General features: G+C 72.1%; 47 protein-coding genes, 1 tRNA gene and 2 pseudogenes (2 of these 50 running past the window's edge). 33 read left to right on the top strand and 17 right to left on the bottom strand.

The features are described 5' to 3' along the window. Together ACIRF8_RS20775 and ACIRF8_RS20770 are read right to left on the bottom strand one after the other, a co-directional pair. Positions 1 to 1,306, bottom strand: partial view of an aspartate kinase gene (locus tag ACIRF8_RS20775; RefSeq protein ID WP_404216845.1) — the 5' portion only. 35 nt of this gene lie to the left of the window's left edge; 1,306 of the gene's 1,341 nt are visible here — the first part of the coding sequence; the start codon lies at positions 1,304 to 1,306; its stop codon lies off the left edge, out of view. 215 nt (positions 1,307 to 1,521) lie between these two features. Beyond that, entirely contained in the window at positions 1,522 to 3,024 is a 1,503-nt protein-coding gene (locus tag ACIRF8_RS20770) for an MFS transporter (protein ID WP_404216844.1), read from the bottom strand. A gap of 167 nt (positions 3,025 to 3,191) precedes the next feature. On the opposite strand from ACIRF8_RS20770, the gene ACIRF8_RS20765 reads away from it, so the two are divergent. Continuing rightward, on the top strand, positions 3,192 to 3,713 hold the full coding sequence (locus ACIRF8_RS20765) for a MarR family winged helix-turn-helix transcriptional regulator (RefSeq protein ID WP_404216843.1): 522 nt from the start codon (positions 3,192 to 3,194) through the stop codon (positions 3,711 to 3,713). A gap of 114 nt (positions 3,714 to 3,827) precedes the next feature. Here ACIRF8_RS20765 and ACIRF8_RS20760 read toward each other — a convergent pair whose 3' ends face one another. The 3 genes and pseudogenes from ACIRF8_RS20760 to ACIRF8_RS20750 form a co-directional block, all read right to left on the bottom strand. Continuing rightward, positions 3,828 to 4,031, bottom strand: a complete 204-nt coding sequence (locus tag ACIRF8_RS20760) for a hypothetical protein (RefSeq protein ID WP_404216842.1) — start codon at positions 4,029 to 4,031, stop codon at positions 3,828 to 3,830. A gap of 136 nt (positions 4,032 to 4,167) precedes the next feature. Further along, positions 4,168 to 5,268, bottom strand: a pseudogene (locus tag ACIRF8_RS20755) (polysaccharide lyase family 1 protein); the annotation flags it as partial. A gap of 100 nt (positions 5,269 to 5,368) precedes the next feature. Then, positions 5,369 to 5,860 carry an FBP domain-containing protein gene (locus ACIRF8_RS20750; RefSeq protein ID WP_404216841.1) on the bottom strand — a complete coding sequence of 164 codons (492 nt, stop codon included), beginning with the start codon at positions 5,858 to 5,860 and terminating at the stop codon, positions 5,369 to 5,371. 76 nt (positions 5,861 to 5,936) lie between these two features. Between ACIRF8_RS20750 and ACIRF8_RS20745 the strand changes: the two genes are divergently transcribed. From ACIRF8_RS20745 to ACIRF8_RS20710, 8 genes are all read left to right on the top strand, one after another. Further along, a complete protein-coding gene (locus ACIRF8_RS20745) occupies positions 5,937 to 6,512 on the top strand; it encodes a TetR/AcrR family transcriptional regulator (protein WP_404216840.1) in 576 nt (191 codons plus the stop codon). A gap of 69 nt (positions 6,513 to 6,581) precedes the next feature. Next, positions 6,582 to 7,775 (top strand): GDSL-type esterase/lipase family protein, encoded by a 1,194-nt coding sequence (locus tag ACIRF8_RS20740; RefSeq protein WP_404216839.1) that lies wholly within the window; start codon positions 6,582 to 6,584, stop codon positions 7,773 to 7,775. Positions 7,776 to 7,847: 72 nt separating this feature from the next. After that, positions 7,848 to 9,299, top strand: a complete 1,452-nt coding sequence (locus tag ACIRF8_RS20735) for a glyceraldehyde-3-phosphate dehydrogenase (RefSeq protein WP_404216838.1) — start codon at positions 7,848 to 7,850, stop codon at positions 9,297 to 9,299. Between the two features lie 335 nt (positions 9,300 to 9,634). Beyond that, positions 9,635 to 10,591, top strand: a complete 957-nt coding sequence (locus ACIRF8_RS20730; protein WP_404216837.1) for a TauD/TfdA dioxygenase family protein — start codon at positions 9,635 to 9,637, stop codon at positions 10,589 to 10,591. 171 nt (positions 10,592 to 10,762) lie between these two features. Next, entirely contained in the window at positions 10,763 to 11,749 is a 987-nt protein-coding gene (locus ACIRF8_RS20725; RefSeq protein WP_404216836.1) for an ABC transporter substrate-binding protein, read from the top strand. Then, complete coding sequence (locus ACIRF8_RS20720) at positions 11,749 to 12,504, top strand: ABC transporter permease (protein WP_404216962.1); 756 nt, start codon at positions 11,749 to 11,751, stop codon at positions 12,502 to 12,504. Before ACIRF8_RS20725 ends, ACIRF8_RS20720 begins: the two co-directional genes overlap by 1 nt. Further along, positions 12,501 to 13,292: an ABC transporter permease gene (locus ACIRF8_RS20715; protein ID WP_404216835.1), complete on the top strand. Its 792-nt coding sequence runs from the start codon at positions 12,501 to 12,503 to the stop codon at positions 13,290 to 13,292. Before ACIRF8_RS20720 ends, ACIRF8_RS20715 begins: the two co-directional genes overlap by 4 nt. Further along, on the top strand, positions 13,285 to 14,100 hold the full coding sequence (locus ACIRF8_RS20710; RefSeq protein ID WP_404216834.1) for an ABC transporter ATP-binding protein: 816 nt from the start codon (positions 13,285 to 13,287) through the stop codon (positions 14,098 to 14,100). Before ACIRF8_RS20715 ends, ACIRF8_RS20710 begins: the two co-directional genes overlap by 8 nt. Here ACIRF8_RS20710 and ACIRF8_RS20705 read toward each other — a convergent pair. Continuing rightward, positions 14,060 to 17,062 carry an NACHT domain-containing protein gene (locus ACIRF8_RS20705; protein ID WP_404216833.1) on the bottom strand — a complete coding sequence of 1,001 codons (3,003 nt, stop codon included), beginning with the start codon at positions 17,060 to 17,062 and terminating at the stop codon, positions 14,060 to 14,062. The two genes, ACIRF8_RS20710 and ACIRF8_RS20705, sit on opposite strands and share 41 nt — an antisense overlap. 109 nt (positions 17,063 to 17,171) lie before the next feature. Between ACIRF8_RS20705 and ACIRF8_RS20700 the strand changes: the two genes are divergently transcribed. From ACIRF8_RS20700 to ACIRF8_RS20675, 6 genes are all read left to right on the top strand, one after another. Then, a complete protein-coding gene (locus tag ACIRF8_RS20700; protein WP_404216832.1) occupies positions 17,172 to 18,926 on the top strand; it encodes a sensor histidine kinase in 1,755 nt (584 codons plus the stop codon). Beyond that, on the top strand, positions 18,923 to 19,561 hold the full coding sequence (locus ACIRF8_RS20695) for a response regulator (RefSeq protein ID WP_404216961.1): 639 nt from the start codon (positions 18,923 to 18,925) through the stop codon (positions 19,559 to 19,561). Before ACIRF8_RS20700 ends, ACIRF8_RS20695 begins: the two co-directional genes overlap by 4 nt. Before the next feature lie 327 nt (positions 19,562 to 19,888). Next, positions 19,889 to 21,076 (top strand): thiolase family protein, encoded by a 1,188-nt coding sequence (locus tag ACIRF8_RS20690; RefSeq protein ID WP_404216960.1) that lies wholly within the window; start codon positions 19,889 to 19,891, stop codon positions 21,074 to 21,076. Between the two features lie 32 nt (positions 21,077 to 21,108). Further along, positions 21,109 to 21,867 (top strand): 3-oxoacyl-ACP reductase FabG, encoded by a 759-nt coding sequence (gene fabG / locus ACIRF8_RS20685; protein WP_404216831.1) that lies wholly within the window; start codon positions 21,109 to 21,111, stop codon positions 21,865 to 21,867. A 72-nt stretch (positions 21,868 to 21,939) separates the two neighbouring features. After that, positions 21,940 to 23,457 carry a long-chain fatty acid--CoA ligase gene (locus tag ACIRF8_RS20680; RefSeq protein ID WP_404216830.1) on the top strand — a complete coding sequence of 506 codons (1,518 nt, stop codon included), beginning with the start codon at positions 21,940 to 21,942 and terminating at the stop codon, positions 23,455 to 23,457. Between the two features lie 73 nt (positions 23,458 to 23,530). Next, entirely contained in the window at positions 23,531 to 24,295 is a 765-nt protein-coding gene (locus ACIRF8_RS20675) for a sulfite exporter TauE/SafE family protein (RefSeq protein ID WP_404216829.1), read from the top strand. Between the two features lies 1 nt (position 24,296). On the opposite strand, the gene ACIRF8_RS20670 is transcribed toward ACIRF8_RS20675, so the two are convergent. Both ACIRF8_RS20670 and ACIRF8_RS20665 read right to left on the bottom strand, forming a co-directional pair. Then, complete coding sequence (locus ACIRF8_RS20670) at positions 24,297 to 26,372, bottom strand: MDR family MFS transporter (protein ID WP_404216828.1); 2,076 nt, start codon at positions 26,370 to 26,372, stop codon at positions 24,297 to 24,299. A 110-nt stretch (positions 26,373 to 26,482) separates the two neighbouring features. Continuing rightward, positions 26,483 to 26,977 (bottom strand): DUF309 domain-containing protein, encoded by a 495-nt coding sequence (locus ACIRF8_RS20665; protein WP_404216827.1) that lies wholly within the window; start codon positions 26,975 to 26,977, stop codon positions 26,483 to 26,485. Positions 26,978 to 27,095: 118 nt separating this feature from the next. Here ACIRF8_RS20665 and ACIRF8_RS20660 point away from each other — a divergent pair. Beyond that, positions 27,096 to 27,169 (top strand) — tRNA-Pro (locus ACIRF8_RS20660). Between the two features lie 89 nt (positions 27,170 to 27,258). Continuing rightward, on the top strand, positions 27,259 to 28,152 hold the full coding sequence (locus ACIRF8_RS20655; protein WP_404216826.1) for an aminoglycoside phosphotransferase family protein: 894 nt from the start codon (positions 27,259 to 27,261) through the stop codon (positions 28,150 to 28,152). Between the two features lie 12 nt (positions 28,153 to 28,164). On the opposite strand, the gene ACIRF8_RS20650 is transcribed toward ACIRF8_RS20655, so the two are convergent. Beyond that, entirely contained in the window at positions 28,165 to 29,265 is a 1,101-nt protein-coding gene (locus ACIRF8_RS20650; RefSeq protein WP_404216825.1) for a mechanosensitive ion channel family protein, read from the bottom strand. Between the two features lie 613 nt (positions 29,266 to 29,878). Here ACIRF8_RS20650 and ACIRF8_RS20645 point away from each other — a divergent pair. After that, complete coding sequence (locus ACIRF8_RS20645) at positions 29,879 to 31,123, top strand: aspartate aminotransferase family protein (RefSeq protein WP_404216824.1); 1,245 nt, start codon at positions 29,879 to 29,881, stop codon at positions 31,121 to 31,123. A gap of 72 nt (positions 31,124 to 31,195) precedes the next feature. Continuing rightward, positions 31,196 to 32,659, top strand: a complete 1,464-nt coding sequence (locus ACIRF8_RS20640) for an NAD-dependent succinate-semialdehyde dehydrogenase (protein WP_404216823.1) — start codon at positions 31,196 to 31,198, stop codon at positions 32,657 to 32,659. A gap of 49 nt (positions 32,660 to 32,708) precedes the next feature. Here ACIRF8_RS20640 and ACIRF8_RS20635 read toward each other — a convergent pair whose 3' ends face one another. Then, entirely contained in the window at positions 32,709 to 33,866 is a 1,158-nt protein-coding gene (locus ACIRF8_RS20635) for a hypothetical protein (RefSeq protein WP_404216822.1), read from the bottom strand. Beyond that, positions 33,863 to 35,107: a hypothetical protein gene (locus ACIRF8_RS20630; RefSeq protein ID WP_404216821.1), complete on the bottom strand. Its 1,245-nt coding sequence runs from the start codon at positions 35,105 to 35,107 to the stop codon at positions 33,863 to 33,865. The genes ACIRF8_RS20635 and ACIRF8_RS20630 overlap by 4 nt, the downstream gene beginning before the upstream one ends. A gap of 313 nt (positions 35,108 to 35,420) precedes the next feature. Here ACIRF8_RS20630 and ACIRF8_RS20625 point away from each other — a divergent pair, with 313 nt between their 5' ends. Continuing rightward, a complete protein-coding gene (locus ACIRF8_RS20625) occupies positions 35,421 to 36,332 on the top strand; it encodes a YceI family protein (protein ID WP_404216820.1) in 912 nt (303 codons plus the stop codon). Between the two features lie 40 nt (positions 36,333 to 36,372). Beyond that, positions 36,373 to 36,800, top strand: a pseudogene (locus ACIRF8_RS20620) (NAD(P)-dependent oxidoreductase); the annotation flags it as partial. Between the two features lie 5 nt (positions 36,801 to 36,805). On the opposite strand, the gene ACIRF8_RS20615 reads toward ACIRF8_RS20620, so the two are convergent. The 3 genes from ACIRF8_RS20615 to ACIRF8_RS20605 form a co-directional block, all read right to left on the bottom strand. After that, entirely contained in the window at positions 36,806 to 37,414 is a 609-nt protein-coding gene (locus tag ACIRF8_RS20615) for a hypothetical protein (RefSeq protein WP_404216819.1), read from the bottom strand. 378 nt (positions 37,415 to 37,792) lie between these two features. Beyond that, entirely contained in the window at positions 37,793 to 37,969 is a 177-nt protein-coding gene (locus ACIRF8_RS20610; RefSeq protein ID WP_404216818.1) for a hypothetical protein, read from the bottom strand. 91 nt (positions 37,970 to 38,060) lie between these two features. Beyond that, the gene (locus ACIRF8_RS20605; RefSeq protein WP_404216817.1) at positions 38,061 to 38,870 is read right to left on the bottom strand and encodes an SAM-dependent methyltransferase; all 810 of its coding nucleotides are present in this window, start codon (positions 38,868 to 38,870) and stop codon (positions 38,061 to 38,063) included. A gap of 158 nt (positions 38,871 to 39,028) precedes the next feature. On the opposite strand from ACIRF8_RS20605, the gene ACIRF8_RS20600 reads away from it, so the two are divergent. Then, a complete protein-coding gene (locus tag ACIRF8_RS20600; protein WP_404216816.1) occupies positions 39,029 to 39,877 on the top strand; it encodes a GNAT family N-acetyltransferase in 849 nt (282 codons plus the stop codon). Positions 39,878 to 39,887: 10 nt separating this feature from the next. On the opposite strand, the gene ACIRF8_RS20595 is transcribed toward ACIRF8_RS20600, so the two are convergent. Beyond that, positions 39,888 to 40,643, bottom strand: a complete 756-nt coding sequence (locus ACIRF8_RS20595) for a crotonase/enoyl-CoA hydratase family protein (RefSeq protein WP_404216815.1) — start codon at positions 40,641 to 40,643, stop codon at positions 39,888 to 39,890. A 92-nt stretch (positions 40,644 to 40,735) separates the two neighbouring features. On the opposite strand from ACIRF8_RS20595, the gene ACIRF8_RS20590 reads away from it, so the two are divergent. Together ACIRF8_RS20590 and ACIRF8_RS20585 are read left to right on the top strand one after the other, a co-directional pair. Continuing rightward, positions 40,736 to 42,628: an ABC transporter ATP-binding protein gene (locus ACIRF8_RS20590; RefSeq protein WP_404216959.1), complete on the top strand. Its 1,893-nt coding sequence runs from the start codon at positions 40,736 to 40,738 to the stop codon at positions 42,626 to 42,628. Positions 42,629 to 42,711: 83 nt separating this feature from the next. After that, positions 42,712 to 45,465, top strand: a complete 2,754-nt coding sequence (locus ACIRF8_RS20585; protein WP_404216814.1) for an AAA family ATPase — start codon at positions 42,712 to 42,714, stop codon at positions 45,463 to 45,465. A 245-nt stretch (positions 45,466 to 45,710) separates the two neighbouring features. Here the strand turns inward: ACIRF8_RS20585 and ACIRF8_RS20580 are convergent, their stop codons facing one another. Beyond that, positions 45,711 to 46,067: a PRC-barrel domain containing protein gene (locus ACIRF8_RS20580; RefSeq protein ID WP_404216813.1), complete on the bottom strand. Its 357-nt coding sequence runs from the start codon at positions 46,065 to 46,067 to the stop codon at positions 45,711 to 45,713. Positions 46,068 to 46,193: 126 nt separating this feature from the next. Here ACIRF8_RS20580 and ACIRF8_RS20575 point away from each other — a divergent pair, with 126 nt between their 5' ends. Further along, positions 46,194 to 47,087: an NAD-dependent protein deacetylase gene (locus ACIRF8_RS20575; protein WP_404216812.1), complete on the top strand. Its 894-nt coding sequence runs from the start codon at positions 46,194 to 46,196 to the stop codon at positions 47,085 to 47,087. 71 nt (positions 47,088 to 47,158) lie between these two features. After that, positions 47,159 to 47,809 carry a GNAT family N-acetyltransferase gene (locus ACIRF8_RS20570; protein WP_404216811.1) on the top strand — a complete coding sequence of 217 codons (651 nt, stop codon included), beginning with the start codon at positions 47,159 to 47,161 and terminating at the stop codon, positions 47,807 to 47,809. An 18-nt stretch (positions 47,810 to 47,827) separates the two neighbouring features. Here the strand turns inward: ACIRF8_RS20570 and ACIRF8_RS20565 are convergent, their stop codons facing one another. After that, a complete protein-coding gene (locus ACIRF8_RS20565) occupies positions 47,828 to 49,057 on the bottom strand; it encodes a cytochrome P450 (protein WP_404216810.1) in 1,230 nt (409 codons plus the stop codon). 558 nt (positions 49,058 to 49,615) lie between these two features. Between ACIRF8_RS20565 and ACIRF8_RS20560 the strand changes: the two genes are divergently transcribed. The 7 genes from ACIRF8_RS20560 to ACIRF8_RS20530 all read left to right on the top strand — a co-directional run. Continuing rightward, positions 49,616 to 49,906, top strand: a complete 291-nt coding sequence (locus ACIRF8_RS20560) for a hypothetical protein (RefSeq protein ID WP_404216809.1) — start codon at positions 49,616 to 49,618, stop codon at positions 49,904 to 49,906. A 166-nt stretch (positions 49,907 to 50,072) separates the two neighbouring features. Further along, entirely contained in the window at positions 50,073 to 51,452 is a 1,380-nt protein-coding gene (locus ACIRF8_RS20555) for a B12-binding domain-containing radical SAM protein (protein ID WP_404216808.1), read from the top strand. Further along, a complete protein-coding gene (locus ACIRF8_RS20550; protein ID WP_404216807.1) occupies positions 51,449 to 52,318 on the top strand; it encodes a hypothetical protein in 870 nt (289 codons plus the stop codon). Before ACIRF8_RS20555 ends, ACIRF8_RS20550 begins: the two co-directional genes overlap by 4 nt. After that, entirely contained in the window at positions 52,315 to 53,586 is a 1,272-nt protein-coding gene (locus ACIRF8_RS20545; RefSeq protein WP_404216806.1) for a hypothetical protein, read from the top strand. The genes ACIRF8_RS20550 and ACIRF8_RS20545 overlap by 4 nt, the downstream gene beginning before the upstream one ends. Next, positions 53,570 to 54,598, top strand: a complete 1,029-nt coding sequence (locus tag ACIRF8_RS20540; RefSeq protein ID WP_404216805.1) for a radical SAM protein — start codon at positions 53,570 to 53,572, stop codon at positions 54,596 to 54,598. Before ACIRF8_RS20545 ends, ACIRF8_RS20540 begins: the two co-directional genes overlap by 17 nt. After that, on the top strand, positions 54,595 to 55,884 hold the full coding sequence (locus ACIRF8_RS20535; RefSeq protein ID WP_404216804.1) for an MFS transporter: 1,290 nt from the start codon (positions 54,595 to 54,597) through the stop codon (positions 55,882 to 55,884). Before ACIRF8_RS20540 ends, ACIRF8_RS20535 begins: the two co-directional genes overlap by 4 nt. Continuing rightward, a protein-coding gene (locus tag ACIRF8_RS20530; RefSeq protein WP_404216803.1) for an AMP-binding protein crosses the window boundary here: on the top strand, positions 55,881 to 57,049 show its 5' portion. The gene runs 178 nt beyond the window's last position; 1,169 of the gene's 1,347 nt are visible here — the first part of the coding sequence; the start codon lies at positions 55,881 to 55,883; its stop codon lies off the right edge, out of view. Before ACIRF8_RS20535 ends, ACIRF8_RS20530 begins: the two co-directional genes overlap by 4 nt.

The raw sequence follows: 57,049 nt of genomic DNA, 5'->3' as shown, positions 1-57,049 counted from the left end.
CCGCGTCGGCGTCGAGGCCGAACTCGCTGTGCAGCAGGCCCACGGCGCGGCGGGTGTCGGCGGCGGGGACCATGACGGACACGCGGGACTGGGACGCGGACAGCGACTGGGCGCAGATGCCCGCGGCGGTCAGCGCGGAGAGCATCCGTGACGCGTACACCGGCCTGCTGAGCAGGCCCCGGCCGACGACGGAGACCTTGGCGACCTCCTCCTCGACCTCGATGTGGCCCTGCTCCGGAGCCGTGAGCCCGGCGAACGACTCGCGGACGCCGGACGCGTGGGAGCGGTGCACCGTGAGACCGAAGGAGAACCCTCCGTCGGGAGCGTGGACGACCGCGGTCATGTCGGCGGGGATCGAATGCCGCGCCAGGTACCGGAACACCGCGGAGGAGGGGTCCTCCGGACTCTCCGGGTTGACCGGGTTGACCGGGCCGTCTGGGATATCTGGGTTGACCGGCGCGGACCGGGCGCGCAGCGTGACGCGGGCCACGTCGGTGTCGTGGACCACGGCCATCACGGCGGCTTTGGACTCGAGCATCTCGTCTCCGTCTCGTGCGTGGATACGGGTACCGGCACTCGAAGCGGTGGAGCTGCCCACGAGGATGTCCACGTCGTAGAGAGCGGCGAGTTCCACGGCACGCGCGTGCATCACCCGGGCGCCCGCGAAGGCCATCTCGGTCATGACCTCGACGTCGATGTCGGGCATGAGCCGGGCGGTCGGTACGACCCGGGGATCGGCGGTCAGCACACCGGGGACGTCGCTGTAGATCTCGCAGGCGTGGGCCCCGAGTTCGGCGGCGACCGCGACGGCGGTGGTGTCCGAGCCGCCGCGGCCGAGCGTGACGATGTCGCCGTCGGCGCTCACACCCTGGAACCCGGCGATCACCACGGCCTGTCCGTCGTCCAGGAGCGTGCGCAGTTCCTCCGTGTCGACCGCGACGATGATTCCCGCGCCGTGGGGCCCGGTGGCGAGAATCCCGCTGCGGGCGCCGGACAGCGCTGTCGCCCGTAGCCCCGTGTGCTGGATGGCCATGGCCATGAGCGCGGCCGAGGAGGTCTCACCGGTGGCGAGCAACTGGTCGAGTTCCCGCCCGGTCGGCCGCGGGTTGATCTCGTCGGCGAGAGAGATCAGCCGGTCGGTGGTGTCTCCCTGCGCCGAGACCACGACGACCACCTGCCGCCCGGCCCTGACCAGTGCACCGACCCGCTCCGCGACGCGGAGCACCTGACCTGTGGTGGCCAGCGAGCTGCCGCCGTACTTCTGGACCACCACATCACTCTCGGGACCGCTGCCTGAGGTGCTCACGTGCTGCTTCCCCCCTCGCTTCGTCGCCTCGTGGGACGTGCCTCGTCGAGTGCTGGGACGAGCTTGTGGGAGGGGGGTATCGCCGCCGTCTCCGTGGTGCACCGCGCACCTATTGCGGGCGTATCGCGTCGGGCGCGTGGGCGTGTCCGTACGCGAAAGTGCCCGCAGGACCTGTCGGTCCTGCGGGCACTTCGCCCATCCGGGGAGGGGTGCTGTCAGTGCGCGCCGTGGCGGACCGGCTTGGCGTTGACCAGGAGGGCCGCCGCGCAGCCGGCGAGGAGCATGGCGATGACCGCGTAGCCGATCGCGTGGGTGTAGCCGTGGACGACGCCCTCCGCGACGACCTGCGCCTTCTTCGACGGGTCGGTCAGGTGGCCGGCGATGTACGTCGACGTGGCCGAGGTGGCGAGGGTGTTCAGCAGGGCCGTGCCCAGTGAACCGCCGACCTGCTGCGAGGTGTTGACCATGGCCGAGGTCACGCCGGCGTCCTGCGGGCGCACGCCGTGCGTGGCCGTGGAGAAGACCGGCATGAACGTCAGGCCCATGCCGAGGCCCATGATCAGCTCGGCCGGCAGGATGTGCGTCGCGTACGCCGAGTCGACGTCGAGCTGCGTCAGGATCAGCAGGCCGCACGCGGCGAGCAGCATGCCCGGCACCATCAGGGCGCGGGCCTGGACGCGGGGGAGCAGACGGGCGGAGATCTGCGTCGAGCCGATGATGATCGCGGCCGACATCGGCAGGAACGCGAGGCCGGTCCTGACCGGGGAGTACCCGAGGATGCCCTGCAAGTAGTAGGTCATGAACAGGAACAGGCCGAACATGCCGATCGTGGCGAGGCCCATCGTGAGGAAGCAGCCGGCGCGGTTGCGGTCGCGCAGGATGTGCAGCGGCAGCAGCGGTGACTTCGCGCGGGCCTGCCACAGGACGAACGCCACGAGCGCCACGACACCGCCGACCAGCAGCGACACGACGAGCGAGTCGCCCCAGCCGCGCGGTTCCGCCTCGGAGAAGCCGTAGACGATGGCGACCAGGCCGCCGCAGCCCAGGATGACGCCGGGCACGTCGAGCCTGACGTCCTTGTGGCCGGGGCGGTCGTGGAGCAGGATCCTGGCGCCGACGACGGCGACGATCGCGATGGGGATGTTGACGTACAGGCACCAGCGCCAGTTCAGGTACGAGGTGAGGATGCCGCCGAGCAGCAGACCGACGGCGCCGCCCGCGCCGGCCAGCGCGCCGTAGATACCGAACGCCTTGCCGCGTTCGCGCGGGTCGGTGAACGTCGTCGTCATCAGGGACAGCGCGGACGGCGCGAGGAGGGCGCCGAAGACGCCCTGCGCGGCGCGGGCGAGGAACAGCATCCCGGAGCTGTTCGCCGCGCCGCCGACCGCGGACGCCAGGGCGAAGCCGACCAGACCGATCATGAAGGTGCGCTTACGGCCGACGAGGTCGGCGACGCGCCCGCCGAGCAGCAGCAGACCGCCGAAGGCCAGGGTGTAGGCGGTGATGACCCACTGGCGGTTGGCGTCCGACATGCCGAGATCGGTCTGGGCGGACGGCAGCGCGATGTTCACGATGGTCGCGTCGAGCACCACCATGAGCTGGGCCAGGGCGATGATCACCAAGCCCCACCAGCGCCGGGGGTCGGGCGCCTGTGCCGCGTCGGGGGCGTCGGAGCCCCGCGCCGTCCGCGGGGCGGCGGTGGATATGGAGTCGCTCATGTCGAGGACGTCGCTTCCTTGCTAGGTCTTGCCAGGTGTGGAGTGCGCTGGGCTGCGCGGCGAACGCGGAAGGCGTCCAGGAGTGGGGCGCGGAGCTCTCGGGCCTTCGCGCGGCCTCACTAATCGTCAGTGGTGCTGATTATCAGAGAGAGGATACGCTATCAGGCATGACGGACGAAGTCGGACTGGCCGACCTGCTCACCCGACGGCTCGGCTACCTGATGAAGCACGCCTATCTGAACCTCGCCCACCTGCTGGGCGAGGCGCTGGCCCCCTACGACGTGCATCCCAAGGAGCTCGGCGTGCTGTCCGTGATCGCGGCGGACGGCGCCGAGCGGTCCCAGAACGAGCTGGCGTCGGCGATCGGCATGGACCGCACCACGATGGTCTCCGTCATCGACATGCTGGAGGGCAAGGGTCTCGTGGAGCGCCGCCGCAGCGCCCGGGACCGCCGCCGGAACGTGGTGTCGCTCACCGAGGCCGGCCGTACATGTCTGCGCGAGGCGGATCAGGCCCGCGTCGAGGCCGAGGCGACCTTCCTCGCGCCCCTCGACGAGGAGACGGCGGGGCGGCTGACCGCGGCGCTGCGCACCCTGTACGACGCCCACGCGCCGGGCCCGTTCCCCGCGCGGCCGTTGGTGCCGGGGCAGGATGTGGTCCCCTTCCCGGGCGACCTGCCCGGGGGGTGACAGCCTGTCCTTGAGGCGGCGCTCAGCGCCCGCCCGGCCGCAGCAGAGCGGTCCCACGTCGGAGTGGCTGCCCGGGCGCATCGCCGCGCCGTGTGGAGCAGGTCCACCACGAGTTCACGGCGGGGCCAGGTCGAGGGTGGGGCGTCGACGCCGGTCGCGTTCTCCAGGATCTGGTCGCTGGTCGGCCGGACCACGCCGAACCGCGCCGACGGCCAAGGGCCGCTCGGCCATGCCGGTCAGGCGTTCCAGGGTGCGGGCGGGTACGTGGGAGTCGGGGCGGCCGGTCAGACGCTGTTCGACCTTCTCCGCCGGCGTCATCGCCGGCACACCGGCTGTTCCGGCCTTGGGCCGAAGGGCGAGCCGCCTCTCGCCGCCTGAACGGCATGACCGGGGGAGTGGCCCGGTCATGCCGTTGCCGGGGTGGGGCACCACCCGCGCGCGGGAGGGGTCCTCAGCAGGTGCCGTCGGACACCGCGAGGTTCTTGCCCGCTCCGGCCGTCCGGCCGACGATGGCCGGCACGCAGTTCGCCTTGTCGAGCGTGTAGGCGTACGGGACCGAGACGGTGGTCGTGGACTTCATGTCCGGGCCGGCCGGCTTGTTCTCGGCCCCGGGCGCGGACCAGGTCACGTTGTCGAGGATGTTCCCACTGGTCTGCCAGTAGCCGGTGGCGTCGGTGTAGAAGGTGCCGAGGACGTCCTTGGAGTTCTTGAAGTAGTTGTTCTCCACCTTGGCCTTGGCGCCGGCCCGGGAGTTGATGCCGGACTCGTTCAGGCTCACGTACGAGTTGTTGTAGATGTGGGCCGTGCCGCCGCGCAGCAGGGGCGCGCGGGAGTCGAGGTTCTCGTACAGGTTGTGGTGGAAGGAGACGAAGCCGTTCGACAGGTCGCTCTCGCTGGAGCCGATCAGGCCGCCGCGGCCCGAGTTGCGCAGCGTGCTGTACGAGAGGGTGACGTACTGCGTGTTGTTCTTCATGTCGAACAGGCCGTCGTAGCCGTCCGATTCGCCGCCGGACGCCAGGAGGGAGACATGGTCCACCCAGATGTTGCGGACGTTCTTCTCCATGCCGATGGCGTCGCCGCCGTTGGAGGTGGGGGAGCCGGACTTCTTGACGTTCTTGACCGTCACGTTCTGGATGATGATGTTCCGCGACTCGCGGATGTGGATGCCCAGTTGGTCGAAGACGGCGCCGCTGCCGACGCCGACGAGCGTGACGTTGCTGATCTGCTTGAGCTCGATCACCCCGGCCGCGGTGTTGCAACTGTCGCCGGAGACCTGGCTGGTGTTCCCGTGGTTGATCGTGCCCTCGACCTGGATGGTGAGCGGCGTGGCGGAGGTGGCGCGGTTGCACAGGGCCTGGTGGATCTGGGTGCCCGTGGTGGCGCGTACGGTCTGGCCGCCGGCGCCGCCCGTCGTCCCGCCGTTCTGGGTCGCGTAACCGGTGGCGCCGGCCGCCGCCGCGGACGCCTCGGGCGTCGACAGCGCCACACCGGCCCCACCGGCGAGGGCCGCCGCGGCCAAAGTCGCGGAGAGCCGCAGCGCTATGGGTCGTCTCATCCTGGTCTCCCGGATCGTCTCGTCGCGTACCGGCAGGCGCCGGTTCAGCCCCTAGTGGTCGCGGCGACGCGATGGGTTGCCGGGTCGTGACGAGCGTGTTTCACGCGGTGATCTTCGCGATGAACGTGGTGAGGTTCGCCAGCGTCCGTTCGATCTTCTCCTCGATCGTGAGCGTCTCGTGCAGCCGCGCGCCGATGCCCGCGTCCTTCTTGCCACGCACGTACAGCGAGCAGGCGAGGTCGCTGCACATGTACGCGCCCACCGAGTTGCCCTGCTTCCCCGCCTTGCCCGCCTTCGGTGCGACGAGCAGGGAGACGCCACCGCTGTGCGTCGTCACGCACAGCGAACACATGCTGCGGCGGGTCTGCCCCGCCGCGGCGTGCGAGGAGCGCAGCGCGATCCCCCGCGGGCGGCCGTCGATCTCGGCGACGAGGTAGGCGCGGTCGGGTGCCTGCGGGTCGCGCCAGCCGAAGAAGTCCAGGTCGTCCCAGGGGCGGGCGGTCAGGTCGTGCGGGACGCGCATACGGGTCGCCTCGCCCTTGGTGCAGTTCACGAAGGAGGAACGGATCTCCCGTTCGGTCAGTGGCTTCATAACGGCGAGGCTAATTTGCCTAAATCTTTTAGGCAAATACATAATGAGTGCGGGACGAGAGGGAGGTCATACGGTCATGGTGCGTGTGGGACTGAACACGGAGCGCCTTGCGCGCGCGGGTGCCGAGCTGGCCGACGAGGTGGGCTTCGAGCACGTCACCGTCTCGGCGCTGGCCCGGCAGTTCGACGTCAAGGTCGCGAGCCTGTACTCGCATGTGAAGAACTCGCACGACCTCAAGGTCCGGATCGCCCTGATCGCCCTGGAGGAACTCGCCGACCGGGCCGCCGACGCGCTCGCCGGACGCGCGGGCAAGGACGCCCTGGTCGCCCTCGGCAACGTCTACCGGGACTACGCCCGCGAGCACCCCGGCCGCTACGCCGCCACCCAGTTCCGCCTCGACCCCGAGGCCGCCGCCGCCAGCGCCGGAGTGCGGCACTCGCAGATGACCCGCGCGCTGCTGCGCGGCTACGACCTGACCGAGCCGGACCAGACGCACGCCGTCCGGCTCCTCGGCAGCGTCTTCCACGGCTACGTGAGCCTGGAGATGGGCGGCAGCTTCAGCCACAGCGCTCCGGACACCGACGAGACGTGGGTCCGCACGCTCGACGCGCTGGACGCCTTGTTGCGCAACTGGCCCGAGCAGGGCGCGTAGCCATGGGGTGTGCGCACGTGCCGTCCAGTCATTGATCAATGTCCACCAGTCGATCAACAGGTTGAGGTCATGAACACCGAGCACCCCCCGAGCGCCACACCCCTGATCACCACACCGCTCACCCCCGCCCTGCTGCGTGGCGCCCTGGAACTGGAGCGCACCGACCGGGGGTTGCTGCCGCACCGGCTGCCTTCCTGGGCGCGCGCCCAGAACGTCGACGGGCAACTGGCCATGGCCGAGTCCCAGCCCTCCGGCGTACGGCTCGCCTTCCGGACCCGTGCCACCGTCGTCGAACTGGACGCCCTCCCGACCAAGCGCGCCTATGTGGGCGTGCCCGCGCGGCCCGACGGGACGTACGACCTCCTGGTCGACGGGGAGCTGGTCCGGCAGGGCGGCGTGTCCGGCGGCGACACGCTGACCATCGACATGGCCACCGGGACCTTCGAGCGCACCCTCGGCGCCCCCGGCACCGTGCGCTTCGCCGATCTGCCCGGCGCCATGAAGGACGTCGAGATCTGGCTGCCGCACGACGAGACCACCGAACTCCTCGCCCTGCGCACCGACGCCCCCGTCGAGCCCGTCCCCGACCGCGGTCGCCCGGTGTGGCTGCACCACGGCAGCTCCATCAGCCACGGCTCCGACGCCGCGAGCCCCTCGACCATCTGGCCCGCCCGCGCCGCGGCGCTGGCCGGTGCCGAGCTGATCAACCTCGGGTTCGGCGGCAGCGCCATGCTCGACCCGTTCACCGCGCGGACGATCCGGGACACCCCGGCCGACGTGATCAGCGTCAAGATCGGAATCAACCTGGTCAACTACGACGCGATGCGGCTGCGCGCCTTCGTCCCCGCCGTGCACGGCTTCCTCGACACCATCAGGGAAGGGCACCCGACGGCGCCGCTCCTGGTCGTCTCGCCCCTCCTGTGCCCGATCCACGAGGACACCCCGGGCCCCGCCGCGCCCGACCTCAGCGGGCTCGCCGACGGGAAACTCACGTTCGCGGCCATGGGCGATCCCGCCGAACGCGCCCAGGGCAAGCTCACGTTGACGGTGATCCGCGACGAGCTGGCCCGCGTCGTGGAGAGCCGCGCGGCCGAGGACCCGCACCTGCACCACCTCGACGGCCGCGCCCTCTACGGCGAGGCCGACTTCGCCGAGCTGCCGCTGCCCGACGGCCTCCACCCCGACGCGGCCGCCCATCGCCGGATCGGCGAACGGTTCGCGGACCTCGCCTTCGCCCCCGGTGGACCCTTCGGGAAGCGGTGATCCGGGGCCGCCGAAGCGGCGTCGAGCGGGCGGGTTAGCATATGAGCGCCGCCTAGCTCGAAAGAGACGCACGTGACTGTCAATGACGACTCGTTCACCAATTGGAAGCACCGCGAGGAGACCGCGGAGTCGATGATCCCGATTATCGGGAAGCTGCACCGGGAGCGGGACGTCACTGTCCTGCTGCACAGCCGCTCCTTGGTGAACAAGTCGGTGGTCAGCATTCTCAAGACCCACCGATTCGCCCGGCAGATAGCCGGCGCCGAGCTCTCGGTCACCGAGACCATGCCCTTCCTGCGCGCCCTCAGCGCGCTCGACCTGGGCCCCTCGCAGATCGACATCGGCATGCTCGCCACGACGTACCGGAGCGACGAACGCGGCCTCGGCGTCGAGGAGTTCACCGCCGAGGCCGTCGCGGGCGCCATGGGCGACGGCAAGGTCGAGCGCGGTGCCGGGCGCGATGTCGTGCTCTACGGCTTCGGCCGCATCGGCCGCCTCGTCGCCCGCCTGCTCATCGAGAAGGCAGGTTCCGGCAACGGCCTGCGGCTGCGCGCCGTCGTCGTCCGCGGCGGCGGCGAGGCGGACCTGGTCAAGCGCGCCTCGCTGCTGCGGCGCGACTCCATCCACGGGCAGTTCCAGGGCACCATCACCGTCGACGAGGCGAACAGCACCATCGTCGCCAACGGCAACGCCATCAAGGTGATCTACGCGAACGACCCCTCCGAGATCGACTACACCGCGTACGGCATCGACGACGCCATCCTGATCGACAACACCGGCAAGTGGCGCGACCGCGAGGGGCTGTCGCAGCACCTGCGCCCCGGCATCGACAAGGTCGTCCTGACCGCCCCCGGCAAGGGCGACGTGCCGAACATCGTGCACGGCGTCAACCACGACACGATCAAGCCGGACGAGCAGATCCTGTCCTGCGCCTCCTGCACGACGAACGCGATCGTGCCGCCCCTGAAGGCGATGGCCGACGAGTACGGGGTGCTGCGCGGCCACGTCGAGACGGTCCACTCGTTCACCAACGACCAGAACCTGTTGGACAATTACCACAAGGCCGACCGCCGTGGCCGCTCCGCGCCGCTCAACATGGTCATCACCGAGACCGGCGCCGCCTCGGCCGTCGCCAAGGCGCTGCCCGACCTGAAGGCGCCCATCACCGGCTCCTCGATCCGCGTACCGGTCCCGGACGTCTCCATCGCGATCCTCAGCCTGCGCCTGGGCCGCGAGACCACCCGTGAGGAGGTCCTGGACTACCTCCGCCAGGTGTCGCTGACCTCGCCGCTGAAGCGACAGATCGACTTCATCAGCGCGCCCGACGCGGTCTCCAGCGACTTCATCGGCTCGCGCCACGCCTCGATCGTCGACGCCGGCGCCACCAAGGTCGACGGCGACAACGCGATCCTCTACCTCTGGTACGACAACGAGTTCGGCTACTCGTGCCAGGTGATCCGGGTCGTCCAGCACGTCTCCGGCGTGGAGTACCCGACCTTCCCGGTCCCGGTCCCGGTGGCCTGAGCCGCGCGAACCGGTCCGGCCCGAGGCCGCCCCCGCCGTGTGCGGGGGCGGCCTCGGCCGTTCTCGCGCACGGCGGGGACGAGCACCACCTTGACCAGGTGATCTCCCACGGCGCAGGATGAGGGCATGTTCACGCATCGCGTCCACGCTTTCGGATCGGCCACCGCGCCGGACCGATGTGGTTGCGCGCGCAGCGGCTTGTAGCGGACCCCCGGTCCCTCGTCGCTTCTCTCCGTACGTCCCGTAGGCCCCGCCGTGTCCGTGGGCCGCGCCCGTACGGCTCACCCTCGCGTTCCCCACCACCGCGATCACCGCGCGCCTCTCGGAGAGTGCCCATGTCCGTGACGGAATTCTCGCCCTCGACCGCCCCGACCGCCCTCGCCCCGCTGCGCCCCGCCCGCATCCCCGCCGACGGCCTCTACGAGGGGCGGCGACTGCTGCGCCGCACCCCCGACGGATGGCGGGAGCGCCCGTACGAGCTGTTCGAGGTCGTGCCCCAGGCGGCCACCATCGGCGCCGAGATCCGCGGCCTCGACCTCGCCCGCCCGCTCTCCGACGCGCTCCGCGAAGAGCTGCACCGCGCCCTGCTGGAATGGAAGGTGCTGTTCTTCCGCGGGCAGCACCTGAGCAGTGAGCATCAGCGTGCGTTCGCCCGGAACTGGGGGGAGTTGGAGACCAACCCGCTGCTGGAGCGCGGCGACAGCGACGAGGTCGTGCGGTTCGACAAGAGCGCCTCGTCCACCCCGACCTTCGAGAACGTGTGGCACACCGACGTCACCTTCCGCGAGCGGCCCGCCATGGGCGCCGTGCTGCACCTGCGCGAGGTCCCGCCGTTCGGCGGCGACACCATGTGGGCCGACATGGCGGCCGCGTACGACAACCTGCCCGACGACGTACGGGCCCGCATCGACGGCGCCGTCGCCGAGCACGACTTCCTGCCCGGCTTCCGACGCTTCTACGGACCCGAGCGGCTCGCCCGCTGGCAGGACACGTTCCCGCCCGTGACCCACCCGGTCGTCCGCCGCCACCCCGAGACCGGACGGCGCATGCTGTTCGTCAACACCTCGTTCACCACCCGGATCGTCGGACTGGAGCGGGCCGAGAGCGACCGCCTGCTGCGCCTGCTGTTCCAACAGGCCCATGTGCCGGAGTTCCAGGTGCGATTCAGGTGGCAGGCCGGTGACATCGCGTTCTGGGACAACCGCGCCACCCAGCACTACGCCGTCGCCGACTACGGGGACGCCCGGCGGGTCGCCGAGCGCGTCGCCATCGCGGGAGACCGGCCCTACTGAGGCCACCACCGCCTGCGAACGCGCCCCGCACCCCGCGGGGCGGGCCTGACGTGCGCGTGAGCCCGATACGCGACGCGCGCGGCCTTCGGCCCTCCCGGCAACTGGCCCGGCGGCGGCATTGACCCCTTGAGGTGCGGGCTCTATGTTCCCGCTGAGCCTCAGGGGGGATCCATGTCCTGCACCCGTCGCACCTTCACCGCGCTCGCCGCCATGGCCCTGCTCGCCGCCACGGCGGCCTGCGGTTCCGACTCCGACTCCGGCTCCGACGGTTCGAGGTCCCCCACGAACAGCGCGGGGACCACCACCGTCAAGCTCGGCGTCGTCCCCATCCTCGACGTCGCTCCGGTCTACCTCGGCCAGAAGAAGGGCTTCTACGAGAAACACGGGCTCCGGCTGGCGATGAGCACGGCCCAGGGCGGTGCGGCGATCGTGCCCGCCGTCGTCAGCGGGCAGTCCCAGTTCGGCTTCTCCAACGTCATGTCGCTGATGATCGCCCAGTCCAACGGCGTCCCCGTCCAGGCCGTCGTCAACGGCGTCAACTCGACGGGCAAGCCGGGCGCCGACTTCGGCGCCGTCGTCGTCAAGAAGGGCAGCCCTCTCAAGACCGCCAAGGACCTGGAGGGCAAGAAGGTCGCGGTCAACACGCTCAAGAACATCAACGACACCACGGTCCGCGAATCGGTCCGCAAAGCCGGAGGCGACCCCTCCGAGGTGCACTTCGTCGAGCTGGCCTTCGACCAGATGGCCGCGGCGCTCGCCGGCGGGCAGATCGACGCCGCCCAGGTCGTCGAGCCGGTGCTCGCCACCGTCAAGGAGGCGGGCGGGCGCGTCATCGCCTCCAACTTCACGGACACGGCACCGGATCTGACCGTCGCGATGTACTTCACCTCGACCACCTACGCCAAGAACCACCCGGACATCGTGGAGAAGTTCACGGCGGCGACGAAGGAGTCCCTCGCCTACGCCGACCGACACCCCGACGAGGTCCGGCAGATCCTCACCACGTACACCAAGATCTCCACCGCGACCCTCGACGAGCTGATCCTGCCGCGCTGGCCCGTCACGGCCGACCGGTCCTCCATCGAGAAGCTCGCCCAACTGGGGCAGAGCGACGGGCAGTTCAGGCAGGCGCCCGACCTCGACGCGCTCCTTCCGTGATCCTCGGCGCCCTGGGGCTGCTCGCGTGCGCGGCGCTGTGGGAGGCGGCGGCGCGCACCGGCGTCGTCGACCCCGCCTATCTCCCGCCGTTCACCACCACGATGCGCGCCCTCGGTGACGAACTCTCCGACACCGCCTTCTGGACGGCGCTCGGCGACACCCTCACCGGCTGGGCCGTCGGCCTCGCCGTCGCGACGCTCGCCGGGATCCTCACCGGCGTCCTCCTCGCCACGGTCCCGTACCTGCGCGCGCTCACGGCCTCCACCGTCGAGTTCCTGCGCCCCATCCCGTCGGTGGCACTCGTCCCGCTGGCGGTCCTGATGTTCGGCACGGAGTTGCGTTCGGTGCTGCTCCTCGTCGTCTACGCCTCGTTCTGGCAGGTCCTCGTGCAGGTCCTGCACGGCGTACGGGACGTCGACCCGGTCGCCGACGACACGGCCCGCGCCTTCGGCCTCGGCCCCTGGGCGCGCGTGCGGCACGTCGTGTGGCCCACCGCCCTGCCGTACGTGATGACCGGTGTCCGGCTCGCCGCCGCCGTCGCCCTCATCCTCGCCGTCACGGCCGAACTGGTCATCGGCGCACCGGGGTTGGGTGCCCGCATCGCCGTCGCGCAGGCGTCGCAGGCGGTCCCCGCGATGTACGCGCTGATCGTCGTCACCGGTTGCCTCGGCGTCCTAGTCAACACCGGCGCCCGCCTCGTGGAACGCCGCGCCCTCGCCTGGCACCCGTCGGTGCGCGGGGAGGCGCCCGCGTGAGCCGCGTCCTGCGCGCCGCCCTGTTCGCACTCGCGCTGCCGTGCCTCCTCGTGGGCGTCTGGTGGCTGGCCTCCGACGCCAGTACCAGCGTCTACGCACCGCCCCTGCGCACGATCCTGGCCCGCTTCGACGACGTGTGGACGGTGGAGCGGCTGCGGGCCGACGTCGTGCCCAGCGTGCTGCGGCTCGCCGCCGGATACGGCGCCGCGGCCGTCACAGGTGTCGCCCTCGGCGTCGGCATCGGCACCTCCCGCACGGCCCGCGCCCTGTGCGAACCGGCCCTGGAGTTCCTGCGCGCCGTCCCCCCGCCGGTCCTCGTCCCGGTCATCATGCTCTTCGCGGGCATCGGCGACACGATGAAGATCGCCGTGATCGCCTCCGGCTGCGTCTGGCCCGTCCTGCTCAACACGGTGGCCGGGGTGCGGGCGGTCGACGCGATCGCCGCCGAGACGGCCCGCGCCTACGGCATCACGGGCGCCGCCCGCCTCCGCTCCCTCGTCCTGCCGTCGGCGAGCCCGCAGATCTTCACCGGGCTGCGCCAGGCCCTGTCCATCGGCGTCATCCTCATGGTGATCAGCGAGATGTTCGCCGCGAGCAACGGCATCGGATACGCCGTCGTCCAGTTCCAACGCGGCTTCGCCGTCCCGGAGATGTGGACCGGCATCCTCGTCCTCGGCCTGCTCGGCGTGGCCCTCGCGCTGCTCTTCGGCCTCGTCGAGCGGCGGGCGCTCGCCTGGTACCACGGCGCGCGGGGCGCACGACGGGGAACGGGGGACGACGGTGCTTGAGGTCAAGGGACTGCGCAAGGTCTACGAGGGTTCCGACCGGCGGGTGGAGGCGCTGCGGGACCTGACCTTCCAGGTGGGGAAGGGCGAGCTGGTCTGCGTCGTGGGACCCTCCGGGTGCGGCAAGACGACGCTCCTGAAGTGCGTGGCCGGACTGCTGCGACCCACGGACGGCACGGTGACGCTGGGCGGCACGCCCGTGACCGGGCCGCGCCCCGGCCTCGCCGTCGTCTTCCAGGAGTACGGCAGGAGCCTGTTCCCGTGGATGCGGGTCGCGCAGAACGTCGAACTCCCGCTGCGCCGGCGGTCGTCCATGTCGCGCGGGACACGCCGGGAACGGGTGGCCGACGCCCTGGACGCGGTCGCTCTCGGCGACGTGGGCCGCGCCTACCCCTGGGAGCTGTCCGGCGGCATGCAGCAACGTGTGGCGATCGCGCGGGCGTTGGCGTACGAACCCGAGGTGCTGCTGATGGACGAGCCGTTCGCGGCGGTGGACGCGCAGACACGCGCGGAGCTGGAGGACCTGGCCCGCGGGCTGTGGCGGCAGCGCGGCATGACGGTGCTGTTCATCACGCACGACATCGACGAGGCCGTGTATCTGGGGGAGCGGGTGCTGGTGCTCAGCGCCTCACCGACGGTGGTGCGGGCTGACCTGGCAGTCGAACTGCCCTTGGAACGCGACCAGTTGACGACGCGCGCGGACCCGCGGTTCACGCACCTGCGAAGCCGCGTGCTGGAACTGATCCGGAGCGCGGCGGCGCGGGACCGGCTCAGGAAAGACGGTCCACGGACCCCAGGAGCTGGTTCCTGAGCATGGCCCGCACCCGGCCGCCCAGCCGGTCCTTGTCCCGCTCATGGGCGGTGAGCAGCGCCTGCACCACACCGTCGAAGTTGTGCGACCCGTGGTACAGCCGGCCGAGGCCGCGCACGGCCCGCTCGTAGAGCGCGACCAGTTCGTCGTCCGTCAGCTCCGTCGTGTCGCGCAGCAGGAGCTCCAGCAGGTCGTGCGCCAGGGAGGTGGCGCGCTCGCCGTCGACGGGGACGAACGTCGTCAGGGCAGGGCCCAGAGTGCCGAGCACCGGCTCCAGCGCGAGCCGCAGGATCGCGTCGGGCGTCGCCCCCGCCACCGCGGCCTTGTGCCACAGCTCGTCCCAGTACGACCGCTGCCACACCTCGCCCCCATGGCCCCGCGGATAACCGAACAGCCAGTTCGCGTCGACCGGCTGGGGTGCGCGCAACGCCCCCTCGCGCAGGGCGATCGTCAGCGCCCGCCCGCCGTCCTCGCCCCAGTCGCGCCGAGGGGTGAAGGTGAGGGCGAAGTCCGTCCACTGCTCCTCGTCCATCGAGGACCGCCACAGCATGCAGTGCCGGTGCCAGGCGGCGACCGGGTCGGGGGCCTCGGGGAAGAGTCCGGCCGCGGTCGTCCGCCCGCGCAGGACCACGATCATCAGCGCCAGATTCGCGCCGTAGAGGCCGTGCCGCGCCGCGGTGCGCACCGCGGCGGGAGCGTAGGCCGGGTACGGGTCGGCGGTGCGGGCCCCGTGGACCCGTAGCACCTCGACGAGGCGCGAGGCGAGCCGGTCCCGCTCGGCGGACGGCATCCGGCGCACCGACTCGGCGGCGAAGCGCATCATCTGACGGGACGACAGGGGAGCGTACGACAGCAGCGCGTACGCCAGATCGTCGTCGATCCGGCTCTCGGCGAGCGAGAACGCCGACGGCCGGGCCGGCAGCAGATCGCTCAGCAGGCGCAGCGTCAGCCGGACGGTCAGGTACTCGCCGAACGTCGCGTGCAGGAACTCGTACGTCGCAAGGACGCGCCCGTCCCGCAGCGACTGCGCCCGCTGCACGAAGAAGAACCGGCCGAGGGCGACCTCCGCCGCGTCGAGCGGGGTGCGGAACCCGGTGTCCTGGGAGACCCGCTTGCCCAGCAGCGCCACGAGGTCCCCGTCGAGCTCGTCCGCGGACACCCACTGGCGGCTGCGGTTGAGCAGGGCGAAGGCGACGAGGGACAGGCGCTGCAACTCCTGTTCCACCCGCTCCTCCAGTACGTGCTCGGGGACCGTGCCCGGGCTCGTCTTGGTCACCTCGCGCCGCGCGAACGTCGACAGGAGTTCCTCGTACAGTTCGGTGACGGCGAGGGGCTCGCCCGTCTCGCCGCGCAGCCCTGTGTCGGTCGCGCCGTGCAGGGCGAGCATCGTCAACAGCAGGGGTTGTTCGGCGAGTTCGCGGTGGCGGTCGACCGCTTCCCAGGTGAGCGGGTGTGCGCTGGCCGCGTTGGCCTCGTTCCAGATGGCCAGCCACCGCTGGATCTGCTCCGGCCGGAACGGTTCGAGGCGCAGGGCCGTCATGCCCTCGGGGTGGCGGGCGCGGTCGGCCACCGCGGTGCGGCTGGTGACCAGCGCGAGGACGCTGCGGCCCTGTGCGGACTCGCGCCGCTGGAAACGGGCGACGCGGACCAGGAAGTCGGTGTGGTGGACGCCGGTCGTCTGGAGCAGTTCGTCGAAGCCGTCCAGGAGCAGGACGGGCGTGGCGCCGCCCGCCGCGCGGACCAGTTCGGGCCACGTCGTGCTCTCGCCGGTGACCGCGCGGATCGCCTGCTCGATCTGGTCCTGCAACTCGTCCTCGGCGCGTACGTCACGCAGCGGGACCCGCACGGGCAGGAACCCGGCGGCGGGCAGCCGCGCGGCGAGCACCCGGGTGAGCACGGACTTGCCGGCGCCCGGGTGGCCGAGGACGAGGAGCGGGGCGCGGGTGAGCGCCGGGCCGGTCAGCGCCCCGGCGAGGTAGTGCGTCAGATCCTGGCGGACGTCGACCTGCTCCCACCACTGTTCGTCCGCCGGGCTGCCCTGGCGGCCGGGTGCCGCGACCCGGAAGTCCGGGTCCAGGTACATGTCCTCCAGCGCGGGGACCTCGAATCCCTCCGGCGCGCTCGTGGCGTCGAGGACGGGATGGCCGAGGTCGGCGAGGTGGGCCCGGGCGAGGGCGGCGGCCACGTCGACGGGCGGGGCGAGCGTCCGCGCGGTCCGCGCGAGCAGGGTGTCGATGCCGGACAGGGCCAGACGCACCTGGGCGCGGGTGGCCCGGTGCTCGATCCCGGTCGTCCACAACCGGAACTCCGGTGCCTGCTCGGCGAGTTGCGCGTACAGCCGCTCGTAGCGGGCGATCGCGGCCTGGGCCATGTCGATCAGCGACGCCCGGATGCCGGCGCGCTGCCCCGCCGGAATCCTCTCGGTGAGGGCGAGTCCGTCCAGGAAGTGATCGAAGGTCTCCGCCATGACGAGGTAGTAGGGGAACAGCAGGCTCGGGACGTCCTCGGGCGGGATGTCCGGGGTGGGCAGCGGGGCCTCGACGGTGAGCAGCGACTGCCAGTGGCCGTTGGGGTGGGACGCGCCCCCCGACACCGATGTCGCGATCAGCGTCTGCTCGTCCCGCGTCAGCTCCAGCTCGTCGACGGAGAACGGCAGCGCCGCTTCCTCCAGCGCTTCGAACCACGCCACCACCACGATCACCGTGTGCGCCGCCCGCAGTACGTCCGTGCGCTCGTCCCGCGCCGCCGCGCGCCCGAGACGTCCCCCGAGTCCGCGCACCGCGTCCCGGCCCGCCCCCACGATCCGGCCGCGCCCCGAGACCATGCCGAGGACCGTGCCGCTCGCGCCGCCGGTCGCCAGGTTCAGTGCTCCGCCGAGCGCCCGGTCCAGCGCGGCGATCCGCGGCGGATCGACCCCGAGCAGCTCCAGCGCGTCCGCGAACGACAACCTCCGCGACCCCATCCCGCCCCCCTGAACGCCGGTCGGCCGATACGCGGACCGACAGTACAGAACCGGGCGTGCCACGGACCGGCGTACTCCGGGATCCCCCGAATGGCCTACGGTGTGGCACGTGGACAGTCAGGGGAAGCGAGCGGTTCGGCTGCGCCTGACCGGGGCCGCCGTCGTCGCCGGGATCTCGGGTGCGGCGGGCTCATGGGCGTACGCGCGCGCCGGTGCGTCCGCGTCCGACCTCGTGCGTGATCTCGCGGTCGGCTGGGCGTACGTGGTCGCCGGGATGATGGCCTGGCGGCGCAGGCCCGCCAACCACACCGGCCGCCTCATGGTCGCCGAGGGCATCACCTGGTTCCTCGGCAACCTGCAAGGGACCGCCGTCCCGGCCCTGTTCACGTTCGGCGCCTGGTGGGAGGCGCTGAACATGGCCGTGCTCCTGCACCTGGTCCTCTCCTTCCCCGAGGGACGCCTCACCACGGTCCTCACCCGGCGCCTGGTCCAGTTCGCGTACGCGCTCGTCGCCGTCGGCGGTCTGCTGCGCACGCTGATGTTCGATCCGACGGCGGACACCGGGGCGACCTACCTGGACTGCCGGGACTGCGGCCCGAACCTCTTCCTCGTACCGTCCTGGAACGGCGCGTTCGCCACCTTCGACGCCGTGTACCACGCGGTGGGCTGGGTGATCTCGGCGGTCGCCGTCGTCGCGGTCGTGCTGCGGTGGCGGCACGCGTCCGCCGCGCGCAGGCGCGCGCTGCTGCCGGCCTGGATCGGGATTGCCGTCGCCGTCGCGTTCCTGATGTGGGACATGCTGTTCTACGTCGTCACCTGGTTCGGCGAGGTCGGCTCCGTCGCCGAGCAGGCCGTGTACCTGCTCTCCGACCTCGCGCAGGTCGTCGTCCCGTTCGCCTTCCTCGGCGGCCTGCTGCGCATGCGTCTCCAGCGGGCCGAGGTCAGCGGGCTCGTCATCGACATCGGCACGGACCCCGATCCCTCCCGGGTGCGCGAGGCCCTGGTGCGGGTCCTCGGCGACCCGACCCTGCGGCTCGGTCTGTGGCGCGAGGAGCGCGGCGCGTACGTCGACGGCGCGGGCCGGGAGGTCAGCCCCGAGGGGTCGGGGCGCACCCGGGTCGGCGCCGCCGACGGCCGCCCGCTGGCCCTGCTGCACCACGACCCGGCACTGCACGAGGACCCCGAGCTCCTTGAGTCGGTCGCCGCCGCGCTCCGTCTCGCATTGGAGAACGTGTGGCTGCGCACCCGCGCGAAGGACGTCGCCACCCGGATCGTGCAGGCCGCCGACGCCGAGCGCGGGCGCCTCGAACGGGACCTGCACGACGGGGCGCAGGCCCGTCTCGTCTTCGCGCTCATGGCGGTACGGCGCGTGCAGCGCGGCCTCGCCGACCACACCGACGCCGCGTTGCGCTCGGCCGCCGACGAGGCCGAGTCGAGCCTGCGCCTGGCCATCGAGGAGCTGCGCGGCCTCGCCCAGGGCATCCACCCGGCCGTCCTCACCCGCGAGGGGCTGGGGCCCGCGCTCACCGCGCTCGCGAGGGAGGCGGCCCTGCCGGTCGTCGTCGCGGCGGAGCCCCGCAGGTACGACGCCCTCGTCGAGACCACCGCCTACTTCACCGTCTGCGAGGCCCTCTCCAACGCGGCCAAGCACGCGCGGGCCCGCGCCGTCAGCGTCTCGGCCCGCCACCAGGACGGCCGGCTCGTCGTCGAGACCGTCGACGACGGTGTCGGCGGCGCCGACACGGCGCGCGGCACCGGGCTGCGCGGCCTCGCCGACCGGCTCGCCGCCGTCGACGGCGTACTGCACATACACAGTCCCGCCGGCGGCGGGACCAGGATCAGAGCGGAGCTTCCGTGCGGGTGATCGTGGCCGAGGACTCGGCACTCCTTCGGCAGGGGATCGTGCGGCTCCTCACCGACGAGGGCATCGAGGTCGTCGCCGAGTGCGTGGACACCGGGCCGCTGCTCGCGCTCGTCGCGGAGCACGCGCCGGACGCGGTGCTGCTGGACATCCGGATGCCGCCCACCCACACCGACGAGGGTCTGGTCGCGGCGGAGGCGATCCGCGGCGCCCACCCGGGCACCGGGGTCCTGCTGCTGTCCCAGTACGTGGAGACGACGTCGACGGTGCGGGCGCTGGCCGAGCGGCCCGAGGGGTTCGGCTATCTCCTCAAGGAGCGCGTCGCGGACATCGAGGAGTTGCACAGCGCGCTGAAGCGGGTGGCGGCGGGCGAGACCGTGCTGGATCCGCTGGTGGTGGCGCGGCTGCTGGACGCGCCGCGCGCGGCGGGCCCCCTCGACGAGCTGACCGGGCGCGAGCGCGACGTGCTGGCGCTGATGGCCGAGGGCCGCTCCAACGAGGCCATCGCCCAGAAGCTGGTCATCGGCGGCAAGACCGTCGAGACGCATGTGCGCAACATCTTCGGCAAGCTGCGCCTGGAACCCGACCTGCTGGAGCACCGGCGGGTCATGGCCGTTCTCACGTATCTGCGCGGCTGAGGCACGCGCGGCACGCTCAAGAGGGTCCGGCTTTCCGCTCCGGAGACGACGTCGTCCCCCGTTTTCCCCCGTGGTCCCCCGTACGTCGTCCGCGGAGCGGTGCCGGACCTCCAATGTAGGGGGGCCGGTGGGGCGGGACATCAGGGTCAGCCCTGAGATGTGGAACCGCGCCCACCTTTTTGATCACGACATGTCCCTGAATGATCACGGCATGTCTCTCGCTGTTCGCCGGACGTCTGTCGCCGGTGCCCCTTCACAGTCGCCGCGGGCCGGGTCTATAGTCAAAAACTAGCAGTGCTAATTAACCGCTGGCCCCTGGAGCTGACCGTGCGCCCCGTCCACTTCGCCGCCGCCCGCCGCACCCCCATCGGAAAGCTGCGCGGGGCCCTCTCCACCATCCGCCCCGACGACCTCGCTGCCACGGTGATCCGGGGCGTGCTCGCGGACGCGCCCGCGCTCGACCCGGCCCGCATCGACGACATCTACTGGGGCGCCGCCAACCAGGCGGGCGAGGACAACCGCAACGTCGCGCGGATGGCCGCCCTCCTCGCGGGCCTGCCCGAGTCCGTGCCGGGCGCGACCGTGAACCGGCTCTGCGCCTCCGGCCTGGAAGCCGTCACCACCGCGGCCCGCACCATCGCCGCGGGCGAGGCGGACATCGTGCTCGCGGGCGGCTCCGAGTCCATGAGCCGCGCCCCCTTCGTGCTGCCCCGCCCGGACGAGGCGCTGCCGCACCAGATGCAGACGTACGACACGCGCCTCGGCTGGCGCCTGGTCAACCCGGCGATGAAGGACCTGCACGGCGTCCTCGCGATGGGCGAGACGGCCGAGGAGGTCGCCGACCGGTACGGGATCTCGCGCGAGCGGCAGGACGCGTTCGCGCTCCGCAGCCACCAGCGCGCCGCCGCCGCCCGCAAGGACGGCCTCTTCGACGCCGAACTCCTCCCCGTGACCCGGCCCGACGGCGTCGTCGTCGACGCCGACGAATGCATCCGCCCCGACACCTCCCTGGACAAGCTCGGCGGCCTCAAGCCGGTCTTCCGCAAGGGCGGCTCGGTCACCGCGGGCAACGCCTCACCGATGAACGACGGCGCCGCGGGCCTCCTCCTCGTCTCCGAGGAAGCCCTGCGCGACCTCGGCCTGGAATCCCTCGGCCGCTACGTCGCCGGCGCCTCGGCCGGTGTCCATCCCGACGTCATGGGGATCGGGCCCGTGCCCGCCACGCGGAAGGCGCTCGCCCGCGTCGGCTGGTCCGTCGACGACATCGAGGAGGCCGAGTTCAACGAGGCGTTCGCCGCGCAGGCGCTCGCCTGCGTCGACGGCCTCGGCATCGACCCCGGCCTCGTCAACCCGACCGGCGGCGCCATCGCTCTCGGCCACCCCCTCGGCTGCTCCGGCGCCCGCATCCTGACCACCCTGCTGCACCGGCTGCGCCGCACCGGTGCCGCCCGCGGCCTCGCCACCATGTGCGTCGGCGTCGGCCAGGGCAGCGCCGTGCTCGTCGAGCGCGGCTGAACGCCCCCACCACGTAAGGAAGTCGAGAGAAGATGAGCAGGTTCACCGGCCGCGTCGCCGTCGTCACCGGAGCGGCCCAGGGCATCGGCGCCGCCACCGCCCGGCGCCTCGCCGACGAGGGCGCGACCGTCGCCGTCGTCGACCTCACCGCCGAGCGCGCGCAGGCCACCGTCGACGCGATCGAGGCGAAGGGTGGCACGGCCCGCGCCTACGGCTGCGACGTCACCGACCAGGACGCCGTCGAGATCACCTTCGCGCGGGTCCACGAGGAGCTGGGCGGTCCGCACATCCTCGTCAACAACGCGGGCATCACCCGTGACGGCATGTTCTTCAAGATGCCGAAGAGCGACTGGGACGCGGTCATCAACGTCAACCTCAACAGCGTCTACACCTGCTCGCAGGCCGCGCAGAAGTACATGTCCGCCCAGAAGTACGGCAAGATCGTCTCGCTGTCGTCGCGGTCCGCCCTCGGCAATCGCGGCCAGGCCAACTACGCCGCCGCCAAGGCCGGCATCCAGGGCTTCACCGCGACCCTCGCCATCGAACTGGGCCGCTTCAACATCAACGTCAACGCCGTGGCGCCCGGCTACATCGCCACCGCCATGACCGCCGCCACCGCCGAACGCGTCGGCTCCACCGCCGACGAACACCAGAAACTCGCGGCCGAGCGCACCCCGCTGGGCCGTGTCGGACAGCCCGAGGACGTCGCCGCCGTCGTGGCGTTCCTCGCCAGCGACGACGCCTCCTACGTCAGCGGCCAGACGCTGTACGTCAACGGCGGCGCCCGCTGACGCGAGTCCACAGCACCGCGACCCTGGTCCAGAGCCGCACCAGCAGTCAGCACCGAACGGAGCCCCCTTTCCATGGCAACCCTGTCCCTCGCCGCGATCCTCGCCGAGTCCGCCCGTCGCCGCCCCGACAAGGTCGGGCTCGTGGAAGGCGATCTGCGGCTCACCTTCGCGGAGTTGTGGCTCCAGGCCCGCAAGCAGGCCGCTGCCCTGACCGGCCTCGGCGTCCGTCCGGGGGACCGGGTCGCCCTGATGGCGCCCAACACGGCCGAGTTCCCGCGCGCCTACTACGCGATCCTCGCGGCGGGCGGGGTCGTCGTACCCGTACATCTGCTGCTGTCGGCGGAAGAGGTGCGGCACGTCCTGACGGACAGCGGCGCGACCCTGCTCCTGTGCCACCCGGCGCAGGCCGAGGTGGGCGCCGCGGCAGCGGAGGCGACGGGCGTGCGCACGGTCGTCCTCGGCGCCGACGGGGAGCTGGAACGACTCACCGCGTCCGCCGAGCCGTTGCCCTCCTACGTCACCCGCGAGGCCGACGACCCGGCCGTCATCTTCTACACCAGCGGCACCACCGGCGTCCCCAAGGGCGCCGAGCTCAGCCACTTCAACCTCGTGATGAACGCGACAGTCAGCGCCTTCGACGCCAACGACGTGCACGCCGACGACGTCGCGCTCGGCGCGCTGCCGCTGTTCCACGCCTTCGGCCAGAGCGTCTCCATGAACGCGACCTGGCGGGCGGGTGCGACGCTCGTCCTGCTGCCCCGCTTCCACGCGGCCCGCGCGATCGAGCTCATGGTCGCCGAGAACGTCAACACCTTCCACGGCGTCCCCACCATGTTCGTGAACCTGCTGGCGGCGGCCCCGGAGGCGGAGAAGCTCCCGCAGCTCAGCATCTGCGTCTCGGGCGGCGCCTCGCTCCCCGTCGCCGTCCTGGAGGGCTTCGAGCAGGCCTTCGGCGCCACCGTCCACGAGGGCTACGGCCTCTCGGAGACCTCCCCGGCCGCCGCCGCCAACCAGCCCGTGTTCGGAGCGCGGCCCGGCACCGTCGGACACCCGCTGTGGGGCGTCGACGTGGAGATCGCCCGCGCCGAGGTCGAGGACCGCGTCGACCTGCTGCCCGTGGGCGAACTCGGCGAGGTCGTCGTCCGCGGCCACTGCGTCTTCACCGGCTACCTGGGCCGCCCCGAGGCGACCGCGGAGGCCCTGGTCGACGGCTGGTTCAGGACCGGCGACCTCGGCACCAAGGACGAGGACGGCTACCTGCGCATCGTCGACCGCAAGAAGGACATCATCATCCGCGGCGGCTACAACGTGTACCCGCGCGAGGTCGAGGAGGTCCTGATGCGCCACCCCGGCATCGGCAACGCCGCCGTCATCGGCCTGCCCGACGACGTCCACGGCGAGGAGGTGTGCGCGGTGATCGTCCCCACGCCCGGTACACGATTGGACGCCGCCGACCTCACCGCCTGGTCCAAGGAGCACCTCGGCAAGCACAAGTACCCGCGCCGCATCGAGTTCGCCGACGCCCTGCCGCTCGGCCCCAGCATGAAGATCCTCAAGCGCGAACTCCGGGCCACCTACACGGCCCGTTAGCCGAAGGGCGCCACGTATCACCATGTGGCGTCCCCGACACACCGTGATCAGGTGGGTCTAACATCGGCCCGCCATGCACGAGATATTCGGGGTCACCCCCTGGGGATTCGCCGCGCTGGCCGCCGCGGCGCTGCTGGTGGGCTTCTCCAAGACCGCCGTCAGCGGCGCCAACACGGTCAGCCTCGCCGTCTTCGCCGCGGTCCTGCCCGCCCGCGCGTCCACCGGCGTCCTGCTGCCCATCCTCATCTGCGGCGACATCCTCGCCGTCCTCACCTACCGGCGCCACGCCCACTGGCCCACGCTGTGGCGGCTGTTCCCCGCGGTCGCCGGGGGAGTGGTGCTCGGCACCGCCTTCCTCGCCTTCGCCGGTGACGCGGCCGTACGCACCTCCATCGGCGCGATCCTGCTGCTGATGACCGCCGTCACGCTCTGGCGGCGCCGCAAGGAGGCGACCCCCGAGTCCGAGGGGGCGGCGACCCGCGCGGCCCGCGTCAAAGCGGGCTCGTACGGGGTGCTCGGCGGCTTCACCACCATGGTCGCCAACGCGGGCGGCCCCGTGATGTCGATGTACCTGCTCTCCGCGGGCTTCCGGAAGCTCGGCTTCCTCGGCACCTCCGCCTGGTTCTTCCTCATCGTGAACTCCGCGAAGGTGCCGTTCAGCGTCGGCCTCGGCCTCATCGACGGCCGCTCGCTCCTGCTCGACGCGGCCCTCGTCGCCTTCGTCGTGCCAGGTGCGCTGCTCGGCAAATGGGCCGTGAACCGCATCAACCAGACCCTTTTCGATCGGCTGGTCATCGCCGCCACGATCCTGGGCGGTCTGCAACTCCTGCTGCGCTGACCTACGCCCGGCTGAGCGTGCGGTCGGATCCCGGCCGGCTCGGCAGCCCCGACTCCAGGTCCTCCGCGAGCAGCCGCTTCGCGATCGTGTCGACCGCCGCCCGCAGCTCGGTGCCCGGCGGCCGGCCCAGGTCCTTCTCGACCTGTCCGGTCAGCCACTCGCCCCACGCGTGGCTGATGACATCGGCCTCACGGCGCCCCGCCCGGGTGTGCGAGAAGTACGTACCCGTACGCGTCAGATACCCCTCGTCGACCATGCGCTGGAACACCGGCACCAGCACCTCCGGAGGCAGGCTGCGCCGCGCCGCGATCATGCCGAGGCTCGCGTGCCCGACCATGCGCGTGAAGAACTCGACCTGCGTCACCGCCCAGGCGCCGGCGACGTCGAGCCGCGTGTCGGAGGCCGTGAGGATCTGCCGGGCGGTGTCCGTGTCGGTCGTGCGCACGATGGAGCCGACGGTGCGCTCCAGCAGATGCGCCGGGTCCCCGGTCGTCGGCTGCGCGAAGCCCTCGCCCATGTCCGCGGAGCCCATCCGCGCGCTGTCCCGTAGCTGCACCTGCTTGAGGAACAACGACACCAGGAACCCGATCCCCGCCACCGGCACCGTCCACAGGAACACCGTGTGCAGCGAGTCCGCGTACGCCTCGACGATCGGGGCCCGCGCGGCGGCCGGCAGCGCGTGCAGCCCCTCCGGGTTCTGCGCGGCCTTCGCCAGCGCCGCCGGATCGATGCCCGTCCCGGCCCGGGCCGCCTCCGCGACCCCGTCGGACAGGTGGGGCTTCAGCGTGTTGGCGTAGATCGTGCCGAAGACGGCCGTCCCGAACGAGCTGCCGAGCGTACGGAAGAACGTGACGCCCGAGGTCGCGGTCCCGAGGTCCGCGTAGTCGACGGTGTTCTGCACGGCGATCGTCAGGACCTGCATGCACAGGCCGATGCCGACGCCGAGCACGAACATGTACAGCGACTCCAGCCAGACGCCCGCGGCACTGCCCATCAACGACAGGAGGTACAGGCCGAGCGCCATGACGAGCGAGCCGACGATCGGGAAGATCCGGTACATGCCCGTCTTGCTGACCACGTTGCCGGAGAAGATCGAGGCGATCAGCAGTCCGATCACCATGGGCAGCGTCCGCACCCCGGAGATGGTGGCCGAGTCCCCGTCGACGTACTGGAGATACGTCGGCAGGAACGTCATCGCGCCGAGCATCGCGAACCCCACGATGAAGCTGAGGATCGAGCAGACCGTGAAGACGGGGTTGCCGAACAGCCGCATCGGCAGCATCGGTTCGGCGGCGCGCCTCTCCACCCAGCAGAACAGCCCGAGCGCGACGATGCCGCCCACGAACAGGCCGATGATGGTGGCGGAGCCCCACGCGTACTGGTTGCCGCCCCAGCTCGTCGCGAGGATCAGGGCGCTCGCGCCGACGGCGACCAGCGCGATGCCCAGGTAGTCGATGACCGGCCGCGTCGCCGACTTCACCACCGGGATGGTGCGGGCGGCGGCGATCACCACGACGATCGCGACGGGCACGTTGACGTAGAACGCCCAGCGCCAGGTGAGGTGGTCCGTGAACAGGCCGCCGAGCAACGGCCCGATGACCGTGGCCACCCCGAACACGGCGCCGATCGCCCCCTGGTACTTGCCGCGTTCGCGCAGCGGGATGACGTCCGCGATCAGCGCCATCGCCGTCACCATCAGACCGCCCGCGCCGATGCCCTGCATCGCCCGCCAGGCGATGAGCAGCGTCATGTTGCCCGCGAGGCCGCACAGGAACGAACCGGTGATGAAGACGATCGCCGAGACCTGGAAGACGACCTTGCGCCCGAACAGGTCACCGAACTTGCCGACGAGCACCGTGGCGACCGTCTCCGCCAGCAGGTACGACGTCACCACCCACGACATGTGCGCCGCGCCGCCCAGGTCCGAGACGATCGTCGGCAGGGCCGTGCCGACGATCGTCTGGTCCAGGGCGGCCAGCAGCATGCCCAGCACGATCGTGACGAAGACGACGTTGCGGCGGCGCTTGTCCAGAACCGGCGGCTGTGCGGCGGGCTGCGTGGTCTCGGTGGCTGTCACCTCTGCAGGGTCGCGCCTGGTGGCGGGCGACGCATGCGGGTGGGGCCGGACCGGTGACGCCGTGGCGCCGTAGGGGTGCTGTCCCGTCCGCGGGCGGGCCCCCGCTCTCCCTACGGGGTTCCCCTCAGCCTGGGCGCCGAGGCCGCCGCGGTCACCGAGGCGCCCTGTTCCACCCGGTCGGCGAGCGCCCGCGCCCAGCGGACGACCCCCTCCGTGTCCAGGCCCCCCGGCGCCTCGCCCGGCCACGCCGCCAGACCGTCGGCCCCCCGGCGCAGCAGTCGCGCGCCGCCCGTCGCGTTGCCGCGCGCCGCGTGGGTGAGGCCCACCGCCGTCTGGGCCAGCGCCCGCCACAGGCCGCGCTGCGACTCGGGCCCGGACTTCCAGGCGTCCTCGAAGACCTCGTGGGCGTGGAACGGGCGCCCCGCGTCGAGCAGGTCCTGTGCCTCGGCGACGGTCTCCACCGGGCCGCGCACGACGCCCTCGGGCTGACGGTCGACGCCCGGGGAGCCGTAGGGGAGGGGGCGGCCGAGACCGTCGCGGGGGCGGGCGTTGCGCGCCCGGCCCGCGTCGTCGCGGTCCCGGTCACCACGGTGCGAAGTGCTCATACGACCGATTCTCGCGCACGTCAGCGGAGAGCCGCGGAATCGGTTTCAAACCACCCGTGAGCTTGCGGTATTGTTCTGTCTGTCGCCGCCGGACGGGGTACCGGAAGGCAGTCGGCATCGGGACGTGGCGCAGCTTGGTAGCGCACTTGACTGGGGGTCAAGGGGTCGCAGGTTCAAATCCTGTCGTCCCGACTGAAGAAGTCGCAGGTAGGGGTCACCTTCGGGTGGCCCCTACTTCGTTTCGCTAGGCTTTCGCGTCGATCCCGCCGCGAAAGGTGACCATGGACGTTCGCAAGCTGCACCCCGACGAGGCCGACATCGACGAAGCGCTCGTCCGGGCCCTGGTCGCGGACCGCTTCCCCCGGTGGGCGGGGCTGCCGCTGCGCCACGTCGACTCGCACGGCACGTCCAACGTCCTGTTCCGCCTCGGCGACGAGTACGTGATCCGGCTGCCGCGCGTACGCGGCGCGGTGCCGGACAAGAAGAGCCTGAGCACCTGGATGCCGTTCCTCGCCGCGCGGCTGCCGGTCGCCGTGTCCGAACCCGTCGCGGAGGGCGGGCCCGGGCACGGATACCCCCACCCGTGGGCCGTGCACCGCTGGCTGCCCGGCGCCGTCCCGGTCGTGGGGAGCCTCCAGAAACCGGAGGCGCTGGCCGACGACCTCGCCGCCTTCGTCGCCGCGCTGCGCCGCATCGACACCGCGGGCGCCCCGGAGGCGTACCGGGGCCGCCCGCTCGCCGAACGGGACGCCGACACCCGCGCGGTGCTGGAGCGGCTGAGCGGCGCGATCGACTCCGGGGCGGCGCTCGCCGTCTGGGACGCCGCCGTGCGGACCCCGCGCGGCCCGCACCCGGACGTGTGGCTGCACGCCGATCTCCAGCCCGGCAACCTCCTCGTCGACGACGGACGGCTCAGCGCCGTCATTGACTTCGAGTGCATGGGCACGGGCGACCCGGCCGTCGACCTCATCGTCGCCTGGTACGTCCTCGACGCCGGACCCCGCCGCCGCTTCCGCGAGGCCGTCGCGATCGACGCGGACGCCTGGGAGCGCGGCCGGGGCTGGGCGCTGACCATCGCCGCCCATGAGTTGGCGTACTACCGGGAGTCCAATCCGTTCATGGCGCGGACCGCCGAGCGCGTCATCGGCGAGGTGCTGGCCGAGCGCGGCGACTGACGGAGCACCGGACTACAGGCCGGATACGACCGAGGGGCCGGCGGCTCCCGAGCTGTCGCGCTGGTGCGGGATGACGACCGGCGCGCTGCCCTGGGCCAGGGCGACCGTCCGCGTCGGCGCGGGGATGCGGATGCCCTCCTCGCGGAAGCGCAGGTGCAGGCGCTTGATGAACTCGTGCTTGATCCGGTACTGGTCACTGAACTCGCCGACCCCGAGGATCACGTTGAAGCTGATCCGGGAATCGCCGAACGTGTGGAAACGGACCAGCGGTTCGTGGTCCGGGACCGCGCCCTCCACGTCCTTCATGATTTCCGTGACGACCTCCACGGTCACGCGCTCGACGTGTTCGAGATCGCTGTCGTAGCCGACGCCCGCCTGCACGGTCAGGGTCATTTCCTGCTCGGGACGGCTGAAGTTGGTCATGTTCGTGCCCGAGAGCTGCGTGTTCGGAATGATCACGAGGTTGTTGGAGAGCTGCCGCACCACCGTGTTGCGCCAGTTGATGTCGACGACGTAGCCCTCCTCGCCGCTGCTGAGCCGGATGTAGTCGCCCGGCTGCACGGTCTTGGAGGCCAGGATGTGCACGCCCGCGAAGAGGTTGGCGAGCGTGTCCTGGAGGGCGAGCGCCACGGCGAGGCCGCCCACGCCGAGGGCGGTGAGCAGCGGGGCGATGGAGATACCGAGCGTCTGGAGGACGACCAGGAAGCCCATCGCGAGGACCACGACCCGGGTGATGTTCACGAAGATCGTCGCGGAACCGGCCACGGCCGCCCGGGACTGCGCCACCGACCGGACGAGCCCGGTGACGACGCGGGCGGCGGTGAGGGTCGCGGCCACGATGACGAACGCGGTCAGCGTCATGTTCACGGTGCGGCCCGTGCGGGCGGTCAGCGGCAGCGCCTCGGCCGCGATCGCCGCGCCCGCGGCGACAGCGGCCCACGGCACGAGCGTGCGCAGCGCGTCGACGAGGACATCGTCGCCGCCCCAGCGGGTCCGGCTGGCCCGCTCACCGAGCCAGCGCAGCAGGAGCCGCAGGAGCAGCCCGGCCAGCAGTCCCGCGACGAGGGCGACGCCGGCGATGATCAGGTCGTGGAGTTCGAGTCCGCGGGTCATCGGACGCCTCCCGCGCACCGTACTGCGAGGGGGCCGGGTATCTGATGTTTCGTCACGTGCACCTGCTCGGTAGGAAGTCGGACCGGCGCGGACACAGGAGCATCACACGCCGGGCACATCCTGCCGCACACGAACCCCCTCCACCGTCACGAGGGCAACCCTTCGGCCATCCCGTCGCCCCCGCTGCCCCAGCGGCACCGTGCGGGAGTTCGTCCTTTACGGCGTCCAGGGCGCGGCGCACCACCCCCAGTGGCACGCCCTCGCGGCCGAGTTCGGGGTCGAGGGCGAGCGCGTCCGTCCCGGACTCCTCGGCGCGGCGCTTCCCGCCCCAGGAGAGGGCTTTCGCCGCCTCGCCCAGGCCGAGTCGGGGCAGGATGCCCAGTGGACCGTGCCCGCGCGCCCTGTCGTGCGCCGCCATGGCCTGATTGCCTCGGCGCCGGTCGGCCGGGTTGCGCGGGACTGTTGCGTCGCCGCATCGGATCGGGCAGCCCGCCCGTACCGAAATGACGCGGAACTCCAGCGCATCGTGGACGGGGCGCGGGGCGGGGGTGGTCGGAGTTCGTCACACATGCCCCATTGACGCCCGTTCGGCCGGGCGCCGAGGGTGGAGGGCATGACTCGACTGTCCGAGCATCTGCGCCAGGCCACCCCCGTCGTCGCGCAGCGCGGGGAAGGCGTCCATCTCTACGGCATCGACGGCCGCCGCTATCTGGACTTCACCGCCGGGATCGGGGTCACCAGCACCGGCCACTGCCATCCCCGCGTCGTCGCCGCAGCCCAGGAACAGGTCGCCACCCTGATCCACGGCCAGTACACGACCGTCCTGCACGAGCCGCTGCGCCGCCTCGTCGACAAACTCGGTGACGTGCTGCCCGCCGGTCTCGACAGCCTGTTCTTCGTGAACTCGGGCAGTGAGGCCGTCGAGGCGGCGATGCGGCTCGCCCGGCAGGCCACCGGGCGGCCCAACATCGTGGTGGCGCACGGCGGTTTCCACGGCAGGACCGTGGCCGCGGCGTCCCTGACCACGTCCGGCACCAAGATCCGTACCGGGTTCGGGCCGCTCATGGCGGGCGTGGCCGTCACACCGTTCCCGAACGCCTACCACTACGGCTGGGACGAGGAGACGGCCACCCGGTTCGCGCTCCGTGAGTTCGACCACCTCCTCCACACGGTCACCGACCCCGACGACACGGCGGCGATCCTCGTCGAACCGGTCCTCGGCGAGGGTGGCTACGTCCCCGCCAACACGGCCTTCCTGCAAGGGCTGCGGGAGCGCGCCGACCGGCACGGGATCCTGCTGATCCTGGACGAGATCCAGACCGGCGTGGGCCGCACCGGCCGCTTCTGGGGCCACGACCACTTCGACGTGCGGCCCGACGTCCTGATCACGGCGAAGGGCCTGGCCAGCGGCTTTCCCCTGTCGGGCATCGCCGCGCCCGCCGTGCTGATGCACAAGGTCAGGCCCGGCTCGCAGGGCGGCACGTACGGCGGCAACGCGGTCGCGTGCGCGGCGGCCTGCGCCACGCTCGACGTCATCGCGGAGGAGGGTCTGGTCGCCAACGCGGCGGCGATGGGCGCGCGGCTGCGTTCCGGCCTGGAGGACGTCGCCGCCAAGACCCCGGCCATCGGCGACGTACGCGGCCTGGGCCTGATGCTGGCGAGCGAGTTCACGACCCCGGCCGGCGAACCCGACCCGGCGACCGCCCTGCGGGCGCAGCAGGCGGCGGCGGACGAGGGCCTGCTCCTGTTGACGTGCGGCCCGTACGGCAACGTGGTCCGCATGATCCCCGCCCTGGTGGTGACGGAGGCCCAGGTGGACGAGGCGCTACGGGCTTGGGCGTCGGCGGTGACGGCGTAGCCGGCCCCCGCCCCACCACGTCCAGGCTCCCCACGTCCAGGCCCCCCACCTCCCCCGGACGGAGAACGGACCATGACCACACCACCCGGCGTCATCCGAGCCGTACCGAAGCGACTCCACATCGCGGGCGCCTGGCGCCCCGCGGCAGCGGACCGCACCATGCCCGTCGACAACCCGGCCACCGGCGCCCCTCTGTGCGAGGTCGCCGACGCGAGCCCGGAGGACGGCCGCGCCGCCCTGGACGCGGCGGTCGCCGCCCAACGGGAGTGGGCCGCGACCGCCCCCCGCGCCCGCTCGGAGATCCTGCGCCGCGCCCACGAGATCATCCTCGACCGCACCGAGGACCTGGCCCTCCTCATGACCCTGGAGATGGGCAAGCCGCTGGCGGAGGCGCGCGGTGAAGTCGCGTACGCCGCCGAGTTCTTCCGCTGGTTCGCCGAGGAGGCGGTCCGGATCGACGGCGGCTACGCCCTCAGCCCCGATGGTCGCAACCGCCACCTGGTCCTGCGCCAGCCCGTCGGCCCCTGCCTGCTCATCACGCCCTGGAACTTCCCGCTCGCCATGGGCACCCGCAAGATCGGCCCGGCCCTCGCCGCGGGCTGCACCATGGTCCTCAAACCGGCCCCGCAGACCCCGCTGTCCTCCCTCGCCCTGACCGGCGTCCTCACGGAGGCGGGACTGCCGCCCGGCGTCCTCAACACGGTCACCACGAGTGACGCGGGCGCGCTGGTCGAACCCCTGCTGCGCGGCGGCGGCATCCGCAAGCTGTCCTTCACCGGCTCCACCCAGGTCGGCCGGACCCTGCTCGCCCAGTGCGCCGACGCGGTCGTACGGACCTCGCTCGAACTGGGCGGCAACGCCCCGTTCATCGTCTTCGGCGACGCCGATCTCGACGCGGCCGTGGACGGCGCGATGGTCGCCAAGATGCGCAACATGGGGGAGGCCTGCACCGCCGCCAACCGGATCTACGTGCACCGTTCCGTCGCCGAGGAGTTCGGGGCCCGGCTGGCCGCCAGGATGTCCGCGCTGAGCGTCGGGGACGGCACCGCACCCGGCACCGACGTGGGGCCGCTCATCGACGCGGCGGGCCGGGCCAAGGTCGAGGCCCTGGTGCGCGACGCCGTCGACCGCGGGGCGAAGATCCTCACCGGCGGCGAACTCCCGCCGGGCGAGGGCACCTTCTACCCGCCCACCGTCCTCGCGCAGGTCCCGCGCGACGCCGCACTGACCGGCACCGAGATCTTCGGGCCCGTCGCCGCGCTGTTCACGTTCGACGACGAGGACGACGTCGTGCGGGCGGCGAACGACACCGAATGGGGCCTCGTCGGCTACGTCTTCACCCGCGACCTGGACCGCGCGCTGCGCGTCGGCGAACGCCTGGAGACGGGCATGGTCGGCCTCAACACCGGTCTCGTGTCGAACCCCGCCGCCCCCTTCGGCGGCGTCAAGCAGTCGGGTCTCGGCCGGGAGGGCGGCCGGGTCGGCATCGAGGAGTTCCTGGAGTACAAGTACCTGGCCGTCCCCACCGGCTCCTGACCGCCCGTAGCCCACCGCCCCCACCCGCCGCACGCGCGGAGACGGGCCCTCAGACCCGCTCCACCGCGCGGAACCCGGCGAGTCGGGACACCAACGACCGTGCGGGCGGCGCGAGCTCGGCCACCCGCACCACCGCGCCCGCGTTCAGCAGGCCGATGACCGCCGAGAGTTCCGGCCCGGTCAGGCCGGTCTCCAGAACATGCCCGCACGCGGCCACGAGCCGCCGCCCCGCCGTCTCCGCCCACACCACCCGCTCGACGGCCCGCACCGTGTCGTCGTCGGTGAAGTGACCCGGCCGGGCGGGCGGCGGCACGGGCCGCAGCCCGCCGTCCGTCGCATGGAGCAGGGCCTCCCGCACCAGCCGCCGCCGCAGCGCCGCCGGACGCGCCGCCTCCCGATAGTGGGCGAGCGCCTCGTGGAGCACCGGCGGCAGCCCGTCCGCGTCCGCGTCACCCCGTACGAGGATGTCGTCGCCGCCCGGGCGCGACTGCGGGGAGGACGGGTCGGGACCCGGTGCGAGGAGCGAGCGCAGACCGTGCCCCGGCTCGGGCGCGAGCCGCGGGACGCCCAGGTGCACGACGGCCGCCGGTGTCCGGCTCGGCTCGGCGACGTACCGCTGCCCGGCGGGCCAGTAGAGCAGGTCCCCGGGGGCGGGCCGGGCCAGCGACCAGTGCCCGTCCCGCGCGAGGCGCAGCCGAGGGCGCCCCAGCAGGGTGTGGAGGAACGTCGCGCCGGTCGAGGGCGTCGTCCGGTCGGGGCCGCACATCCCGTGGAACAGGGTGGTACTGACCCCGAGCAGCGGTCGGCCGGTGCGGTCCCACAGCCCGGCGAGGAAGTTCCGCGCCCTGAGCCACACAGGATGGTGACAGGTGTGCAGCCCGCGCACGAGCAGGCCGAACGGATCGCGGGCCGACTCGCCCGCTACGAGCCGCCGCTCGTAGCGGGCGAAGGAGCCGTCCTCCGGCCGCGGCAGCAGATCCCCGGGGTCGGTCAGGAGCCTCGGTCCGAGGGCGAAGCTCACCTGCCCGGCCGAGGGGCGGCGCGCCGCGGTGACGGCGCTCTCGAACACCTCGTGCGCCGTGAACGGCGCGGTCGGCAGCGCGGCGCTCCTGATCAGCACGGGCCGCCGGTCCCAGTACGCGTCGAGGAACGTGTCCCAGTCGAACGACTCCAGGACCGCGACGTGGGGTATCAGGACGGGGCTCACGGCCGCGACCCCGCCCCCGGCTGCCCGTCCCGGCCCGGTTCGTCCTCCAGCTCCAGGGCCCGCACCCGGTACAGCTCGCCGACCAGACCGACCAGTTCAGGGCTGTCGGCATGGAGATCGCAGAGTTCGGCGAGCGCGCCCAGGGTGATCCGCGAGACCGTGCCGAGCCGGGCGAGGACCCGGCGCGCGGCCGGGCTGTCGTCACGCCGCGCGTGCCCGTGCGCGGCCCAGATCAGCGGCTCCGATCCCGCCCGTACGCGCACGATGTCGGCGGTGCGGCGTAATCGGTGCCGGGTGGTGAGCGTGATCCCGGGTCTGGGTGGCGGGGCCGGGGTGAGGCCCGCGGCGGAGCGCAGACCGGCCCAGCGCAGCAGCAGCGCGCGCTCGGGCTCGTCGCCCGCGAGGGCGGCGGCGTAGCGCCGGGCGGGCTCGGTGAACCGGCGCGGGGGAGTGAACCGCCCGTCGGGGGCCGCGGGCGCGGGGTGGGGGAGCGTGGGTCGCTCGTCGCCGGGCAGGGGGTGGCGGCGCAGCACCTCCCCCACCACCTCGCCCACGTAGGGCAGGGCCGAGGCGGAGCGGGCCGGCACGGACAGCCGCAGGGTCGTGGACGGCCGCGTACGGTCGTCGGAGTGGGTGCTGCCCGCGGGCCAGTGGACCAGGTCGCCCGCGCGCGCGTGCAGGGTGAACTCGGTGCCGGTGTGCTCGGGCCGCACCCGCACCGTCAGGGAGCCGTCGAGGACCCAGGTGAGCGCCGCCGTGTCGGGGCGGGCCCCGAACTCCTCGGGGGCCTGGTGCCGGGCGCCGACCGCCAGCTCGGCGGTGACGGGCAGCGGCGGGTGGCCGACGTGCCGCCACAGCTCCGCCATGGTGTCCCGGACACGCGACCAGAGCGCGAAGTCGAGCCCCAGCGCGTTCTCCGCCGTCAACAGCCATCCGCTGTCGCCGAGTTGGCCGGAACCGGTCAGGCGGGCGGCGTAGGCGGCGGGGGTCAGGTCGGCGGGGGAGGGCAGCAGCGGTCCGGGGTCGCGCAGGACGCCGTCCGCGACGGCCAGCCGGATCCGCGTCGGTGGCGGGGCGCCGGCGGCGGCCACCAGGAGGCGGTGCGCCGCCGCCGCGTCCAGGCCGGGCAGGGGTGCGCCGGGGACGACCACCGGTTCCTTGGCCCAGTACCTCTCCGCGAAGTGGCGCCAGGCGTCGGCGGGCGGGGCAGGCGCGCGGAAGGGTTCGCGGTCGTGGTTCATCGGGGGTGGGATCTCCTCGGTCCCCAGGGCCCGTCCTCAGGCTCCCCTGCCCGGCCCGGGGCGGCGTGACGGGCGTGGTGACCTTGTCAGAGGCGTTCCGGCGCCGTCAACGGCCCGGGGTGAAGCCGCGCACATCTGGCGCGGAACGTGCGGCGCCCCGACGCGGGTGGCCCGCCCGGGACTGCCCGAACGTGTGGATCTTGTGAAACGCCGGGCGACGGAGAACGGAATAAGGGATTCCGCCGCAATTGCGCAGGTGGCGGCCATGGCAAGGTGAACGCGGAACGTCAAATGCACCGGAAAGGTCCTCCCCATGCCTCTCGCCCTGTTCCGCCGGAAGCGGGCCGGTTCCGCCGTACGGGGTGCCGGTCTCGCGCACCCCGTGCCGCCCGGTGCGGGCGCCTTCCACTGCCAGGTCACCGACCCCCTCGGACAGCCCATGCGGGGCGCCGAGGTGACTGTCACGGAGACCGGCTCGAACGCCGAGGCGGCGAAGGCCACGACCGACCCGTACGGCCTTGTCTTCCTCACGCTGCGGCCCGGCCGCTACGGCGTGCTCATCGCGGCGGAGGGCCTCCAGCCGCACCAGCAGACGTTCGACGTGCTCCCCGACGCGACCGCGCCCCTCACCTCGGTCCAGCTCCACCCGGGCCGCGCCCCCGAACTCCCCAGCCCCGGCACCTGGCTCTTCGACCCGCCGCACACCGCGATCCGGTTCATCGCCAAGCACGTCGGCATGGCCCATGTGCACGGCCGCTTCACCCGCTTCGAGGGCGGCATCCACGTCGCGCGGAACATGGCGGACTCCCGGGTCGAGGTACGCATCGACGCGGCGTCGATCGACACGGGCAACAACACCCGCGACAACCACCTGCGCTCGGCCGACTTCCTGGACGTCGAGCGCTACCCCTACGTCCACTTCTCCTCCGACCGCTTCCTCTACCGCGGCGGCTCCAAGTGGACGCTCCAGGGCGCGCTGACGATGCACGGCGTCAGCCGCACGGTCGACCTCGACACGAACTACCTGGGCGTCGTCAACGGCGGCTACGCGGAAGAACTGCGCTGCGCGGCCCTCGCCACGGCGGAACTCCACCGCGAGGACTACACGCTGAACTGGAGAAGTATGCTGGCCCGCGGCATCGCGGTCGTCGGCCCCACGGTGAAGCTGGAACTGGACGTACAGGCGATGTACCGCAGCCACGACACGCCTACGCCGCCGGAGTAGGCGGCCGTTCGCGGCCCCAGGCGGCCGGCGGCCGGAGCGCGTCGTTGAGGCGCCGGCCGACACCGACCTGTCCGACAGGGGCCTGGTCGACCTGACCACCCGCACCCCTGCCCAGGACCGTGCCCGCGCCGAGTGGGCCCGCGAGCGCGGCGCCCACTACCTGGACGGCGGGATCATGGCCGTACCGCCGATGAACGGCGTCCCGGAAGCCGGCGGCTACGTCCTCCGCAGCGGCTCGCGGGAGCTGTTCGAGCGGCACCAGGAGGCCTTGGCCGTCCCGGCGGGCACCACCTACGTCGGCGAGGACACGGACTTCGCCGCCCTGCACGACATGGCCTGCTCAGCGCCATGTACGGACCGCTGCTCGCCGATTGGCTTGTCGCGATGGCGCCGGCGGTTCACCAGACCGCCGACCATCTGCGCAGCGGCGACTGCACCAAGGACGTCGTCCCCGACCTCCGTGGACAGAACACCTAGTCCCAGCCGCCCATCAGGCCACTGTTCAGTTGTGCCGTGCAAATGTTGTAGCTGCCCGACGCGTGCCCCTTCTTCGTCTCGTCGCCGACCGTCACCGAGCAGTTGATGTCGCCACCACCCTGCAACTGCGCGGAGATGTGGAAGTACAGGGCGTCATCGTTCAACGACAGCGTCTTCGTCATCGGCAGCCCCGACCCGTCCCGGTTGTCACTGTCGCTGCCGTAGGTCGTGTTCACGCCGGCCGGCGCCGACCCCCACACCTTGAACACCACCTTCCCGGTCGCGGCCTTGTCCGCCGCGGGCTTCTCGGCGGGCGTGGCGGCCTTCGGCTTCGATGTCTTCGTGACGGTGACAGTCGGTGCGGGCTTCGCCTTCTCGCCCTTCGCCGCCGCGGCCTCCGTCACCGTCACAGTCGGCTGCGGCTTTGCGTCGGCCGACGTCTTTTCTTCGTCGCCACCGGACGACCCGATCCCCACCCCGACGAAGAGGATCACGAACGCTGCCGGGATGACGAACCGCTTCTTCGCCCACTTCGGGCCTGAGGCGGGCGGGAAGCCCGGTCCGGTGAACGGCGGTTGCGGCGGCGGCGATTGGTTGTACGACATGAGCCCCCCAAAGGAAGTGCGATGACCCATGACGGTAGGGGCAGATGTAACGCCCATGGAGGAAAGATGCTGAAGTTGTGACGAGAATGTGAAGGTGCAACCAGTCGTGGCGACCTCCGTGCGCGGCGCCTCGCGCTCCGGCGGTGGGGGAGTGGTCGGCCGCGGCCGGAATCGCGGAGGTGCCCGCTCTGTGGAAGGGTGGGAGGCGAAATGTCCCGTATGTCCTGGCGGCTCCGTTGGGGGCCGTACCGCAGGGCGTGCGGGTGATCGTCCGTCCAAGCCCTAGGGAGGCGTCATGTCCTCGAAGCGCCGCCGCAAGAAGAAGGCCCGCCGCAAGCACGCCGCGAACCACGGCCGCAGGCCGCAGTCCTGAGCGGGTCAGGCCCTCTGCACGAGTCCTTCACCGGCCACCGAGGCCCACTCCGTGACCAGCGCCTCGTACTCCGCCCGGTCCTCCGCGGTCAACTGACCGCCGGTACGCGCCCAGAGGTCGCGGATCTGCTGGTTGACCACATCGGCGGAACGGGCGGAGCGCGGAGTGGGAGTGGAGGACATGTGAACGAGGGTAGGGGATCGGCGCCGTTGAGCGCGCCTCACCGTCACGTGGTCATCGCCATGTGTGATGTTCGCCATTCCGCGCAACCTCTCACGGTTTGCGCGCGACCCCCGCGTACAGCGGCACGGCGGTCCCGTCCCGCTCCTCGTCGACGGCCAGCTCCGCATGCCAGTCCGGCAACCAGACCACGCCCGGGTCCAGCAGCTCCAGGCCCGCGAAGAACTTCGCCATCTCCGCACGGGAGCGCGGCACCAGCGTGACCCCGCTCGCCGCGTACATGGCGACGGCCCGGCGGGTGCGCTCCTCGTCGTGGTCGGAGGCGAGTTGGGACAGGGCGAGGTAACTGCCCGAGGGCAGCGCGTCCACCAGCGTACGGACGATCTCGTACGCGCCCTGCTCGTCGGGGATGAAGTGCAGCAGCGCGATGAGCGAGACCGCGATCGGACGGTCGAAGTCCAGGATCTCCCGGGCCAGGTCGAGGATTTTTCGCGGTTCCCTGGCGTCGGCCTGGAGGTAGCGGGTCACGCCCTCCGGGGTGCCGCGCAGCAGGGCTTCCGCGTGGGCCAGCACGATCGGGTCGTTGTCGACGTAGACGACGCTCGTCTCGGGCGCCGCCGTCTGGGCGATGCGGTGCAGGTTCGGCTCCGTCGGGATGCCCGTGCCGATGTCGAGGAACTGGCGCACCCCGAGCCGCGCCGCGAGCATCCGCGTCGCGCGCTGCATGAACCAACGGTTGTGCCGGGCCCCGTACTTGGCCGTCGGCTCCATCGCCGTGATCTGCCGCCCGAGCTCCTCGTCGACCGGGTAGTTGTCCTTGCCGCCGAGGAACCAGTCGTACACCCGGGCCGGATGCGGCTTGCTGGTGTCGATGACGGAGGCGGCGAGGGACGGGTCGGTCATGGGTCAACTCCCGGGTCGGCGCGGCGCGTTCGAGCGTACGTCCGATCATCCTGCCGTACGGGTGTGACGTGCGGGGCGAGATCGGGGAGGATGGCCGGCGCCCGGCTCACGACAGGCGGGTGAGCGGGAGCGGTGCCGACGCGAACAGGAGCAGGCGCATGAATGAGGTCCCTGGGCGGCTCGACATCTCCCGGGCCGGTCCCGCCGACTGGCCGGTGATCCACGGCTGGGCCGCCGAGGAGGGATGGAACCCAGGCGACCGCGACGGCGTCAGTTTCTTCGCGCAGGACCCCGACGGCTTCTTCCTCGGCCGGATCGACGGCGAGCCCGTGTCGGCGGTCTCCGTCGTCACCTACGGCCCCGACTACGCCTTCCTCGGCTGTTACCTCGTCCGGCCCGACCTGCGCGGCCTCGGTCACGGACTGGCGACCTGGCGGGCCGGGCTCGCGCACGCGGGCGGCCGGACCGTCGGGCTCGACGGCGTCGTCGCCCAGCAGGACAACTACCGCAGGTCCGGGTTCCGGCCGGCCCACCGCACCATCCGCTTCACCGGCACCCCCGAGCGCCCGGGCCCCGCCGCCCCCGGCGGGGTCGTGCCCGTCGGTGACGACCTCGACCCCGTCCTCGCGTACGACCGCACCTGTTTCCCCGCGGACCGGCCGCGCTTCCTGCGGTCCTGGCTCACCACGGACGGGCACACGGCGCTCGCCCGCGTCGTCGACGGCCGCGTCACCGGGTACGGCGTGGTGCGCCCGGCGCGCGAGGGGCGGCGCATCGGGCCGCTCTTCGCCGACACCGCCGCCGACGCGCTCGCCCTGTTCGACGCCCTCGCGCCCGGTGCCGGGCCGGTCAGCGTCGACGTACCGGAGACGAACGCCGAGGCCGTCGCGCTCGTGACGTCCCGCGGCCTGAGCGCCGGGTTCGAGACGGCCCGTATGTACACCGGACCCGTCCGCCCCTTCGCCCAGGACCGCGTCTTCGCGGTGACCACCCTCGAACTCGGCTGAAAGCCTGGCGTCACCGCCCGTGCCGCCCCTCCCCGGCCGCGAACCGCTTCGCGCCCTCCAGTCCCTCCGTCAAGACGCCCGCCCCGTACCGCAGTTCGCCGCGCATGGCCGTCACCTCGTCCAGGCCGCCCTGCTCACGCACCGAGGCCCGGTCGCTGCGCAGGCAGGCCTGGGGGAGCGCCGCGAGTTCCGCGGCCAGTTCCTCGGCGGCGGCGCGCGCCCGGCCCGGCGGCACCAGGCGGTTGGCGAGGCCGATCTCGTACGCCTCGCGGGCGGGGACGGGGCGGCCGGTCAGGATCAGGTCCATGGCGCGGCTCTCCCCGATGAGGCGCGGCAGCCGCACCGTGCCGCCGTCGATCAGCGGGACGCCCCAGCGGCGGCAGAACACGCCGAACACCGCGTCCTCCTCGGCGACCCGCAGATCGCACCAGAGGGCCAGTTCGAGGCCGCCCGCCACCGCGTGACCGCTGACGGCCGCGATCACCGGCTTCGTCAGTCGCAGCCGGGTCGGGCCCATCGGGCCGTCGCCGTCGGGCGCCACGCGGTTGCCGTGCTCGGTGCCGACGGCCTTGAGGTCCGCGCCCGCGCAGAACGTGCCGCCCTCACCCCACAGGACCGCCACCCTCGCCGACTCGTCCGCCTCGAACTCCCGGAACGTGGCTGCCAGTTGAGCGGCCGTCGGCCCGTCCACCGCGTTGCGGGCCCCGGGGCGGGCCAGGACGACGGTGGTGACATGACCTCGGCGTTCGACGCGGACGGCAGGCATGGGGGGATCCTCCCACGCGCGCCGCGCCCGGGTACGTCCCTCGTTCTGTTGACCTCAAGATTGGTTGAGGTCCTAGTGTCTTCCCCATGAGCATGGAAACGACAGCCTGGACGCAGTTGCACAGCGTGATGAACGCGCAGAACGGCGGACCGGACAAACGCCCCTTCGCCCGCGCGACCCTGCGCCGGATCGCCGCCTTCGCGCGCCCGCACCGGCGCCGCATCATCCAGTTCGTGATCCTCAGCATCCTCGGCGCACTGCTCGCGGTGGCGACCCCGGTCCTCGCCGGTCATGTCGTCGACGCGATCGTCGGCGGCAAGGAACAGGGCGAAGTGATCCAGCTCGCCCTGCTCATCGCCGTCATCGCCGTCGCCGAGGCGGGACTCGGCCTGCTCGCCCGCTGGCTCTCCGCCAACCTCGGCGAAGGCCTCATCCTCGACCTGCGCACCGCCGTCTTCGACCACGTCCAGCGGATGCCCGTCGCCTTCTTCACCCGCACCCGCACCGGCGCCCTCGTCTCCCGGCTCAACAACGACGTCATCGGCGCCCAGCGTGCTTTCAGCAACACCCTGTCCGGGGTCGTCGGCAACATCGTCACCCTGCTGCTCACCCTGGCTGTCATGCTCACCCTGTCCTGGCAGATCACCCTGCTCTCCCTCGTCCTGCTCCCCGTCTTCGTGCTGCCCGCCCGCCGCATGGGCACCCGGATGGCCCGGCTCCAGCGCGAGGCCGCCGCCCACAACGCGGCCATGGGCACCCGGATGACCGAACGGTTCTCCGCGCCCGGCGCCACGCTCATCAAGTTGTTCGGCCGACCCGAGGAGGAATCGGCCGAGTTCGCCGCCAGGGCACGACGCGTCCGCGACATCGGCGTCCGCACGGCGATGGCCCAGTCGGCGTTCATCACGGCACTGACCCTGGTCTCCGCCCTCGCCCTGGCCCTCGTCTACGGCCTCGGCGGCTACTACGCCCTCGACGGCACCCTGGAAGCAGGCGCCGTCGTCTCCCTCGCCCTGCTCCTCACCCGCCTGTACGCGCCGCTCACCTCCCTGGCGGGCGCCCGCGTCGAGGTCATGAGCGCCCTGGTCAGCTTCGAGCGCGTCTTCGAGGTGCTGGACCTCAAGCCGCTGATCGACGAGAAACCGGACGCACGCGAGGTCCCGGACGGGCCGGTCGCCGTGGAGTTCGACGATGTGCGCTTCGGCTACCCCTCCGCCGACAAGGTCTCCCTCGCGTCCCTCGAAGAAGTCGCCTCGCTCGACACCCGGGGCGGCGCCGAGGTCCTGCACGGCGTGAGCTTCCGCGCCGAACCCGGCCAGACCATCGCCCTCGTCGGCTCCTCCGGCGCGGGCAAGTCGACCATCGCGCAACTGCTGCCCCGCCTCTACGACACCGACGCGGGCGCCGTCCGGATCGGCGGCGTCGACGTACGCGACCTGAGCGCACCGTCGATGCGGGCCACCCTCGGCATGGTCACCCAGGACGGCCACCTCTTCCACGACTCCGTCCGCGCGAACCTGCTCCTCGCCAGGCCGGAGGCGAGCGAGGAGGAACTGTGGGACGTCCTGCGCCGGGCCCGGCTCGACACACTCGTCCGCGACCTGCCCGACGGCCTCGACACGGTCGTCGGGGAGCGCGGATACCGCCTCTCCGGCGGTGAACGCCAGCGCATGACCATCGCCCGGCTCCTCCTGGCCCGCCAGCGCGTCGTCATCCTCGACGAAGCCACCGCCCACCTCGACAACACCTCCGAGGCAGCCGTCCAGGAAGCTTTGGCCGAAGCCCTCACCGGCCGCACCGCCATCGTCATCGCCCACCGCCTCTCCACCATCCGCTCCGCGGACCAGATCCTCGTCGTCGAGGACGGGCGCATCGTCGAACGCGGCACCCACACCGCCCTGCTGGCCACCGACGGCCGCTACGCCGAGCTCTACCGCACCCAGTTCGCCGGGGACGAACCGGACGGCACCCGGGAAGCCGCGTGAACAAGCCCCGCGCCGCCAACTCCCCCTGAAACGAACCCGTTTCGGCCCTGCGGCGAGGACCCGCCTCCGGTTACCCTGGGTCCATGCTGCTGGGTCGCACAGCGGAATGCGCACGGATAGCCACCCTCGTCGACGACGCACGCACCGGACGGAGCACCGCCCTGGTCATCCGCGGCGAGGCAGGCATCGGCAAGAGCAGCCTGCTCCAGTACGCGCAGTCCGTCGCCGGGGACCTCACCCAGCTCCGCACCCACGGCATCGAGACCGAGTCCCAACTGCCCTACGTGGGCCTCGCCGACCTCTTCCGCCCCGTCACCGACCACCTGCACCGCATCCCGGACCGGCAGGCGGCGGCCCTCACCGGCGCCCTCGCGCTCGGCCCGGCCGTCGCCCAGGACCGGTTCGGCGTCGCCGCCGGCACGCTCAGCCTGCTCGGCGCCGTCAGCGAGGCCGGACCCGTCCTGGTCGTCGTCGACGACGCGCAATGGCTCGACCCCTACTCCCTGGACTCCCTGGCCTTCGCCACCCGCCGCCTCGGCCGCGAAGGCGTCGTCGCCCTCTTCGCGACCCGCGACACCGGCGAGGCCGCCTCCCGGCTCGCCCCGGTCGAGACCCTCACCCTGCGCGGCCTCGACCCCGACGCCGCGCGCCGCCTCATCGCCGACGAACCCCTTCCCCCGCACGATCTCGCCTGGCTCCTCACGGAGGCCCGCGGCAACCCCCTCGCCCTCGTCGAACTGCCCGCCCTGCTCGCCCGCGGCGGCCACCGCCCCGACACCGGAGCACCGCTGCCCATCGGCGAGATCCTGGCCCGCACCTTCCACAGCGCCATCGCCCGACTGCCCGCACCGGCCCAGGACGCCATGCTGCTGCTCGCCGTCCTCGGCCCCCGCCCCCTCGCCGGCACCGAACGCGTCCTGCGCGCCCACGGACTCACCTACGCCTCCCTCGAACCCGCCGAGCGCGCCGGCCTGATGACCGTCGAAGAAGGCGCGTACGTCTTCCGCCACCCGCTCGTCCGCTCCGGCGTCTACCACGGGGCGTCCGCCGTCCGCCGCTGGCGCGCCCACCGCACCGTCGCCCACGCCCTCCGCGACGCCACCGCACCCACCGCCCTGGAGCGCTACGCCTGGCACCTCGCCGAATCCGGCGCCGACCCCGACGAACAGGTCGCCGCCGCCCTCGAACGCGCCGCGTCCGGCGGCCCCGGCAGCCTCACCTTCCCGATCGCCGCCCGCCTGTACGCGCACGCCGCCCGCTTCAGCCCCGAGGGCGAGCAGAAAGCGGGCCGCCTCCTCGCCGCGGCCCGCGCCGCCCAGGCCGCCGGCTCCCTCGACGAGGCCGCCGACCTCCTGGACCGCGCCCTCGGCCACGCCGCCCACCCGCGTACCCGCCTCGACGTACGCCAACTCCGCTGCTACGTCGACATCCAGCGAGGCCGCCCGGCCCGCGCCCGCGAGCAACTGCGCGCCGCCGTCGACGAGGCCCGCCGCGTCGACCCGGGCCTGGCCGCCGTCATGCTCGGCGGCATCACCCTCACCGAACTCGCCATCGGCGACCTCACCGCCGCCCGCGCCACCTCCGCCGAGTCGATGCAGATCACCGGCGCCTTCGGCGACACCCCCGCCGCCCTGCCCGTACGACTGCTGCACGCCCTCGTCGAACTCCTCGGCGGCGACGCGGACGAGGGCCGCGCCCTGCTGCGCGAACTGGAGAAGCCGCTCGCCGCACCGGACGTGACGTTCCCCTACCCCGTCTCCGGCGTCGGCGGCCTGTGCTACCTCGCCGCCGAGGAACTCGACGCAGGACACGCCCTCCTGGACCGCGCCGTGCACGCCGCGCGCGCCGCCAGCACCGTAGGGCTGCTCGCGCATCTCCTCGGCACCCTGTCGGTCGTGGAGTTCTGGCGCGGGCAGTGGACCTCCGCGCTCGCCCACGCCGACGAGTCCGCCCGCCTCGGCGAGGACACCGGACGCGTCATCGAGGTGTGCCGCGCCCTCGCCGCCCAGGCCAAGGCCGAGGCCGCCCTCAACCGCGAGAGCGACTGCCGCCGCCACGGCGACCAGGCCGCCGCGCTCGCCGCCAGCGCCGACCTGCCCATGGACGCCGCCCGCGCCCACGGCGCCCTCGGCCTCCTCGAACTGGGCCTCGGACGCTTCGAGGAAGCCGCCCAACACCTCCAGGCGGTGCGGGAGTTCTCCGTCGCCAACGGTCGCGGGGACGGCCTCTACCTCTCCTGGGCCGCCGACCTCGCCGACGCCTACGCCCACCTCCACCGCACCGACGAGGCGTACGAGGTGCTGCGCGTCCTGGAGCACGAGGCGGGCCGCGGACACCGCCCGATCGCCGCTGCCGCCGCCGCCCGCTGCCGGGGCATGCTCGAACCGGCCGACGCGGAACGCCACATGGACCGCGCGCTGCGCCATCTCGCCGGGGTGGGCGCCCCGTTCGAGCGCGGCCGTACCGAGTTCGCGCGCGGTGAGATGCTGCGGCGCCAGGGCCGGCGCAGCGAGGCGCGGCGCTGGCTGAAGCGCGGCCTCGGCACGTTCGAGCGGCTCGGCGCCGCCGGCTGGGCGGCCAGGGCCGCGGCCGAACTGCACGCGGCGGGCGGCGACCGGGTGCCGACGGGCCCCGCGCCGCTGGACGGCCTCACCCCGCAGGAGCTGCGCGTGGCCCTCGCCGTCGGCCGCGGCGTCACCAACCACGAGGCCGCCGAGCAGCTCTTCCTCAGCGTCAAGACGGTCGAGTTCCACCTCGGCAACATCTACCGGAAACTCGACGGCGTGCACCGCAGGGCCCAACTGGTGCGCCTGCTCAGCCAGTCCGGCGACCCCTGAGCCGCCGGGCCCTCGGCGACCGGGCCCCGACGCAGATCAGCGGGGGCGCTCCCTCGGGCGCCCCCGCTGATCTGTGTCCCCCGTGAGATCCCCCGTTGGTTCCCCCGTGGTCGAAAGCCCCCGTGTGCTTCCGTGTCTCCACAATGGACCCGGGCCGTCGGCGGGGCCACGGTGAAAACCCTGGTATCGCGGACCAGGGGCGTACGCCGGTTGCGGTAGTCGCGGCGGACGGGAGGGGCCGGCCGTCAGCGGCGGGCGAGCCTGCGCTCCCCGCGGGCGCCGGGCTCGAAGGGCAGCTTGTAGTGGTCGAAGACGGCCCACTCCTTCTCGGCGGGCAGCTCACCGTCGGTGTCGATCGAGGGCGCGTCCTTCACCACGTCCTTGGCGTAGTGGATCTTCAGGTACGCCGGTCCCACCGAGGCCCCCATCAGGGGAGCGAACACCAGGCGGCGTCTGGTCGGCAGCCCCACGGTGATGGTGCAGAAGAACGGTTCGTCGGAGACGGTGTCGACATAGACGGACTCCAGAGTGCCGATCTTGTGGCCCTCCGGATCCACCACATCGTGTCCGCGCCAGTCCCGGATGTTCTCTGCCGCGATCATGAGTGACCTCCTGTACCGAGTGGACCGTGTCCGTTGCTGCCTATGTCTTCAGTGTCACCGCTACCCGGTCGCGCGGCGATCACGACCCCGCTCCGGGGATGTCCGCCGATGCGTAAGCTGGCAGGTATGCGCACGCGCCCCACGCTGACCTGGGAACCCGTCGCCGGACTGCCCCCGGCCTCGACCGATCTCGCACCGGTGGTCGATGCCCTGCGGGCGGGCGGCGTCCTCGTGCTGAGCGGCGCGGGGCTCTCCACCGAGTCCGGCATTCCCGACTACCGGGGGGAGCACGGCTCCCTGCGCCGCCACACGCCGATGACGTACCAGGAGTTCACCGGTGACCCGTGGGCGCGGCAGCGGTACTGGGCGCGCAGCCAAGTGGGCCGGCGCGCCCTGACCCGGGCGCGGCCCAACGGCGGCCACCGGGCCGTCGCCACCCTGGCCGGAGCGGGTCTCCTCACCGGAGTGATCACGCAGAACGTCGACGGGCTCCAGCAGGCGGCGGGCCTCGACGACGTCGTCGAGCTGCACGGCAGCCTCCACCGCGTGATCTGCCTCGACTGCGGCGACCTGACGGCGCGCGACGCCCTCGACCGGCGTCTGCGCGCGGCCAACCCGGGGTTCGAGACCGCGGTCGAGCGCCGCGCCGCCGCGTCGCGCGTCAACCCGGACGGCGACGTGGAACTGCCGGACGAGGCGGTCGCGGAGTTCCGCACCGTGCCCTGCGCGGTCTGCGGCGGAGTGCTCAAACCGGACGTGGTCTTCTTCGGTGAGAACGTGCCGCGGGAGCGGGTCGCGACCTGCCGCCGCCTTGTGAGCGAGGCGGCGTCGCTGCTGGTCCTCGGCTCCTCGCTGACGGTGATGTCCGGTCTGCGTTTCGTGCGGCAGGCGGCGCAGGCCGCGACGCCCGTGCTGATCCTCAACCAGGGCCCGGGCCGCGGCGACGCGCTGGCCGCCCACCGCGTCGGACTGCCGCTGGGCCAGGCGCTGTCCGACGTGGTGGCCCGCCTCGGCCTCTGAGCGGCACCCAGAGCGCCGAAACACTGAAAAACCGGCTGCGGGAGCGCTCCCATGCTGAGACCGTGAACGGCATGACATCCGAGACCGCGACCGGCGGGGCCGCGCGGCCCTTCGTCCGCCCCTACCGCCCCGCCGACCGCACCGCGCTGGGCCACATCTGTGTCCGCACGGCACACCAGGGCGGGGACTCCTCGTCCCTCTACCCGGACCCGCAGCTCATGCCGTCGATATTCGCCTACCCCTACGTGGACCTGGTCCCGGAGTTCGCCTTCGTCCTGGACGACGGCGCGGGCACCGCGGTCGGCTACGTCCTGGGCGCGCCGGACACCGCCACCTTCGTCAAGAGGTTCCGCACGGAATGGCTGCCGCGCGTCGCCGAGCGCTATCCCGAGCCGGCGCACGAGGCCCGTACGCCGACGGAGGAGATGATCGGGTTGCTGCACGACCCGGAGCGCATGGTCCGTGACGAGCTGGCCGACTTCCCGGCCCATCTGCACATCGACCTGCTGCCCCCGTGGCAGGGCCGGGGACACGGCCGGGCTCTGATGCGGGCCCTCCTGGAGGCGCTGCACCGGGACGCCGTGCCCGCCGTGCACCTGTGCATGGTGCAGGCGAACACCGCGGCCCGCGCGTTCTACGACCGCCTGGGCTTCCGGCTCCTGACCGTGCCGGACCCGGGCCCCGTCCGGTACCTCGGCCGCTCGACGGCGACCCCGCTCTGACGTCTCACGCGGGAGCGGTCAGCGGGCCGCCGGGCGCAGGATGACGGGCACGCTGGTGTGCCCGTTGCTGATCAGGCTGGGCAGCGGTGCCAGCTCCTCGCGGGGCGTGGCGAGACGGGCGTCGGGGAAGCGGTCGAAGAACTGGGACAGGACGCTGACGACCTCCATCCGGGCGAGCGGGGCACCCAGGCAGAAATGGACGCCGTGCCCGAACGCCAGGTGCTCCTTGTTGGTGCGCGTCGGGTCGAAGCGGGCGGCGTCCTCGTGCCAGTCCGGGTGCCGGTTGGCCGCGCCGTAGGAGGCGAGGATCGCTTCCCCGGCCTTGATCGTCTGTCCGGAGCGCAGGGGGATGTCCTCGACGGCGTAGCGCAGCGGCAGGTGCTTCACGGCGGGCTCGTGGCGCAGGGTCTCCTCGACGATGTCCTGCCAGGTGCAGCGGCCGGCACGGACATGGGCGAGCTGCTGGGGGTCGGAGAGCAGGGTGGTGAGGGCCTGGTCGATGACGTTCACGGTCGTCTCGTACCCGGCGCTGATCATCAGCAGGAGCGTGTCACGCAGCTCGGCGTCGCTCAGGGCGCGGCCGTCGCCCTCCTCGTCGCGGGTGGCGATCAGCAGGGAGGTCATGTCGTCGCCGGGTTCGGCCCGCTTGGCCTCGATCAACTCGGCGAGGACCTGGTAGAGCGTGGCCGTGTTCGCCGCCGCCTCGTCGGCGGACAGGTTGGTGGCGAACACGCGGTCCACCAAGTCCCGGAACCGGTCCCGCCGTTCGGCGGGCACCCCCATCACCTGCCCGATGACGGCGATCGGCAGGGGATAGGCCAAACGCTCCCGTACGTCGACCACTTCACCGGCGGGCAGCGCGTCGAGGCCGTCGAGAAGCCCGGAGACCAGCGCGTCGACGTCGCCCTGGAGCGCGGAGGTGCGGCGCGCGGAGAGCGCGGGGGCGATCATGCGGCGCAGGCGGCTGTGGTCGCTGCCGTAAGCGGTGAACATGTTCTCGACCGCCACCCACAGCGCCAGCGGCCACGTGGCCACCGTGTCGGCGAAGTCCGGCCAGTGCGCACGGGCGTCCTTGGACACCTGCTTGCTCGTCAGGAGCTGCTTGAGCAGGACCGGATCGGAGACGGACCAGGCGCGCACCCCCAGCATGTCCACCATCGTGGCCGGACCCCGCGCGCGTAACGCCTCGTCCTCGGCGTGATGATCGGCGCTGGACGGGTCGAGAACGAGAATCTGCTGGTCGGACACGACGAACTCCTTCTGTGCGCAGGCGCGGGCGGCTCACGGGTGAGCTCCCGATATCGTCGATCAGGCCCGCGCGGCGGGGCAACCTCCTTGTGGGGACTCGGCGTGGGCTTGTTCTACGAGGACCGCGGCTGTGCCAGACCGTCCCGGTGCCCGAACCCGTACACGATCCGTTTCCGCCCCCGGGCTGTCATCCGGGGGAGGGGGTTCCGGTGGGAGTCAAGTGGGGGGATCTCGCCAATAGGTGGCCTGTGCATGAACCTTTCGGAGTCGGGGGAGGTGGCGACCGCATGCCTCCTGTCCTGCGTTGACAGTGGTATCGGCAGATCCGGAACCCCTCCCTCCATGCTGCATGTATGAGCCAAACATGTGGGGCGGTGATGACTTTCCGTGGGGCGCACATGAAGATCGGCGGAGTCGCAAGGAGGGCTCGATCGTGGGTGGTCGGCCGTGAAGGCAAACGGTTCGGCTTGCGACGTTCGGCCGCCCTGGGCCGGCTTTTCTGCGGCTTGCCATCCGCCGTTGCTGCCTGTCCCTCGATATGAGGGAAGAGGAGGACACATGTCACAGCAAGTAGTTGAGTACTCCGCCGAACAGATCGCCGAGGCCGACAAGGCCGCCGCCGCCATGGAGGCGCTCATCGAGCGCCTCAGCCAGGACGAGGACTTCGCGGTCCAACTGGCCAACAACCCGCGCGAGGCTCTCGAAGGCTCGGGCATGGTGATGGAGAAGGAGGCGGTCCAGGCGCTCATGGTGACTGCCCCGGAGCGCTTCGACAAGCTCTGTGAGTCGCTGTTCGACCTCGTCGACTCCGACTTCCTGCACGCCATGACGGCGCCCTCCTGCGCCTGATCGGATCACCGGCGCCGAGGGGCGGCGCGTAGCGCTGCGCTGACCGCCTCTCTTCCGCACGCGCCGGAAGAGCAATGCAAGGAGGGCGGGGGCAGGTCGCCTTGTGCGCCTGCCCCCGCCGCCCGTCTGCCCGTCGAGTACCCAGCGCCTTCCAGAGAGGACCGACATGGCCCGCGTCGCATTGGTCAATCTGGCCAGTCTCCCCATGCCCGGCAACGAGCCAATCTTCCCGATCGGGGTGCGGTGCGTTCAGGACGCTCTCGACCTGTCCGGCCACGAGACCCGGCTGATCGACTTCGTCCAGGACCCCGCAGCCGTGGACGACCTGGCGTGGGCCACCGAACCCTGGGACGTCATCGGGTTCACCATCCGCAACATCGACCCCATCGACCTCTCCTGCGATGGACACGTCGAGCACTACATACGCTTCCTCGACAGGGTGCGCGCGGCCCTCGACGCGACAGGCCGGCCGCGCCCGCTGCTGGTCGGCGGCGGACCGGGTTACACCCTGTTCGCCGACCAACTGAGGCCGCTCCTCGGCTTCGACGTCGGTGTGATCGGCCCCGGGGAGCAGGCCATGCTCGACATCCTCGCGGCCCCGGAGAAACACCGCGGACTGAACAAGAACATCACGGGCCGCCGCTACGAGGGTTTTCTGACAGAGGTGCTCCAGCACCCCGAACCGCTCATGAAGGTCTATACGCGGTTCGAGGGCGCGATGATCGGGGTCGAGACCCGCAGGAAGACCTGCTACCAGGGGTGCGTGTACTGCCCGTACGCCTATCTCAACGGCGACAACAGCGGCGACCTGAAGCCTCTTGATCTGATCGCCGCGGAACTCCGGGCGATCCACGCCTCCGGCATCCGCCGCGTCTTCTTCACGGACGGGATCTTCAACAGCGAACTCCGGTTCGCCAAGCAGGTCGTCCAGCTCATCAAGGAGTTGGGGCTGCCGGGGCTGACGTGGTCGGCGTACTTCACCCCCAAGCCGTTCGACGACGAGTTCGCCGCCCTGCTGGCCGAGAGCGGTGTGGAGTTCGTCGTCATCTCCCCGGACAGTCTCGACGACCGGGTCATGAAACTCCTCGGCAAGACCTTCGACACGCGGCACGTCGACCGCTGTCTCGAACGGTGCCGCAAGCACGGCATCCCGGCGCGGGTGAACGTCGTCTTCGGTGGGCCGGGCGAGGACGCCGCGAGCGTGCGCAACAGCATCGAGTACATCAACTCCAAGCTGCACGACGGCGAGTTGGTCATGCACGTCGGCTACCGCGTGCTGCCCCAGACCGGGATGGCCAGGCAGCTCGGCATGCCGGACGAGGACCTGCTCGCCCCCACGTTCTACCCGTTCCACCCCGACACGTTCTCGTGGATCATCCGTGATCTGGAGAACCGCTTCATGCCGCCCAGCGTGCTCTTCAACTTCATGGCGGCGCGCAGCTCCAGCAAGCGCATGGCCAAGGTGCCGCTGCCCGCCGATTCGCTCGAGGCGGCGCCCACGGAGTTCCCGTATCTGGCGCTGAGCCGAGAGCTGCCGCTCGCGTGAGCGCCACGTACGAGAACAAGCACGAGAAGCGCTCACCGGTACAGGCCGGGCCGGTGCGGAGGCTGACGGCCGACGACGCCGAGGGCGTCCTTCGGATCGTCGACCTCGAAGAACTGGACTCCGCCGCCCTCACGCGCGAACTCGCCCGCCCCGACGACTACCTGTGGATGGGCGTCGACCTGCCCGACGGCCGGCTGGGCGCCGTCCACCGCAGCATGCGGTGGGGCGACCACCTTCTCCTGAAGGGCGTCTTCGTAGATGAGCCCCTGCGCGGCAGCGGCGCCGCCCTGCAACTCGCCTTCGCGCTCCGTGACACAGCGCGCGCCGAGGGCTACGCGGGACTCGCGGCCTGGGTCGAACCGCACAAGCCCGAGGCAGCGCTCGCCCACATGCTGCGACTGCGGTCCGCCGGACCCCTCGTCCACCGCTTCGACATCCCCCTGCCCCCCGACCTGCCCTCCGACGGCCCGTACGCCGGAGGAGCCACCGCCCCCTCGAACGGCCGGCTCGTCGTGGAACCGGCGACGTCCGCGCCGCCGCTGATCGCCGACCTCCTGACCGGCGACGCGTGCGCGAGCGTGCGGTGGGTCCACGACCGGCACCGGCTCGTCCTGAGCGGCTTTCCCGCCGCCTCCGTCTCCGACCTCGGGCAGGTGCTCCTCGCCGCGGCTCCCCCGGCCAAGGCCGCCGGGGCTCGGCGCGTGGAGCTGCCCGTGCCTGCCGCCGACCTGCCCGCGGCGTTCTTCCTGGCGTCGTTGAAGGCCCATCGTCTCAGCCGCACCCCCGTCCGGCTCGGGCGCACGGACTTCCGCGCCACGCGTCGAGGACACGCCGTACAAGAGCTGAAGGAACAGGTCCGCGCATGATGCCGAGCGAAGCACGAGCCCTGGCCCTTCAGCCCGATGAGGAGAAGGCGCACGCCGAGCTGTCGCGGCTCGGCCTCGACGCGGCCCGCCTGCGCGCGTTGCTCGGCGCCCCCGACGACCGTCCTTGGCGGGCCTGGTCGGACACCGTGGAACTCGTGGACGAAGCGAGCGGCCGACGCACCGACATGGCGGTCCACGTACCGCCCCACCGGCCCGGCCGACGCCTCGGCGCGCTGATCGTCCTGCACGGCGCGGGCGGCACCGGCGAGCAGATCCTGCCGTACTTCACCGCCCTCGGGGACCGGCTGTCCCTCGCGGTCGTGGCGCCCACCGCGACGGAACCGGCCGCGCCGACGCACCACCTTGACGTGGCGGGCCTCTTCGGCAGCCGGTTCCGCATGCCGCGCTGGGACCTGACCGGCCAGGACTTCCCGCACGCCGCCCTGCGATGGGCCCGTACCGTGCTGGGCGCCGACCCGGACCGCTGCGTGCTCGCCGGCGTGTCCATGGGCGGACTGGCCACCTGGAACCTCGGCATGCGGTTCTGGCACTCCTTCGCCGCCGCCGTCCCGCTCAACGGCGCCCTCTCGATCTGGGAGTCGTTCGGGCCGGACCCGAGGACACGGGCACTGCTGCCCAATACGCTGCCGCTCCCGCTCTTCGTGATCCATGGAGCCGAGGACACCCAAATCCCGCCCCAGTTCGACCGCGAGTCCGTCGCCACGCTGCGCGAGCTGGGACACCACGACCTGGAGCACGCCGAGATCCCGGGCGGCGCCCACGGTCTGGACACCCTGGGGTTCACCGAGGCCAGCCCCCTGTTCCTGCGGCTGGAGCGATGGCTGAGCCGGGCCGGGCGCGCACGGCCGCCGCTGGAGATCCGCCACCGCGCCGACCAGGACGCACACGGCCGCGCCCACTGGGTGGCGCTCAGCGGGATCGCCCCCGAGACACGGGGCGAGATCCACGCTCGATGGATCATGCCGGGGCGCATAGAGATCGAGACGAGCGGCGCGCGGCACGTCACGCTCCACCTGCGCGGCGACCGGCTCCCCGCTGGTAGCGCGCTCTCGGTCACCGTCAACGGCAGGGAGTCCACCGTGGCCTTCACACCCGACGCGGACACGGTGCGCCGCACCTTCCGGGACACCGCCGACGCGGGACTCGTCGCCGAACAGGTCGTCCACCTCGACGTACCGCGACCGTCCCGCATCGAGCCCACCGAAACGAACGAACACGCGAGGTGTCGCAATGCTGACTCGATCTGACATCCGGGCGTACCTCACCGCCACGGGCCCGGCCCAGGAGGAACTCTTCGCCGAGGCCCGGCGGCTCAGGGAGGAACACTTCGGGCCGACCGTGATCCTGCGCGGCGTCATCGAGATCACGAACGTGTGCCGGGTGAACTGCGACTACTGCCCGATGCGGCGGGACAACACACCAGAGAACGACCACTACTTCATGAGCAGCGACGACATCGTCGCCCGCGCCCGCGCCATCCGCGACGCCGGCATCGACATCGTGCTTCTCCAGGGCGGCGAGACTCCGCGCAACGTCGCCACCCTGGAGCACGCCATCCCGCGTATCCGCGAGCTGTTCGACGGGCGCGTCGAGATTCTGCTGAACCTGGGCAACCTGCGGCGCGGCCAGTACCAGCGCCTGCGCGACCTCGGCGCCACCAGTTACATCCTCAAGCACGAGACGAGCGACCCCGACCTCCACCAGGCGATCCGCCACGAGCCGCTGGAGATGCGCCTCCAGTGCTTCCGTGACCTCGTGGACCTCGGCTACCGGGTAGGCACGGGCCTCATCTCCAGCCTCCCGGGCCAGACCCTGGACAGCATCGTCGACGACATCGAACTGGCCGAGGCGCTCGGTGCCGACATGTGCAGCGTGGCCCCCTTCGTCCCGGCGCCCGACACCCCGTTGCAGCTCGAGCCCGCCGGTTCGAACGAACTCGCGCTCAACACGATCGCCGTGCTGCGCCTGCACCGGCCGCAGATGCTGATTCCGTCCGTGAGCGCGCTGGAGAAGACCTCCGCCGGCGGCCAGTCCCGGGGCCTGGAGGCAGGCGCCAACGTGATGACCGTCAACTTCACCGGCGCCGACGACCAGCAGCGTTACCTGATCTACGGCAAGGACCGCTACGTGGTGAGAAAGCAGCATGTCGAGGAGCTGACCCGGGCCTGCGGCCTGCGCCTGCGCGGATCGGTGTTCCTGGACCCCGTAACGAGCACCGACGTTCCTGTGGGGGCGGGTGCTGGAAAGCCGGTGTCGTGAACCACCCCGTAGACCTGCACTCCGTATCCTCCACGAACTTCAGACGCTTCTGGTTCGGCCAGACTCTTTCGCAGTTCGGGACCCGCATCGGCACCCTCGGGCTCTCCGTCACCGCCGTCGAGCTGCTGGACGCCGACACCCGCCAGGTCGGCGTGCTCGCCGCCGCCTCCACGGTCTGCTACCTCCTCATCGGCCTTCCCGCGGGCGCGTGGGTGGACCGGCTGCTCAAGCGCAGGACGATGATGTGGGCGGCGCTCATCCGGTGCCTGGCCATTCTCATCGTCCCGCTGCTCTGGCTGACCGGCGGCCTCAGGATCGAGGTCCTCTACGGAGTCGCCGTCCTTGTCGGCGTGGTGAGCGTCTTCTTCGACGTCGCCTACCAGTCGTACGTACCCGTGCTGGTGCCCGAGCAGGAGATCGGCGCCGCCAACTCCCGCCTGGAGGCGACCGCCCAGGTCTCGACGCTCGGCGGGCCGGCGCTCGCCGGCCTGCTCATGCGGGTCGTCAGTGCCCCCGTCGTCATGCTCGTGGACTCCTTCACCTATCTCGTCAGCTTCCTCTCCCTCAGCGTGACCAAGGACGCCGAGCAGAAGCCCGTACCGGTCGCGGGGAAGGGGAACCGGCTGCTCGCCGACATCGCGGAGGGGCTGCGCTTCGTCCGGGACCAGCCCGTCATCCGGCGGCTCGCGGTCTCCATGGGAGTCTCCAACTTCTTCGCCACCGTGGTCTCGACCCTGGTGCCCGTCCTTGTCATCCGCACCATCGGCTTCGACTCGTTCATGCTGGGGCTCGTCATGACCTGTGGCGCCGCGGGTGGCGTGCTGGGGGCGCTGCTCGCTCCCAAGGCCCGACAGCGCTTCAGCGCCGGGACCGTGATGGCCTGCGGCCTGCTCACGGCCGCGTTCTTCACCGTCGCCAACCCCCTGGCCGCCGTCCTCGCCCCCCACAGCAAGCCGGCCGCGGGCGCGGTGCTGCTGCTCGGCGAGTTCGGCCTGACCGTGGGCGCGCTCCTCTTCAACGTCACGCAGGTCAGCCTGCGGCAGACCCTTTGCCCCAAGAATCTTCTGGGCCGTATGAACGCCTCGGTCCGCTTCGTCGTCTGGGGCAGCATGCCGCTCGCGGCGCTCCTGGCGGGCTGGCTCGGCTCGGCGATCGGCGTCACGGCCACGCTCTGGGTCGGCGTGGTCGGCAGCCTGGCCACGGTCCTCCCGATCCTCACCATCGACCGGCTGATGGACCTCCGTACGGACGCGACGCGGGCGCAGGAGACGGAGGCCGTCCGATGACCGCCCCGCGACGGCCGGATCTGGTGGCACGGGTCCTCGACCACCGGGTCCGGGTGGACGGCGAGCGCGTGGACGCGGCGGAGTCCGCCTTCCACCGGCTCACCGAAGCGCTACCGCGCGCCGGCGTCCGGCCCGGCGACATCGTCGTGCTGGACGGACTGCACGGCCGAGACCTGATCGTCGCCGCCCTGGCCGTCTGGCAGTCGGACGCCGTGCCCCTGCCCGTGCCGCCACAGGTCCCCGAGGCGGGAGCGGCGGAAGCGGCGGGAGCGAGGGGCGACGGCTGGGAAGGGGCCTGCCGCATCACCCGGACGCTGTCCGTACTGCCGGCCACGACCGCGCTCCGGGACGACCGGCTGGCGACCACGGCGGTGCTGCACCTCAGTTCCGGCAGCACCGACCGCCCGAAAGTCGTCCGCCGCGGAGTCGCCAGCGTGTTCCAGGACGCGGAGGGCTACCGGCAGGGCCTCGGACTGAGGCCCGACGACCGGGTCGCGGTACCCGTACCGCTCGCTCACTCCTTCGGCTGGGGCGTCACCGTCGCCGCGCTCCTCGCCGGGTGCGATGTCGATGTCACCCCGCTCGTCCGGGCGGGCACCCTGGCACGCAAGGCCGACGCCGGGACCGTGTCGGTGCTCGCCGTCACCCCGCCGGTGGCCCGCCTTCTCGTCGAGACCCGCCGCACCGGCTCGGCCCGCCCCCGGGCGGCGATGGCCGGTGCCGGCCCCGTACCGGCCGAACTGGATGCGGCGTTCAGGGACCGCTTCGGCGTCCCCCTGCTGCGCGGATACGGCTCGACGGAGACCGGAGGCACCTTCTTCGGGGACCGTGGCATCGGCCGTCCGGTACCCGGGATCGACGTCCTCGCACCCTCGCCGGGGGAGCGCGGTGAACTGGTGCTCAGGTCAGCCGCCCCGGTCGAGGGCCGCCTGGACGACGAGCGCGGGCCTCTCAGCGAGTGGCACACCGGTGACATCGTCCGGCACGACAGCGACGGCTGCCTGTACTTCGAGGAGCGCGCCCGCGGGCCCCTCCGCCTGAACGGCACCTTCATCAAGGCGGACCTCACACAACGCCTCCTGCGCCGCGTCCACGGCGTCCGGGACGTCTTCCTGCTGGTGCTGCCGCGCGAGGACATGCCCGAGTTCGAGGACTTCTTCGCGGT

Origin of the sequence: Streptomyces sp. NPDC102406 (assembly GCF_044765725.1) — a bacterium.
Classification (GTDB): Bacteria; Actinomycetota; Actinomycetes; order Streptomycetales; family Streptomycetaceae; genus Streptomyces.
This window is presented reverse-complemented; position numbering and strand designations above follow the sequence as displayed.

What these genes read in the sequence shown, in the direction of transcription:
- ACIRF8_RS20770 (WP_404216844.1), bottom strand. Translation starts at nt 3,024, where the DNA reads ATGAGCGACTCCATATCCACCGCCGCCCCGCGGACGGCGCGGGGCTCC.
- ACIRF8_RS20765 (WP_404216843.1), top strand. Translation starts at nt 3,192, where the DNA reads ATGACGGACGAAGTCGGACTGGCCGACCTGCTCACCCGACGGCTCGGC.
- ACIRF8_RS20760 (WP_404216842.1), bottom strand. Translation starts at nt 4,031, where the DNA reads ATGACGCCGGCGGAGAAGGTCGAACAGCGTCTGACCGGCCGCCCCGAC.
- ACIRF8_RS20750 (WP_404216841.1), bottom strand. Translation starts at nt 5,860, where the DNA reads ATGAAGCCACTGACCGAACGGGAGATCCGTTCCTCCTTCGTGAACTGC.
- ACIRF8_RS20745 (WP_404216840.1), top strand. Translation starts at nt 5,937, where the DNA reads ATGGTGCGTGTGGGACTGAACACGGAGCGCCTTGCGCGCGCGGGTGCC.
- ACIRF8_RS20740 (WP_404216839.1), top strand. Translation starts at nt 6,582, where the DNA reads ATGAACACCGAGCACCCCCCGAGCGCCACACCCCTGATCACCACACCG.
- ACIRF8_RS20730 (WP_404216837.1), top strand. Translation starts at nt 9,635, where the DNA reads ATGTCCGTGACGGAATTCTCGCCCTCGACCGCCCCGACCGCCCTCGCC.
- ACIRF8_RS20725 (WP_404216836.1), top strand. Translation starts at nt 10,763, where the DNA reads ATGTCCTGCACCCGTCGCACCTTCACCGCGCTCGCCGCCATGGCCCTG.
- ACIRF8_RS20705 (WP_404216833.1), bottom strand. Translation starts at nt 17,062, where the DNA reads ATGGGGTCGCGGAGGTTGTCGTTCGCGGACGCGCTGGAGCTGCTCGGG.
- fabG (WP_404216831.1), top strand. Translation starts at nt 21,109, where the DNA reads ATGAGCAGGTTCACCGGCCGCGTCGCCGTCGTCACCGGAGCGGCCCAG.
- ACIRF8_RS20680 (WP_404216830.1), top strand. Translation starts at nt 21,940, where the DNA reads ATGGCAACCCTGTCCCTCGCCGCGATCCTCGCCGAGTCCGCCCGTCGC.
- ACIRF8_RS20675 (WP_404216829.1), top strand. Translation starts at nt 23,531, where the DNA reads ATGCACGAGATATTCGGGGTCACCCCCTGGGGATTCGCCGCGCTGGCC.
- ACIRF8_RS20665 (WP_404216827.1), bottom strand. Translation starts at nt 26,977, where the DNA reads ATGAGCACTTCGCACCGTGGTGACCGGGACCGCGACGACGCGGGCCGG.
- ACIRF8_RS20655 (WP_404216826.1), top strand. Translation starts at nt 27,259, where the DNA reads ATGGACGTTCGCAAGCTGCACCCCGACGAGGCCGACATCGACGAAGCG.
- ACIRF8_RS20650 (WP_404216825.1), bottom strand. Translation starts at nt 29,265, where the DNA reads ATGACCCGCGGACTCGAACTCCACGACCTGATCATCGCCGGCGTCGCC.
- ACIRF8_RS20645 (WP_404216824.1), top strand. Translation starts at nt 29,879, where the DNA reads ATGACTCGACTGTCCGAGCATCTGCGCCAGGCCACCCCCGTCGTCGCG.
- ACIRF8_RS20640 (WP_404216823.1), top strand. Translation starts at nt 31,196, where the DNA reads ATGACCACACCACCCGGCGTCATCCGAGCCGTACCGAAGCGACTCCAC.
- ACIRF8_RS20630 (WP_404216821.1), bottom strand. Translation starts at nt 35,107, where the DNA reads ATGAACCACGACCGCGAACCCTTCCGCGCGCCTGCCCCGCCCGCCGAC.
- ACIRF8_RS20625 (WP_404216820.1), top strand. Translation starts at nt 35,421, where the DNA reads ATGCCTCTCGCCCTGTTCCGCCGGAAGCGGGCCGGTTCCGCCGTACGG.
- ACIRF8_RS20615 (WP_404216819.1), bottom strand. Translation starts at nt 37,414, where the DNA reads ATGTCGTACAACCAATCGCCGCCGCCGCAACCGCCGTTCACCGGACCG.
- ACIRF8_RS20610 (WP_404216818.1), bottom strand. Translation starts at nt 37,969, where the DNA reads ATGTCCTCCACTCCCACTCCGCGCTCCGCCCGTTCCGCCGATGTGGTC.
- ACIRF8_RS20605 (WP_404216817.1), bottom strand. Translation starts at nt 38,870, where the DNA reads ATGACCGACCCGTCCCTCGCCGCCTCCGTCATCGACACCAGCAAGCCG.
- ACIRF8_RS20600 (WP_404216816.1), top strand. Translation starts at nt 39,029, where the DNA reads ATGAATGAGGTCCCTGGGCGGCTCGACATCTCCCGGGCCGGTCCCGCC.
- ACIRF8_RS20595 (WP_404216815.1), bottom strand. Translation starts at nt 40,643, where the DNA reads ATGCCTGCCGTCCGCGTCGAACGCCGAGGTCATGTCACCACCGTCGTC.
- ACIRF8_RS20590 (WP_404216959.1), top strand. Translation starts at nt 40,736, where the DNA reads ATGGAAACGACAGCCTGGACGCAGTTGCACAGCGTGATGAACGCGCAG.
- ACIRF8_RS20585 (WP_404216814.1), top strand. Translation starts at nt 42,712, where the DNA reads ATGCTGCTGGGTCGCACAGCGGAATGCGCACGGATAGCCACCCTCGTC.
- ACIRF8_RS20580 (WP_404216813.1), bottom strand. Translation starts at nt 46,067, where the DNA reads ATGATCGCGGCAGAGAACATCCGGGACTGGCGCGGACACGATGTGGTG.
- ACIRF8_RS20575 (WP_404216812.1), top strand. Translation starts at nt 46,194, where the DNA reads ATGCGCACGCGCCCCACGCTGACCTGGGAACCCGTCGCCGGACTGCCC.
- ACIRF8_RS20570 (WP_404216811.1), top strand. Translation starts at nt 47,159, where the DNA reads ATGACATCCGAGACCGCGACCGGCGGGGCCGCGCGGCCCTTCGTCCGC.
- ACIRF8_RS20560 (WP_404216809.1), top strand. Translation starts at nt 49,616, where the DNA reads ATGTCACAGCAAGTAGTTGAGTACTCCGCCGAACAGATCGCCGAGGCC.
- ACIRF8_RS20555 (WP_404216808.1), top strand. Translation starts at nt 50,073, where the DNA reads ATGGCCCGCGTCGCATTGGTCAATCTGGCCAGTCTCCCCATGCCCGGC.
- ACIRF8_RS20545 (WP_404216806.1), top strand. Translation starts at nt 52,315, where the DNA reads ATGATGCCGAGCGAAGCACGAGCCCTGGCCCTTCAGCCCGATGAGGAG.
- ACIRF8_RS20540 (WP_404216805.1), top strand. Translation starts at nt 53,570, where the DNA reads ATGCTGACTCGATCTGACATCCGGGCGTACCTCACCGCCACGGGCCCG.